The organism is Anaerococcus nagyae, assembly GCF_017874535.1.
GTDB lineage: Bacteria > Bacillota > Clostridia > Tissierellales > Peptoniphilaceae > Anaerococcus > Anaerococcus nagyae.
In genome coordinates this window covers 57,672-115,342 of the sequence record NZ_JAGGLS010000005.1, presented here as the reverse complement: position 1 = coordinate 115,342, position 57,671 = coordinate 57,672, and the positions used below count along the sequence as shown (strand labels likewise).

Genomic DNA, 57,671 nt, shown 5'->3' with positions numbered 1-57,671 from the left:
GAGCTGAAAATGGTGAATTATTATTTGGTACAGTTGATACATGGTTAGTATACAATTTAACTCGTGGTAAAGTTCATGTAACAGACTATACAAACGCTTCTAGAACCATGCTTTATAATATAAACACTTTAGAATGGGATGATGAACTTTGTGAAATGCTTAATATTCCAAAATGTATGCTTCCAGAAGTAAAACCATCATCTTGTGTATACGGTGAAACAAATGAAAAATTATTTGGTTCTCCAATTAAGATTGCAGGTATGGCAGGTGACCAACAATGTGCTTTGTTTGGTCAAACATGCTTTAACCCAGGTGAAGCTAAAAATACCTACGGTACAGGTGCTTTCCTACTTATGAATACTGGCGAAGAAGCAGTTTCATCACAAAATGGTCTAATTACAACGATTGCGTGGGGACTTGAAGAAGGCAAAGTAAATTACGCTCTTGAAGGTTCAATCTTTGTTGCAGGTTCTGCGATACAATGGTTAAGAGACGAACTTAGAATAGTAGATGCTTCTGATGATACAGAATATATGGCTACAAAAGTTGATGATACAGATGGATGCTATGTGGTGCCAGCATTTACAGGGCTAGGTGCTCCATATTGGGATCCATATGCTAGAGGAGCTATAGTAGGTATTACTAGAGGAACTAGCAAGTATCATATAGTAAGAGCTACACTTGAATCCCTTGCATATCTAACAAATGATGTTTTAGCAGCAATGAGTATTGATTCGGGTAATGATCTAAAAGAGCTTAAGGTTGACGGGGGAGCCAGTGCAAATAATTTCCTAATGCAATTTCAAGCTGATATGATTCAGACAACAGTAGAAAGACCAGCTACACTTGAAACTACAGCTTTAGGAGCAGCTTATCTAGCAGGTCTAGCAGTAGGTTATTTCAAGGGTCTTGATGAAATCAAAGAAAATCGTAAGATTGATAAAGTATTTAAGCCAGAAATTTCTAAAGAAGAAAGAGATAAAAAAGATTATAATTGGCAAAAAGCGATTTCTAGATCAGTAGACTGGGCTAAGGATTTAAAGTAGAATAGTAATTGAGAAAGAGTTTAAGGATTTTCTAGGACTCTTTTGCCCAAAAGAGCCATATACTGGCTCTTTTTTAGTACATATAAGGAGAAGAATATGAAAGATGTTGTAATAATAGGAGCAGGTGTAACAGGCACATCTGTAGCTTACAATTTATCAAAATACAAGGGAGATTTCCTTGTAGTAGAAAAGCATGCTGATGTTTGCGAAGAGACATCAAAAGCAAACTCTGCTATTTGCCACGGTGGCTATGATGCTGAGCCAGGTAGTATGAAAGCGAAAATGAATGTTGAAGGTAACCACATGATGAGAGAGTTAGCAGATGAGCTATCTTTTCCATACAAGCAAATAGGAACCTTAGTTTTATGCCATGATGAAAAAGACTTCCCAAATTTACAAAAACTATATGATCAAGGTATAGAAAATGGTGTTGGTGGCATGAAAATAATTTATAACGAAGAAATTCGTGAATTAGAACCTCATGTTGAAGAAAACGTATATGCTGCTTTATACTGTGAAGAAGCTGGTATAGTAGATCCATTTTTAATGAACATAGCTTATACTGAAGGATCAAATATAAATGGTGTTGAATATAAATTAAATGCAGAAATTAAAGATATAGTTGAAAAAGAAGATCACTATGTGTTAATTACTGCTGATGGTGAAGAAATAGAAACAAAGGCAGTTGTAAATGCAGCAGGTTTATATTCTGATCAAATCCATGATATGGTATTTGATGATAATAAGTTTGAAATCAGAGCACGTCGTGGAGAATATTTACTCCTTGATAAAGCAACAAAAGGATATGTAAATCATGTCTTATTTAACCTACCTACAGAAAAAGGTAAAGGTATACTTGTAACTCCTACAATTGATGATAATACTTTGATAGGACCTACATCAGACTTTGTTGATGATAAAGCAGACTTAGTAACAACTAGAGAGGCTATAGAAGAAGTAATTGATAAAGTAAATGATACAGTAGATAATGTTCCTGTTCGTCAAGTAATCACCTCTTTTTCAGGAAACAGAGCTCATGAATCAAACGGAGACTTTATCTTAGAGGAAAGTAAAAAAGGATTTTTTGATTGTGTAGGTATAGAATCGCCAGGACTTACATCAGCACCTGCTATTGGTAAGTATATGGCAGATCTTATCAAAGACTCCCTAGAATTAGAAGAAAAATCTGACTTTAAGCCAGGTAGAAAAGCTATTCCAAAAACAAGTGAGATGACAAGGAAAGAGCATAATGAGCTTATTAAAGAAAATCCATTATATGGCAAGATCATTTGTAGATGTGAAAAAGTAACCGAAGGCGAAATTGTAGATGCCATCCATGCACCTGTTGGAGCAAGAACAGTAGATGGAATCAAGAGACGTTGTCGAGCTACAGCGGGTAGATGCCAAGGTGGTTTCTGCTTACCATCAATTATTGAGATCTTGTCTAGAGAACTTGGCGTTAGTGAAGAAGAGATAACTAAAAAAGGTAAAGACTCTTTCTATATTGAAAAGAGAGCAAAGTAGGGGGAAGAAATGAAAGACTATGATTTAGTAATAATTGGTGGAGGTCCAGCAGGACTTTCAGCAGCAGTAAAAGCCTACGATGAAGGAATCAAAAATATCCTTGTGGTAGAACGTGATAATAGATTAGGTGGTATATTAAATCAATGTATCCATAACGGGTTTGGGTTACAAAGATTCAAAGAGGAGTTAACAGGTCCTGAATACGCACATAGATTTATTGATGAAGCTCAAAAAAGAGATATAGATATAATGATGAATACCATCGTAATGGATCTTCACGAAGATAAAACAGTTTTATTAATGAATGAAGAACGTGGAATGTTTGAAGTAAAACCAAAAGCAATAATTCTAGCTATGGGTTGTAGAGAAAGACCAAGAGGAGCGCTAAATACTCCAGGAAGTCGTCCAGCTGGTGTTTATAGTGCAGGTACAGCTCAAAAATTAGTAAATCTTGAAGGATATCTACCAGGAAAGAAAGTAGTTATATTAGGATCTGGAGATATAGGACTTATCATGGCAAGACGTATGACTCTAGAAGGCGCAGAAGTAGAATGTGTAGCAGAACTTATGCCATTTTCAGGTGGTCTAAAGAGAAATATAGTTCAATGCTTACACGACTATGATATTCCACTTTATTATTCAACAACAATTTCAGGCATTAAAGGAACTGATAGAGTAGAAGGAGTTTATCTATCAAAAGTAGATGAAAACTTAAGAGTAATTGAAGGAACAGAAAAATTTGTAGAATGTGATACAGTTCTTCTTTCAGTTGGCCTTCTACCAGAAAACGAACTTACTAAAGAGGCAAATATTAAGCTAGATCCAAGAACAAAGGGAGCTTATGTATCAGATAAGCTAATGACAAATGTAGATGGTATATTTGCAGCAGGAAATGTTTTACACGTTCATGATTTAGTAGACTTTGTATCGGAAGAAAGTGAACTTGCAGCAGTTAATGCAGCAAACTATATAAAAGGTGAATTCAAAGAAACATCAGAGCATACAATTGATCTAGAAGCAGGAAATGGCATATCATACACACTTCCTCAATTTATAGATTATGAAAATATGGATGAATCAATAATAGTTAAATTTAGAGTGAACAACGTATACCCATCTAGAAAAATTTGTGTATATACAGATGATAAATGCATAGTTGAGCGTAAAAAAAGAGTTCTAGCTCCAGGTGAAATGGAACTACTCAGACTTAAAAAAGAAGATATAGATCCAGAAACTAAAAAAATCACTATTAAATTGGAGGAAGTATGAAAAAACAATTCACATGTATCAATTGCCCATTAGGTTGTCAAGTAGTAGTAACCATGGATGGGGAAGAGATAACAGATATATCAGGAAATAACTGTAAACGTGGAGAAAATTACGTAAGAGATGAAGTAAAGGATCCAAAGAGGATGGTATGTTCGACAGTTAAAATTTCTGGAAGTAATGCTTACAGTGTTCCAGTAAAAACAGAAACTGCTATTCCAAAAGGATTAATATTTGAATGTATGAAAGAAATCAATAATACTGAGATTAAAACCCCAGTGCATATAGGTGATGTAGTAATTGATAACGTCCTAGATACAGGAGTAAATGTAATTGCTACAGATGAGAGAGCATAGACTTTTCTATAATTTTTCCTAAGATAGAAATACCCCAAAATCGTACTTTAGATTTTGGGGATTTTTTAATGGATAAAGTTCTTATGATTTTTTCTTTTTTAGCTTAAAGGCAGATGCTATTTCATCAAGCTCATCGACTTTTAGTAAATATACGATAAGAAGATAAATTAGTCCTGTAAGGGCAATAGTAACTAATAACCATAAATTAGATGGTCTTAATTTGTAGAAGTAGTTTGCAAATGCTCCGATTATAGCTCCAGCTAATAATATTTTTATTAAATTTTTAAAAATATATCCTATATTTAAGCTTCCATAGCTTTTATTATAGATTATAAAGGCTATCACTATCGGAGCTACTTGGCTAATTGTTGTAGCAAGGGCTAACCCAACCAATCCATAAGCTTTAGAAAGAGTATAATCGAGGATTATATTTATACCTAACTGAACAAATGATATTATAGTTGGTACTTTTGTATTTTGGTGACTAAAAAATGATAGGTAAAGTACATCTACTATAGCAGGACCTATTAAATAAAGTGTGTAGTAAAATAATACATCACTTGTCATAATCATATCCTGATATGAAAAAGCACCTCGATAGTATACAAATGATATTATTGGCCTTGATAGGACCATCATACCTATAATTGATGGGACAAATAGTATAAGTATTTTAACCATTGTTTTACTTGTAACTTCCTTCATTCCCTTTATATCACCTTCTGCTACAAGTTTGCCTATAATTGGATATGCAGTAACTTGGAAAGGCACTATAAATGTAGAACTTATTATTCTTATAATCTTCAGTGCATAATTTAGTATAGAAACTCCACCATCGCTTGCAACTAAAGAAGCAAATGATTGATCTACAATAGTTGATATATAGACTGCTGCCATAGAAAATGTAGTAGGCAGGGATAAAAGAACAATTTTTTTGATGTTTTCATCATATACGAATTTTACTTTTCCTCTTTTAAACCCTACTTTTTTAATAGCTTTTGGAAATACTACAAACTGGACAAGGTAGGCTAAAAATATACCGATTGCTATAATACTTACATTGGACTTAGATATAACTATTGTTATAGATAGTATTACATTTAGGATTAGAAAAGGTAATGCTGGTGTAAGAAAGTCTCCCTTAACTTGTAAATAAGCAGATAAAATAGCAGCGTATATATTTGGATATATGGTAATCATTATGGCACGCATAAATAAAGTTGCTATTTTTAATTTTTCTCCACTATAGCCTGCTGCAAAGAGCTTAACAATTGATGGAGCAAATATCAACCCTAAAATCATTATTAACGTTGACAAAAAAAGGGAAAAGTTCAATAAGTTATTTGTAAATTTATCTCCAGATTTTTCCCCCTCTTTTTTTATTATTTCCTCGTAAGTTGGTATATAGGTTTTGCTTAGTGCATAAGTTATTACTGAAAATATGAGGGTAGCAGCTGTAGTTGAGGTATTAAAGGCATCTGTTATAGGGCCTGTACCATATACATAAGAAAATATCATTTCTCTACCAAAAGCAAAAAGTTTACCTATTAGATTTAAAATTATTAATAAAAGTGTATTATTCATGATTTTTTATAAGCGTAGCCTAGCAAGAAATTATCTATTGATTCTATTTCTAGGCTTATAAGTTTTTCTATTGGTATTTCGAATGTATCAAATATTTTGGCATTTGATGTATTTATTGCATCTATATTGACAATATCGTCATTATAGTCCTTTACAAAACCAGTTATAGAATCATAATAATTAAAACTTGTCGCAAGTCTTATGATTTTCTTATGATCTTTGGCATATTTTATTAGATCTATAAAGTCAGGTTTAGAAGAGTATATCTCGTTATCGCTATCACCTATAGAGATATTGCCCCAAAAACCCATATAGGTTTCAATTTTTTTAAGATATTCGCTATTCTTTTCAATACCGTCAATTGTATTTTTATCAAACAATAAATAACCATCAAATTTACCTTGATCATCTACAAGGTGGGTGAATAATCTATCATCACTTTGATAGATCACATAACCTACAGCAAATGAATCATTGTCTGATGAATATATTTCTACTAAATCTTTCATTTAAACTCCTATTTATTTAAGAAACGTGAAAGAAATTCGCGTGTTCTTTTATGGTGTGGATTTTCAAAAATTTCTTCTGGAGAACCATCTTCAAGGATTATACCTTTGTCCATGAATAATACCCTAGTTGATACATCTCTAGCAAAGTCCATTTCATGAGTTACTACGATCATAGTGATACCTGTTTTAGCAAGATTAGTCATAGCATCTAGGACTTCTCCGACCATTTCTGGGTCTAGAGCACTTGTAGGCTCATCAAATAATAGAACTTTGGGATTCATACAAAGGGCACGAGCTATAGCGACTCTCTGCTTTTGACCACCTGATAATTGATCTGGCATTGCATGGAAGAATTTATCCATACCAACATCTGTTAGATATTCCATAGCTAAGTCTTTAGCTTCTTTCTTGTTTTTGTGTAGAACAAGTTCTTGTCCAAGGGTACAATTTTCTAAAACATCTTTATTATCAAAAAGGTTGAAGTTTTGAAAAACCATGCCCACTTCTGAGCGATAATGTCTTTCATCAAAACTATTATCTAAAATGTTTTTTTCATCATATAGGATCTGACCGCTTGTTGGTGTTTCTAAGAGATTTAGGCAACGAAGTAGGGTAGATTTACCAGAACCCGATGAACCAATTATTGACACTACTTCGTTCTTTTCTACTCTAAAATTTATATCTTTAAGTACTAAATTATCTCCAAAGTTTTTTTCTAGATTTTTAACTTCAATTATTGGCATGTTTTACTCCTGTACTAGATTCATGGATAAAGTCACGTCCATTCATATTGCGTTCAACTAATAATAGTATTCTTGTTATTACAAAAGTTAATACAAAATAGATTATTGCTGTTATGAGATAAGTTGGGAAGAATTGATAGGTAGATCCTGCAACTGACTTACTCATAAAGAATAATTCTGTAACTGATATTACATTAAGTACTGATGTATCTTTGATATTTATTACAAATTCATTACCGAGTGATGGTAGGATAGTTTTTACAGCTTGAGGAATGATTACATTTTTCATTGTTTGCCAGTGAGTCATTCCCAAAGCCTTACAGGCTTCAAATTGCCCTTTATCTATAGAATTGATTCCACCACGCACTACTTCTGATAGATAAGCACCTGTATTTATTGAAACTATTAGTATGGCTGCAAACATAGTTGATAGGTCTATATTAAAGTATTGCTTTAGTCCATAAAAAATTATTACAGCTTGTACCATCATAGGTGTGCCGCGAAAAATTTCTATGTAAGCTCCTAGGACAAAGTTGATGATTTTATAAAGGACATAACCGATAGGATTTTTTATTTTGTTAACTTGTATTTTTCTAATAACTGCTACCAATAGACCAATCAAAAATCCTAAAGTGGTAGAAACTATAGCTATAAATAATGTATTTAATATACCTTTAATAAATAGTGAGGAATATCTTTGCCATATAGATTTCATCTCTGCTCCAAAGCTTTGCTCACTAGTAGGATTTTCATCTTTATCTACTTCGTTTGTTAAGTCAACCATTTTATCCATTATGTCTTTTTTTTCTGATTCTGGGATATTATTTAGAGCTTTGTTAATTTTTTCGGTAAGTTCTGAACCTTTTTTTACCCCTACGGCTACAGAAGTGTAGGTTTTATCTATTGTGAACCCATCTTTATCTTTGAAACTTAAAAATACTAAATTAGGGTTTGATTTAACAGCGCTAGCTGCGCCAGATTCTTCAGAAAGATAACCATCTATTGTACCTGCATTTGTTGCAGTAATCATAGTTGGAAAAGAGTCTAGAGCTTGTTGCTTTTTCGCTCCATCCATTTGATCTATCAAATCATAGTGGAATGTTCCAAGTTGGGCTGTGATCTTTGCATCCTTAAAATCATGTATACTCTTTGCTTTTTCATATGAAGACCCCTTTTTAACAACTACTCCAACTTCTGCATTGTAATAACTATTTGTAAAATCTATTTGTTCTTTACGTTCTGGGGTAGGACTCATACCTGCTACTATAGCATCGATTTTACCGCTGGTAAGAGCTGGTATTAATCCATCCCAATCTATCTTATAAATCTCTAGCTTCATTCCGAGTTTATCAGCAAGTTCCTTTGCTATGGCTACATCATAGCCATTGGCATACTCACCATTTGAATTAGCAACTGGGATAGCTCCATTTTTATCATCTACTTCTGAAAAATTAAATGGAGCATAATTTACTTCCATACCAACTCTTAATACTGGATCTTGGTTACTTGCGTAGCTGACACCTGAAAATGCAAATAAAATTAAGATCAGATTCAATAATGTTCTTTTTATTCTTTTCATAATAATTCCTTTCATAAAATTTGGATTAGTTTATTTTAAGCAAAAAAAATACACGTGCTTCTAATCCGCTATGGGACGAATGCCGTGTTACCACCCAAATTCATGCACTTTTCACAAAGCACATCTCAATAAGTACCATCATACTCGTTTGCTATAACGGGCAAACCCGTCTTTAGATCAATTACTATCCCCAAAGAAACTCAAAGGCTTTTTTCACATATATTCCAAATATCCCTTCGCACCAAACAGGGACTCTCTTTATTTTTCCTATAAGCTACTCTTCTTATCAATGTCATTTTTCATATAGTACAAGATTTTTTTATAAAAGTCAAGAGAAGATGGTATACTTATTTAAAGAGGGAAAATATGAAATTAAGTGATAGACAAGAAGAAATTATTAAATTATTACAAAAAGCGTCAAAACCTATAAGCGGGGAAGCTTTAGGCAAACACTTTTTTGTATCTAGACAAATAATCGTAAAAGACATAGGAGTACTTAAAGCCTTTGGTATAAATATAATCTCTACAAATAAGGGATATAAAATTGGCGATAGTAAAAATATAATTAGGATTATAGAGTCAAGCCATGAAGATAAAGATATAAAAGACGAGTTAAATACTATAGTTGATAATGGGGGAGTAATAATAGATGTATTTATAAATCATCCAGTATATGGAATTATAAAAAAAGACCTAGACATCCATTCCAGAAATGGCGTAAATAATTTCGTAAAAAGTATGGACGAATCTACTCCGCTAAAAAACCTAACCTTAAACAATCATTTTCACACCATAAGTGCTGAAAGTATAGAAGTTATAGAAAAAATAGAAAAAGCTCTTAAAGCTAAGGGATATTTGAAATAAGAAATAGCTAATATTTTAATTAATTTATTGCATAGAATTAGTTAGTAAATTAAATGCTTACATGTATATACAACGGGAAATATTTGTGGTATACTAGTTTCATCAAATTGTAAGGGGATTTTATGAGAAAATATTTAGATGAACAAGGTATTAGTCTTTCTCCTAAGGTATATTTTATAGATGCTCTAGGAGCAATGGCTTTTGGACTATTTGCTTCTCTTCTAGTAGGAACTATTTTAAATTCTATAGGAAATATTTTTGCTATAAGCTTTTTTACGGAAAGGATTTGGCCTCTAGTTGGGAAAGCTACAGGTGCGGCTATTGCTGTTTCTATAGCTTATGCACTTAATGCTCCTAATTTAGTTTTATTTGCATCAACAATAGTTGGTCTTGGTGCCTATGAGCTAGGTGGGCCAGTCGGAGTTTACATCGCTACTATTTTTGCAACAGAATTTGGTAAGTTAGTTTCAAAGAGAACAAAGCTTGATATAATAATTACACCAACTGTTACAATTCTTATAGGAGTTTTTCTAGGAGATTTTATAGGCCCAGGCGTGGCAAGTTTTATGACTTGGATTGGAAATGTTATAATGCATGCTACAGAACTTCAGCCATTTTTAATGGGTATTGTAGTTTCTACTTTAGTAGGAGTGGCATTGACTCTTCCAATATCTTCAGCTGCAATTTGCATGATGCTAGGTTTATCGGGACTTGCTGGAGGAGCAGCTACAGTGGGATGTTGCGCACAAATGGTTGGTTTTGCAGTTGTATCCTATAAGGATAATGGAATAGAAGGTTTACTTGCCCAAGGGCTTGGAACTAGCATGTTTCAAGTACCTAATATAATAAAAAACCCATGGATATGGTTACCAGCAACTCTTTCAGGAGCGATAATTGGTCCAATTGCAACAGTAGGTTTTAAGATGGAGAATTCACCTTTAGGATCTGGTATGGGAACAAGCGGTTTAGTAGGACAAATTTCTACTCTAGAAACTTTAGGGTCAAGTAGGGGAATAGGTGCAGTTTTATTACAAATTCTAGTCTTACAAATAATCCTTCCAGCTATTTTATCTTTTATAATTTATAAGATAATGTATAAAAAAGACCTTATAAAAGATGGAGATATGAAGATCGAATTTTAATATTTTTATTATAACTAATAATTTACTGTAAATACTTTAATGGAAATTTAATGAAAGTTGAATATAATTAATAAAAAGAAGAGCATTTTTAATAATGCTTTTTTCTTTTCAAATAAAGGAGTTTATGATGGAAGAAAAAAAAAGAAATTTCGATCAATTTAAGGTTAATCTTCATGAAGGTTCTAGAGTTGGTCATGTTATAGCAGTTATGAGTGGTAAAGGTGGTGTTGGTAAGTCATCTGTAACTAGTATGATTGCTAATAAATTAAATAAAAAAGGTTACAAAGTAGCTATATTTGATGCTGATATTACAGGACCATCTATACCACAAGCTTTTGGTATAGACGAAAGTGTAAGAGGTACTAAAGAAGGACTTATGTACCCAGGTCTATCTCGTGATGGAATAGAAGTTATATCAGTTAATATGATCCTACCAAATAAGACGGATCCAGTAGTGTGGAGATCATCCATAGTAACTGGGGTAATCAAGCAGTTCTATTCGGATGTAGATTGGGGAGAGATTGATTATATGCTCATAGACATGCCTCCAGGAACAAGTGATGTACCACTTACAGTATTCCAATCTTTACCAATAGATGGAATAGTGGCGGTAGCAACACCACAAGATTTAGTTGGAATGGTTGTAGAAAAATCACTTAAGATGGCTCGCATGATGGGTAAAAAAGTAATAGGAATAGTAGAGAATATGTCATATTTTAAATGCCCAGATTGTGGAAGCGAGCATAAGATATTTGGTGATAGTCACGTTGATGAAGTTGCAGAAAATCATAATATTGATACCATAGCAAAACTACCAATAAATCCAGAAATATCTTCAAAAATTGATAGTGGTCTAATTGAAGATATTAATCCAGCAGAATTAAATCCAATCATAGAAAAAATTGAAAGTTTATAGGAGTGGTTTATGAAAAAAAGATTGTTGACACTAGTTTGTGTCTTAAGTATTTTACTGCCATCGATTTCCTTTGCAAAAAGTGCTGATTCAAATAAAAACGATGTAGTTTATGGAGCGGCTTTAAGTGAAGAACAAATTAATCAAATGAATGATGCTTTTGGTGTAGAGAAGAATGATTCAAATATAAATTATAGTAGGGCTTCGGGAAGTGACTTACAAAAATATTTAGGATATTATACTGATAATAGCAATATGATTTCATCAGTATATATTAAAAAATTGCCAGAAAAATCTGGAATCAAAGTTAATATTGTAACTCCAACAAATATTACATCTATCACTCAAGGACAATATACAAATGCTGCCATAACAGCAGGTATTAGTGATGCAGAAATCTATGTAGCAAGTCCAAAACCGGTTACAGGAGAGTCAGCATTAGTTGGAGTATATGTTGCTATGGATTTAAGTGGAGAAAAAGTAGATCCAGAACGCGCAAAAGTTGCTCAAGATGAATTGGAAGCGGTAAATGAAATATCTAAAGAAAATGAAGGAAAAGATAATTTCAAACCTGAGGATCTAGATAAGGTTGTTATAGAAGTTAAGCAAAAGTTAGCTGATCATAAAGAAGAAACAGGACAAGCAGCTGATGCTAATCAAATCGGTATCTATATACAAGATGCATTAAAAGATGTAAATCTCCAAAACGTTCTAAGTGATAATAATATAAACATACTTATAAATTACTTTGATAAATATCAAAATTCTTCTGCTATAGATAGTGAAGAAGTAAGAGAAAATCTTATGAAATTCGGCAATGAACTTGCTGATAATGCAAATAAATTTTATAACGATAATAAAGAATCAATTGATAATATAGCAAAAGAAGCTCAAGATAGTGGCTTACTTGATTCATTACTTAACTTCTTTAAGTCAATAGCAAATTCGTTTGTAAATATTTTTTCTGGAAATAATGATTAGATAAATAAAACTAGTTAGGATATTAGCTTATCTCAGCTAGTTTTTTTATGCTTTGAAAAAAATAACAAAACAAATTTAGATCTAGCCAGGATATTTTAGAAATATCGATGTACTTAAGAGATCTCTCTACTTTAGTCGGGTTGGTATATTATTTGTACTTATTTTATAATCAAAGTACATAAAATTTCTATCTATTCGTCTGAAGCAAAGTAGAGTGGAGAAATCTATAATTGCTTATGATGTTTTTTGTGTACTCTATTTAGCCAATATAGTTATTTGTCATTATTCTATAAATAAAGTTCATAAAATCATCCACCTATTTCGACTGGAGCGAATCGAAGTTTAGAAATCTGGAAATACCTATGATATTTCTCTATATCCTTCATTTAATCGATATAGACATTTGTACTTATTTTTTAAAACAAAGAGAACAAAGCTACCCATCCATTTCGACCGAAGCGTAGTGGATAAATCTCTTTTTCTAACTAAATTAATATAAAGATTAGAATAAAAATATCCCCTAAATTTTAATTATATAGGGGATAATCATATTATATTATTTTATTGAATAATTCTTCTTATAGAAATTGGATTTCTGATAGGACTTATCTTTATGCCTGAATTTGGATTTGAAGCGTGGATCATATTACCATTACCATCTGCCATACCGACATGGGTTATATTATTAAGGCTTGTTCCAAAAAATACTAAATCTCCAGCTGCTTCGCTACCTAAAGGTATTTCTACACCATATCTTTGTTGACTTTGGGCAAAGTGTGGTAGACTTATGCCTATTTGTCTATATATTTGCATAGTAAAACCAGAGCAATCTATACCATTCCAAGGATCTACACCACCCCAAACGTAGGGTCTTCCTACAAATTGGGTTGCCCAATTATATAGTTTAGTACCAGCTTCTGATCCTGTGACTGGTACTGTTATAGTCTGACTATTATCCACAACACTTGTTTGTTCTTGATTATTGGATTGAATATCATTTCCGTAGGTGGTAGTAGTTACATATCTAACTTCCGTAATATTCTTCATCTGATTTTTTAACTCTTCTTCTCTTTTAAGCTGAGTTTTTATATGATTATTTACATCGTTATAAAAAGATTTAAAATCATCAAGATCCTTACCACTTTTAGTTGAAATAGCTAGTGAGGATAGCTTTACATAACCTTCTTTCAATCCTTTGCTATTATTTTTATCATCTTTCTGATTATCATTGTCTTTATTTTCGCTAGATAAAGTAACAACCTCAGGGATTTCAAGAGAGCTACTTAAACTACCTAGTGTTACAGTTTTAACATTGCTTTTATTATCACTTGATTTATTTTTTGAATCATTTTCAGTTTCTGCTAGATTCTTTACATTTATTTTCTCATTGTCTTTAAAATCTTCATCATACGAAACTTTTACAAATTCGCTATCAGGTTCAAAGGCAAGGATAGTTACTTTACTATCTTTTTTAAGTTTATAGTCGGTAAGATTTTTAGAATTGCTATCAGGTTTTTCTTTAAGATTGGTCTCAGAAATTATACTAGTATGGTTTAACTTATAGAACCATCTTTTGGCAACATAAGCTTTTTGACCATCATATTCTATTTGATACCAATCGTCTGATTCTCCTTTTATTTCATAGGGAGTAAAATCTTCGATCCCACCTAATATTTCACTATTTACATCTTCTTTGACTCTAATATTTACCCCATCAGTTATATTTTTGTTTAGAACTATGGAATCTGCATGGGACAAGCTTGGATTTATAAAAATTTGAGAAAATACCAATGAAGTTAAAAATAGTTTTTTGATACTTTTTGACATCTTTTCTCCTAGTTTTTTAATATAATATAATTTTAGTATAGATGGCTTAATATGTCAATTTCATTAGTATTTTTCAAATAATACATAGGCGAAATCTACAATTTCTTTTGAAAATTCATTTCTAAGATAGGATGTATCAAGCCTATTTATCCTAACTCTATCCAGACCATCAGCATCTTTAAATAGTTTTGTTAAAAAAATTGCTCTATCAAAGTTTTTTACTTCAAATTCTTCGATAATATCTTTCATATCATTGTCATTAGCAGAATGTGCAGTAATAACTGCTTGCAAAATATTTTTATCATCTGGATTGATTTTGGCATAATCTATTGAGTCTATGGCAGCTCGTCTACCATGTTCTACATCCCATCCATCATTCTCTCTTTTTGTATCATGAAGGCTTGCTGCATATCTTAAAATATCGGTATCTCTTTTATCTAAGCTATATTTCCAAGATAAGATTAACGAATAAAAAATGACCCTTTCTATGTGAGCTTGGCCATGGACTTTGGATTTAAAAAGTATATCTGTATTTAAGTTTTCATATGTTTCTAGTAGGACATCAAAATATGGAGATTCTTTAAATTTATTAAAGAAGTCATATTCTTTAATCCAGTTTTCTTTTGTTATTATTTCAACCATTCTCATAATAATCTCCTTTATCATATTTTAACATTTTATTAAATTTTAGAAAAGTACATAAATTAGTATATTTCCTATTAAACTAGGTTAATATTTTATATCAGAAAATGGCAGTAGTATATTTATAAAATAAGCAAAATTATAGGCTTACTAATTGCAATTTAGCTATTAGAGTAACTTCTTAGTACATTTGATGATAATTTATAAGGCTCATTAGCGTCAAATATTTTTAGAAGATACTCTACAATATTGGAATCATATATTTTGTGACAAAAGCTTTATTTTTCTTGTCTTTACAAATTCACGCAAGTTTATTAGAAACATAATAGAGTATATAAGACTAAATGATATAAAGGAAAGTGTTATTGAATTTGTATGCAGAATTTTATTAATTACATTTAGAAAAAAAGGAGCTACAAATCCTCCCATATTGCAACCTATAAAAATAAGGTTGTTTGCAATCCTTGCATGGCTACCTCTTACAAATCTTGAAACTTCTGCAAAAAGATACGGTGTGCAAAGTGATTGTGAGAAAGCTATTAGGACCATGCAAAGTAAAAATACATACATATTATCGCCTAATAAGGCAATAATTGCATTAAATATTGTGTATATAGCTAATCCTAAAAGAATAGTCTTTTCACGTAGATTTTTATTTATAAATCCAAAAAGAAACCCAGAAATCATACCAGATAGTGGTAGGGCTATCATGTATATATTAATATCAGCACCCTTACCCTTAGCCAGTGTAGCTACTGTAGGGAATCTTATACTTAGAGAACTTACGTTCATAATCATAACAGCGCCAAAGAATATATAAAAAAAGATTTGCTTATTAAAATGAAATTTTCCTAAATTTTCTTTTTCTTCAATATTAATATCAGGAATAGTTTTATCAAAATAAAAAAGAACAATAAAAGCTAAAGCATAGGCTAAAAATGAGAAAGTCCATTTTATTTTAATTAAAAGTCCAGCTATGAATAGTAAAATTGTTTGTCCTATAAATTCAGTAGAATTTCTTATACCATGTAGTCTTGAAGCTTCATCACCTTCAAAAAATACATTTATATAATTTGCACTATGACCATTAAAAAGGCCAACTCCAGCTCCCATAATAATTCTACTTATAAAAACTGACCAATAACTAGTTTTTATAATAGGAAAAATGGAACTTATTGCTACTAAAAATAATCCGAGTAATACACAATTTTTCATACCTATTTTTTTAGTTATTACTTCACTTAAAATCATAGTTACAATTGTAGCTATGGATGAGAGAGTTATTAAAAATCCAGCATTTGTAATTGATATGTCAAATGTTTCTTGCATAAATACAAGACTACCAGAAATTATACTATTACCTGCTACAAATAAAGCTATAGAAAGTATAGCGGCTTTTTTTCTTAAATCATTTTTCAAATTAATTCCTCATTTCACAAAATAATCTAAGAAATATAATAGCAAAAAACATCTACTTGGTAAAGAAAAAATAACAATTAAAAAAAGCTGGGAAAATCCCAGCAAGAAAGTTATTACCTAGCATCTAAATCACCATATTTTTCAGCTTGGCTATCAAATTTTTTCTCAGCGTAAGAGCATATAGGTATAATTTTTACATTTTTTTTACGAGCATTGTTACAAACCTCATCTAGAAGTTTTTCAGCAAGTCCTTCACCTTGGTGGTTTTTATCTACAACTGTATGGGTAATAGCCCAAGTAGTATCTGTTTTTTCTTCATATTGGCAATAAGCAATTTTATTCTTATCACTATCAAAAGCCTGCGCTTCATGATCTTCTTGGTTAAATCTAATAATCATTTTCTTCACCTCTTAATATATAACTACCCAAATTTGGGTAATTAATAAACAAGTAGATTATTGAACCCATAAATAAAGGTGAAGAGATATGGATTCAATAAATATATAAGTTATAAGTATTGATGATATAAACATTAAGGAGGAATAGTGAGAAGAGATTATAAATTTTCATCTGTAATTATCATTCAGATCATCGTAACATTAATTTTAGTACTAATAGTATCATTAACAGGAGCATATGCTAATTCAGATTTTAATACTGGATCTAGTATACTAAATACGATCTTAACTACAGCAGTACAAACAATTTTTGGATTCATTATAGCTCGTGGACTTGTATTTAATAGGATGGGAAGTTTAGGAGAGTACTTTGATAACTTTAACTACCTTACACTTAAACTGTTTGGACTTTGTTTTATTATTTCTATATTACCATATTTATTAATTGTAGGTTTTGGAATTGGGTTAATATCAAGCCTTACAAGTGCAATGATATCTGGGAATAACTTTGCTGGTTTTGGATCTATGATGGGATTATTAATATTATTGACAATATTATCTATAGTATATACTTTTTTTACTGCATATAATCATTTTGTAGCAGCAGATAATCCTGATTTATCTTTTGGCGAACTTTTTAAAAAGGTTTTTAAAATTGGGAGTGATTTGTTTTCTAAAACCTTTAAGACATACTTAAAATGGCTTATTTTACCATCAATATTGTATATATTTATAATTGTAGTTGCATCATCGAAGCCAACAACTGTAGGAAACTCACTTTCATTAGTTTTGTCAATATTATTTGTTATCTATATAATATTTATAGCTTTAGTTTTTGCCTTAGTTGAATTATCAGATCATTATCTAGACTATAAATATAAAGAACAAATAGATAATGATGAGAAAATATCCTACGAAGTTTAGGGGATAAACTTGGTAACAGAAAGGAAGATAAGATGTCTAAAGAAAAATTAAAAGAGTTAATTTATAATGACGAAGATCAAATAATCAAAGAAAGACGCGAAATTCATCAAAATCCAGAGCTTGCTATGCAGGAGTATGAAACAAATGATTATATAAAAGAAAAGTTAGAATCATATGGACTAGAGGTTAAGCAACTTGAACCAACAGGTCTTGTTGCTGATATAAATCCAGATAGTGATGGAAAGACAGTTTTGCTTCGTGCAGACTTTGATGCCCTACCAATTCAAGAAACAAATGAGTTTGACTTTAAATCTAAAAATGAAGGTAAATCCCATGCCTGTGGTCACGATACTCATGTTGCTATGCTATTAGCAGCTACTCGTGCTTTAATAGAAGTAAAAGATGAGCTACCAGGAACTGTTAGACTACTATTCCAACCAGGAGAAGAAACAGGAGATGGTGGAAAATCAGTAGTAAAACAAGGCGTTACAAAGGGAGTAGATAGTGGATTTGCTATTCATATATTTACAAATTTTGATTTAGGATATGCTGCTACTGGATATAACCAAGTAATGGCTGGAAACTATTTTTTTGAAGTTAGCTTTAAAGGTAAGTCTGCTCATGGTTCCACACCATATCTAGGTAGTGATGCTATTATGATGTTAAATACATTTATAAATGGAGCAAATGGAGCAGTTTCAAGAAAAGTAGATGCTTTAAATACACCTATAGTGTTAAATTTTGGAGTCATTTCAGCAGGATCAGTTGGAAATGCTGTAGCAAGTGATGCCAAATTAACAGGAAGTTTTAGATTTTTTGATAATGATTCAGCCGATGAATTTTTAAAAGAACTTCAAAAAATAGCAGATATTTCAGCGGATATGTATGGAGGCAGTGCTAAATTTACCTATAATCAAGGAGCAGGTCCAGTTATAAATGAAAAAAGATCGACAGATACTGCCGTTAAAGTTGCAAGTGAAATATTCGGTAAGGATCATGTAAAAACTGATCTTAGAGTTGCTGGCTCTGAGGACTTTGGATTACTTCTTGCAGGATTTGAAGATTATAAAGGAATGCCAGGATCATATATGTGCATTGGAGCAAGAAATCCAGATGATAAGTCAACTTTTCCAACAAATCATGCTCAAAACTTTAATCCTGATGAGTCTGCCTTTAAAGATGGAGCACTAGTATTAGCTCAATATGCTTATACTTTCTTAAATGAGGGAGAGGATCTCAAGCAATAATACTAGTATTAAATTGAGGCTTTAAGCCTCTTTTTTTGCGTGGTTTATTATTTGTCATTTTTATTATAAAATATAAATATAATGAGAAAGGATTAATCATGAGAATTGTTGTAATGGGTGCAGGCTCTGTAGGATCCTATATAGTATCTGTATTGTCAGATGAAGGTCACGATGTCTTAGTTATAGAAAAGGATCAAGATGCACTAAATTATCTCCTAGCAGAAAATGATGTAATGGGCATCTTAGGCGATGGAACAGATCCATCTTTGCTTCGTGAAGCCGAGGTGGGAGATTCAGATTTTTTTATAAGCCTTGCAGATGATGACGAGGTAAACATTGTTGCGGGTAATATGGCAAAAGTATTTGGTGCTGGATTTACTATAGCAAGAGCAAGAAGTCCTAAATATCAAGAAAATTATGAATTTATGAAAAAATTTATGGGCATAGATTATTTTCTAAATCCAGAAATGCTTGCTGCAATAGAAGTTGAACTTACACTAGACTATGCTATGGCAAGCTCGGTAGAATCTTTTTTTGAAGGTAGAGTTCAAATGATAGAATTTACCATTCCTAGTAATTCTAAGATGGTTGGTAATAGTTTATCGGATTTAAGTCAAAATGGATTTCTGGAAAATTTACTTATTACTATTGTAGATAGAGATGAAGAAATACATATTCCAAATGGAGATTTTATAATCGAAGCTTTAGACAGCATACATGTTATTGGGACTCCTAGTGATCTTAGAAAATTATACTTAGGAGAATTTGGGAATAATACAGATATTAAATCATCTCTTTTAATTGGAGCATCTAGAATTGCATATTATTTGGCAAGCGATCTTATTAAAAAGAGATTCGATGTTAAAGTTATTGAAATTGATGAGAAAAAGGCTCGTGATTTTCATCGTCAAGTTCCTAACGCTATCGTAATACATGGTGATGGAGCAAATTCTACTTTTTTAGCAGAGGAAAACTTAGAGGACTATGATTCAGTTATAGCATTAACTGGGATTGATGAAAGAAACATACTTATTGCACTTTTGGCTGAAAAAGCTGAAGTTAAAGAAGTGGTAACTAGAGTTGATAATAAAGATCTGCTTAGGGTGACAGGGGTATTAGATATTGATGTGACAGTTACACCTATTAAAGAAGCAGCTAATCATATATTAAGGATTATAAGGGGTAAGCTAAATAAATCAGGATTTTCTATAAGTAGTCTTTACCTGGTAGAAGATAATGAAGTAGAGGCAGTTGAATTTAAGGTTTTAGAAGGTTCTACTATAATAGGAGTGCCTATAAAGAAATTAAATATAAAAGAAGATACTATAGTTGCTTTTATTCAAAAATTTGATACAAATCAAGTTATTATTCCAAACGGAGATACAAGTATTAGTCAGAATGATAAAGTAATTGTTGTTTCAAAAAAGAAAGCATTCAAAGAGATAGATGATATATTGGTGAAAAAATGAAAAAAGAATTTATTTTAAACTCCTTGGCAAGACTTAATATGCTGTTTGCGGGGATGATGCTATTTCCTTTTTTGGTAGGAATTATATATAAGGAACCTCTAAGATATCTACTAGATTTTTTTATACCTGCACTTATCATATTTTTAAGTGGATATATACTCTATGAAAAAATAGAGTTTAAAAAAACTTTCAATACAAAAGACGCCTTAACACTTGTTGCAATTTGCTGGCTAGTGTATTCCATATTTGGAGCGATTCCTTTATACCTTTATCCAGGAGACTTCAATACATTTTTTGATGCTTTTTTTGAATCGGTAGCTGGATTTTCTACTACAGGAGCAACTATTGCTAGAGATGTCGAAAGCTTGCCAAATTCTATAATTTTTTGGAGATCTTTTGCTCAATTTATAGGTGGTTTGGGAATAATATCTCTAACAGTCTCCATTCTTCCAAAACAAAGCAAAAAATCAACTATGATAATGAAAGCTGAGTCTGTAGGGCCAACTTTTGGTAAAATTACACCTAAAGTGGCTGATCAATCTAAAGTTTTATATACTATTTATATATCTATGACTCTTATAACTATTATTTTATTATCTTTAGGGGACTTAGACCTATTTGATTCTATTATATACGGTTTAGGAGCAGCAGGAACTGGGGGCTTTGCTAATAGAGACTTATCTGTAGGATATTACAATTCAACTTATACAGAAATAGTGCTTGCTATTGCAATGTTTATGTTTTCTATAAATTTTAATATTTATTATATGGCTTTTTTTAAAAGATCTAAAAACTTCTATAAATCTGAAGAGTTAAAATGGTATAGTGTTATGCTTATTACTTCTATATTATTAATTTTCATAAATACTTTTAGCATGTATGAGAAGTTAGGAAGGCAATTGGTCGATGTAGTCTTTGCTGTAACTAGCATATCTTCTACAACAGGATATGTTGGGAGTGATACATCTACTTGGCCTATATTTTCTAGAGTGATTTTAGTAGGACTTATGTATGTTGGGGGTATGGCTGGTTCTACTGCTGGTGGGCTAAAGATGTCTAGGCTTGTTTTGTTGGTAAAATCTTCAGTGAATCAATTCAGGATGATGATTAACCCCAATAGAATAACAGTAGTTGAGTTTGAACATAAGACAGTGGATGATAAGTTGCAGCAATCAGTGATGAGTTATTTTATAATTCACATACTAATATTTTTTATACTACTTGCTATAGTTGCTATTGATATAAATAACTTTTTAGAGGCTTTTACAGCAGTAGCTACTACTTATAATGGCTTAGGGCAATTTGGTGAAGCTCAAAGTTTTTATGAATTAAGGGAGGCTTCTAAATTTGTTCTATCTATTGCTATGCTTTTAGGTAGGCTTGAAATATATCCTTTACTATTATTATTTACGCCTTCTACTTATAAGAGAATATAGGGTAATAACTATAAAGATCTAAATACTAGATTATTTATAGTTTATAGTTGAATTTGTAAATAAAAATGCTATACTTATTAGGCTGAGGAGGAAGAAATGAACATTATAATCTTGGGTGCAGGAAAAGTAGGCTCCCACTTGACTAATGAATTATCCTTACAAGATCATGATATTTTAGTTATTGATAAGGATAAAGAGGTTTTAAATAGATTACTTGAACAAAATGATGTTATGGCTATAGTTGGGGATGGTCGTGATATTGATGTTTTAGAAGAAGCAGATGTAGGAAAATGTGATCTTTTTATAGCTTTAACTATGAGTGATGATGTAAATGTAATAGCATCTTCTTTAGCTAAATCCTTGGGAGCTAAAAATATCATAATAAGGCTTAGAGATCCAAAATATGTAAATCATTATGATCGTATAAAAGATATTACTAACTCAAATGAAATAATAAATCCAGAATTTTTGGCAGCCAAATCCATACAGAGATCAATCAAATATTCTCATGCAAGAAATGTGCAAAGCTTCCTTAAAGATAGGGCTCTAATGATTGAAATACAGCTTGGTAAGAATTCTAAGCTTGCTGGACATAGCTTGATGGAAGCGAATTCTTATCTTAGAACATTCGATATAATCATAGGAATCGTTAATGTTAATGGTGAAATATATATACCAAATGGTGATTTTATATTAGAAAGTGGAGATAAACTTTATATAATGGGAACAAAATCAGGTATAGATAAATTTTATAAATCAGAAATACCTGAGAGTATAAGAATAAAGAATGTTTTAATAATTGGGGCAAGTTCGATTACTAGACATCTAACAGGCTTGTTATTAGAACGTAATTTTAATGTTACAATTATAGAAATTGATAGAGAAAAAGCAATATCCATTCAAGAAGAATATAAAGAGGCCATAGTAATAAATTCAGATGGATCGGATCCTGATATATTAGAAGAAACTAGGGTTGAAAATTTTGATGCAGTAGTTTCTCTTACAGGCATAGATGAAGAAAATATTTTGATTGCTCTAATGGCAGAAAGATACGGGATTGATAAGATAATTGCAAAAGTAAATAGAACCAATCTATTAAAAATAACTGGTGTTTTGGATTTGGATGCTACGTTCACTCCAAAAACAGCAGCTAGTAATTATATAAATAGACTTATCAGATCAAAAGAAGATGCTAGAGGAGTTTCAACTTTAAGTAATCTATACAAGCTTGAAGATGATCAAGTAGAAGTTTTAGAATTTGAAGTTAGTGAAAATTCTAGAGTATTTAATAAAAAATTAAAAGATCTGCCAATAAAATCAGGAACACTTGTAGCTATTATCGAACATTCTGAATACAATGGAGATATTGAAGTGGCAAGTGGAGAGTCGGTAATTGATATGGGTGATAGAGTATTATTGATTACAAAAAATAAAAACATCACTCAAATAGATGACATTTTGGAGTAGATATGAATTTAAAAGTAGTTAAAAACGCCTTAGGAAGGTTACTTCAAGTATTAGCAATTTTAATGATTTTTCCTTTAATTGTTTCATTTATTTACAAGGAAAGTCTAAGTGATAAATTATATTTTGTCATACCAATTTTACTATCAGCAACAATAGGAACCTTACTTTTTAAATTTAGTAGTGAAAAGGGACATATCTATACTAAAGAAGCTATGTTTACAACAGCCTCTTGTTGGATTCTTTATTCAATAATTGGAGCAATACCATTATTTTTAACTCCAACAAATTATCATACATTTTTAGATGCATTTTTTGAAATGGCAAGTGGTTTTACAACTTGCGGTGCATCTGTAGCTACAGATGTTGAAATATTACCTCACTCCATAATATTTTGGAGATCATTCTCACATTTGATTGGTGGTATGGGAATATTGGTTTTTACCCTTGCAATTTTACCAAAAGCCAACAAAGAATCCACAAACCTTATGCAAGCTGAAGTCCCTGGACCTACTTTTGGAAAGATTACACCAAAGCTATCACATACTGCAAGAGCTTTATATATTATTTATTTAATAATGACTGCTATAACTACAATATTCTTATTATTCGGTGGAATGAATTTATTTGATAGTATTATTTTTGCTTTTGGTGCTGCAGGAACAGGTGGATTTGCCAATCGTGGAATTTCTGTGGGTTACTATGATTCAAGATACATAGAAATAGTACTAGCTATTGCAATGTTTTTATTTGGTATAAATTTTAACTTATATTATTATGCAATTATTAAATCTGTGAGAGAATCATTTAAATCTGAAGAGCTTAAATGGTATGCAATAATTGTCTTAACCGCATCAATATTAATATTTATTAACATTTCAGCACTATATGCAGATAAATTTTATTCGGGAGTTAATGCATTTTTTACAGTCATATCAGTAATTACAACCACAGGTTATGTTTCAGCCCATTATGGTAAATGGCCAATGTTTTCTAGAAATATAATAATCTTATTAATGTTTATAGGAGGCTCAGCTGGATCAACTGCTGGAGGACTTAAGGTTTCAAGAATTACTATGCTTTGTAAATCAGCTGTAAATCAAGTAAAACAAACTATAAATCCCAAGAGAGTTACAGTAAATACCCTGGATGGTAAAAGAATTGATGAAGAAGTCGAGAAATCTGTGAATAAATACTTGGTAGTTTATATTTTATTATTTGTGATTTTTATGCTAATAGTAACTTTGGATACAAATGATCTGGAAACTTCCTTTACTGCTGTAGCTACAACTTTCAATAATGTAGGGCCAGGACTTGGTGAATTTGGACCTATTGAAAGTTTTGCAAATATGGGGTATCTTTCAAAATTTACTCTAACATTAGCTATGCTATTTGGAAGATTGGAATTATATCCTATGATATTATTATTTTCACCAATTACTTATAAGAATCTAAATAATAAATAGTTTGACAAATATTTTTATGTTTTATAAAATGAAAATATAAAGAAAATAAGATTGAACAGGGAGTTCTATACAAAGGACTGAGAGGATGGTAGACCATCGACCTTACCTGTTTTGGATAATGCCAACGTAGGAAAGCTAAGATAGAATTGGAATACCTCTAGGGGTGTTCTTTTTTTATGAAAAAAAGGAGGGAATAATGAAAACAGCTCTTACAATTGCAGGCTCTGATAGTTCTGGAGGAGCAGGTATACAGGCTGATATTAAAGCTATGACTTTAAATGGGGTGTTTGCTATGAGTGCAATTACGGCTCTTACTGCACAGAATACTACAGGGGTTACAGATATAATGGATGTAAAGCCTAATTTCTTAGAAGCCCAAATGGATGCAGTTTTTACTGATATATATCCAGATGCAGTTAAAATAGGCATGGTTTCTGATAAAGAGTTAATAATTATTATAGCTGATAAATTAGTTGAATATGATGCAAAAAATATAGTTATCGATCCAGTAATGGTTGCAACAAGTGGAGCAAGATTATTAAAAGAAGATGCTATAGATACCCTTAAGGAAAAATTATTACCATTAGCAGATCTTATAACGCCTAATATTCCAGAGGCAGAGATATTATCAGGTTTAGAAATAAAATGTTATAAAGATATGGAAACTGCTGCAGAAAAAGTGGCCAATGAACTTGGTGTAAATGTACTTTTAAAGGGAGGACACTCTATAAATGATTCCAATGACGTATTATTTGAGATTGATTGTCTTAAAAAAACATGGATTAATGGACAACGCATTGACAATGAAAATACTCATGGAACTGGTTGCACCTTATCTTCGTCTATAGCAGCTAATCTCGCTAAGGGTGAATCTATAGAAGAATCTGTTAGAGCTGCTAAAAAGTACTTGGAAGGGGCTTTAAGGGATGGACTTGATCTAGGCAAAGGAAGTGGTCCTATGAATCATGCTTTTGATATAAAAGAAAAGTATAGGAATTAGTTATGAAAAAAACAAGTGTATTTGAAAATGGATTGATCTGGTTTGGTGCGGCAGTTTCTATAGCTGAAATTCTTACGGGTACTTATTATGCTCCAATGGGGTTTAAAAATGGATTTTTAGCAATATTAATTGGGCACTTGATAGGATTTATATTTTTATACCTAGCGGGTCTTATAGGAGCCTTATCCAAAAGAAGTGCCATGGAAACTACAAAGCTTACTTTTGGTAGCAAGGGAGGAAAGATATTTTCCTTTTTAAATTTTTTACAATTGTTAGGCTGGACTGCGATTATGATTTATGATGCAGCTATTTCTTCAAGTGAAATATTTTCTTTCGGCCACAACTTATGGGCGTTTTTAACAGGAGCTTTAATTATAGTTTGGCTTATGATAGGTATCAGTGATCTTGGAAAAGTCAATACAGTTTCTATGACACTTTTATTTATATTGACAATAATCCTTTCACGATATATTTTCAAAGATGATATATTATCTATTGGACCGGCAAAAGAGAGTATGAGTTTTGGAGCAGCAGTTGAGCTTGCAGTAGCAATGCCAATATCTTGGCTTCCTTTAATCAGTGATTATACATCTAATGCAGAAAAAGGTAGAGAATCTACATTTGTTTCAGCTATAGTATATAGTCTGATTTCTATATGGATGTATGTAATAGGCATGGGTGGATCATTAATAACAGGTAAGACATCTCTTGCTTCTATATTTTCTATAACAAAGCTTGGAGTATTTGCTGTAGTTATAATTATTTTATCAACAGTAAATACAACTTTTATGGATGCGTATTCTTCAGGGCTTACTTTTAAATCTATAAAGCTTGATGCTAATGAGAAAAAAGTAGGTGTAATTGTTAGTATAATAGGTACTATCAGTGCAATGATTTTTCCTATGGATGATATCACAGACTTTCTATACTTTATTGGATCAGTATTTGCTCCTATGATTGCTATCCAAATTGCTGACTATTTTATACTAAAAAACGAAGCATATGTGGGAGACTATAATATATTAAATACAACAAGTTGGATATTGGGATTTATAATATATAGACTTATCTTGAATGAAGAATTTATTTTAGGACCTACTCTATTAGTGATTATAATTACAATGATTATCACTATTATTTTAAATAAAGTTTTTGGCGAAAAATAATTTGACAATTGAAATATTTAAATTTATAATTGTCTCAACAATATAATAAAAAAAGAAAATACATTAAGAACATCTATGGGGTAAGAATTGGTGGGCAAGCTCACATTTAGCTATACTTTAGACTCATTTATATAGCTAAAACTCACAACCATAGGGGGCAAAATTGCCAAACCTTGTAATAAATTTCATATCTATAGGGTTTAAATAATGGGTAAATAGATATGATTATAAAATCCTTGTTCAATATAATGTTCAAGGACTTTTTTTGTCTAAAATTAAAAAAGCTAGGAGGGAATATGAGAAAGAAAAGTTTTTTATTAGTTTTGATTTTACTATTTTTAACATCATGTAAGTCAGATAATAAGAAGCAAGTAGTAGTATTTAATGCAGGAGAATACTTAGACTTAGATCTTATACCAGAATTTGAGAAAAAAACAGGTATTGATGTTATTTATGAAACATTCACTTCTGATGAAGAAATGTTTATAAAGTTATCTCAATCTTCAAATAATTATGATGTAATATTTCCTTCAGACTACATGGTAGAACGTCTAAAGAAGAATGATATGTTGGAAAAAATTGACTTTTCTAATATCCCTAATTTTAAATACATAGATGATGAATATAAGGGATTAGATTTTGATTCTAGTAATGAATATACAGTTCCTTATTTTACATCACATTTTGGTATAGTTTATAATACAGATATTATAAAAGAACCTATAACAAAATGGGCTGATTTATGGAATCCTAAATATAAGGGAGAAATCATAATGTATGATTTGCCTAGACTTAGCCTATCAGTAGCTTTACAAAAGCTAGGCTATTCCATAAATACGAGAGATATGGATCAGATAAATGAAGCAAAAGAAGAATTAATTAAACAAAAGCCTCTGGTTTATGCTTATCTTACAGATGAGGCCCGTGATTTGGTAGTTCAAGGAGATGCGGCTATAACTGTGATGTATTCAGGAGATGCCTTGATGATGCAAAAGCAAAATCCTCATCTAAAGTATGTAATACCAAAGGAAGGTATGAATCTTCAAGTGGATTCTATGGCTATACCAAAAGGTGCTAAGAATAAAGAGAATGCCGAAGCTTTTATAAATTATTTTACAGATCCTAAAGTAGCAAGTATCAATGCTAAATGGATGGAGGGATTTACCTCGGCTGTAAAAGGAGTTAGAGAGAATCTTCCAGCTTATATAGCAAATTCTAAGATAGCTTATCCAGATTTTGAAAAATTACCAGAGATTGAAATGTTTAAAGATTTAGAAGATTATATGCAGGTTTATAATGACGTCTGGGTAGATGTATTAGCTGCATATTGAGGAGAAGAAGATGAGTCTAGTTTTACAACTTAAAAATATTAACAAATATTTCGATGGCAAGAAGATAATAGATAATATAAGTTTATCAGTGGAAAGAGGAGAGTTTTTAACTCTTATAGGCCCATCTGGATGTGGAAAGACAACAACTCTTAGAATAATAGCTGGCTTTGAACATCCAGATGAGGGAGAAGTTATATTTGAGGGAAAAGATATTTCCAATATTTCACCAAATTATAGGAATATAAATACGGTTTTTCAAAATTACGCCCTATTTCCACATCTTAACGTTTTCGATAACGTAGCCTTTGGTTTAAGAATAAAAAAGATAGAAGAAAAGGATATTAAAATTAAGGTCAGTAGAGCTTTAGATTTAGTTGATCTAAGCGGTTATGGCAATCGTGCTATATCTAGATTATCAGGTGGACAAAAGCAAAGGGTAGCCATAGCAAGGGCTATTGTAAATAAACCAGAAATTATACTTTTTGATGAGCCACTTGGAGCTTTAGATTTAAAACTTAGAAAAAGGATGCAGGTGGAGTTAAAAAACATTCAAAAGGAAGTGGGAATTACATTTATCTATGTAACTCACGATCAAGAAGAAGCCCTATCTATGTCTGATAAAATTGCTGTTATGAATAGTGGAATTATAGAACAATATGGGACTCCACAATACATTTATGAAGAGCCAGTAAATGCTTTTGTTGCAAACTTTTTAGGGGATTCTAATATCTTTAAAGGAAAGATGGTAGATAGATCAAAAGTAAATTTCTTAGGTTATGATTATACTTGCGTAGACAAGGTGGAGCCTGGAAAAAGTGTAAGTGTAATGCTTCGTCCTGAATACTTATATTTAAGTAATGAAGCTAATCTAAGAGGCAAAGTAGAAAATTCGATGTTTAAGGGAACTTACTATGATTTGAAAATTACAGGTAAAGATTTTTCTATAAATGTCCACAATCCAGAAAATATTCCTATTGGAGCAGAAGTATGTGTTGCAATCGACCCTGATGCTATACACGTTATGGAGGAAGTTAGTAAAGACTTTGATATTTATTCTAAGAGGGAGAAGTCATGAAAAAATATTTGAATATATACCTTGTTTGGGCAGGAGTTTTTATAATATTACCAATATTACTAATACTTTTTTATTCATTTAATGGCTCCGAATCTATAGCTTTTGACCATTTTAAATTTAGTTTTATAAATTATAGGAAGTTCTTTGAACCCTTATACTTAAAAATGTTATCTGTGACATTACTTATAGCGTTCTTATCAACTCTAGGTTGTCTTTTAATAGGTTATCCTGTTGCATATATAATATCAAAAATGGATGAGAGAATAGCTTCTTCCCTTATTTTTGTATTTATAATGCCTATGTGGATTAATCTTTTACTTAGGACCTATGGTTGGATAACACTTTTAGGTAGGAATGGGATTCTTAATAGATTTATAGCTATTCTTGGAGGGAAGTCACTTGGTGTTATGTATACTCCAACGGCAGTAATTTTGGGTATGATTTATGAATTCTTACCTTTCATGGTAATTCAAATTTATAATGCTCTTAAGAAAGTTGATCCTAATCTAATTGATGCTGGATTAGACTTAGGAGCAGATAGGAAAACTATATTTAGAAAAGTAATTTTTCCACTTTCTTTACCAGGTGTTTATACTGGGATTATAATGGTATTTATTCCAGCTATTTCTACTTTTGTAGTTTCCAATTTGCTTGGAGGACAGAAAGTATACATGATAGGTAATCTTATTGACCAACAATTTACCTTTACTGGCGACTGGGGGTTTGGTTCAGCTACAGCTATAATTCTTATGATAATCTTAATTCTAGCACTAGCTATTCAAAGAAGATTTGGTAGAGATTTAGAGGGAGATATAGTATGAGAAAAATAATTGATAGGATTTATACTATACTTGTATTTGTCTTTCTTTATGCGCCAATAGTTGTAATGATAGTATTTTCATTTAATGATAGTAAATTACGTGGAAAGTGGGCTGGATTTACTACTAAATGGTACGTTGAACTTTTTGAAAATCCTGAAATAATTTCTGCCGTCAGAACAACTCTAATAGTTGCAATAGTTGCTACTATAGTTGCAAGCTTTATAGGGACACTTTCAGCTATAGGTATTTCAGAATTACGTGGTAGAAAAAAAGATATGGTTTTGAATATTAACTATTTGCCAGTTTTAAATCCAGATATAATAACAGCAATTTCTCTTATGGGATTATATGGTTTTTTAAAATTACAATTAGGATATATAACCATGATTTTATCTCATATAATGTTTTGCATACCATATGTGGTACTGACAGTCTTGCCTGCAGTTGAATCAATGGATAAAAATATAATTGAAGCAGCTCTAGACTTAGGTGCAACTCCCTCTTATGCAGTAAGAAATGTATTGATTCCAAATATTAAAAACGGTATACTAGCAGGTGCTTTGATTTCATTTACCCTTTCTATAGACGACTTTGCGATTTCATATTTTACAACAGGCAATGGTGTATCAAATCTATCTATGACTATATATGGTATGGCAAGGCGTGGGATTAATCCAGCTATTAATGCACTTTCTGCAATAATATTTGTAATTGTATTTATTTTTCTACTTTTGAAAAATAGAAAGATTATATTTGAGAAAGAAGAACCAAAGACTAATTTTTTATCATAATAATTTGACAAATAGTATGATTTATAGTAATATAGAGCAGTCGATTATTAAGTTTCTTTTATGAAACTTTTCGATTAAATCGCGCTTCCTGTAAGCGATTTTAAAAATAAATGTCAGGACGAGTACAGCCGCCACCTATCAGAAGCGGTGTCCAAATGTGATAGGCGAAAATTTTTATAGGAGGAATATTGATGAAATATCAAAAAACTTATACTCCAAGTGCAAACGACATCGAAAGAAAATGGTATGTCGTTGATGCAGAAGGAGCTGTTTTAGGACGTCTTGCTAGCGAAGTCGCAGCAATTTTAAGAGGAAAACACAAAGCTACATTTACTCCAAATATGGATATGGGAGATTATGTAATTGTTGTTAACGCTGATAAAGTTAAACTTACTGGAAACAAAGAAAATCAAAAAGAATACAAGAGATATTCAGGATATGCTGGAGGACTTAAAATCACATCTTACAAAGATATGATGGATAAACATCCAGAAAGAATCGTTGAACATGCAGTTGTTGGTATGCTTCCACACAACAAATTAGGTCGTCAAATGGCTAAAAAACTTAGAGTAGTAGCAGGACCTGATCATAATCACGAAGCACAAATGCCTGAAAAATTGGAATTAAAGTAAGGAGACTTAAGTAATGGCAGATACAATTATACAATCAACAGGACGTAGAAAAACTTCTGTTGCCAGAGTTACAATGAAACCAGGTAGCGGAAATATCTTAGTAAATGGTAAAAATTTAGAAGATTATTTTGACTTTGAAACACTAAGAATTATTGCAAAATCACCACTAACACTTACAGAAAATGAAAATGACTTTGATATTAAAGTTAATGTTAATGGTGGTGGATACAATGGACAAGCTGGAGCTATTAGACACGCTATAGCTAGAGCTTTACTTGAAGTAAATCCTGATTATAGACAAGCTCTTAAGAGAGCAGGATTTCTTACACGTGACCCACGTAAAAAGGAAAGATACAAAGCAGGTCAAAAAAAGGCAAGAAAATCTTCACAATTCTCAAAGAGATAATATCAGAAAATTACAAAGCGCATACATTTGTATGTCAGACTGTTGACAAACTAAAAATTTGCCCATTTCGACCGAGTGCAAGGAGTGGAGAAATCTCATGAGATCTCTCCATGCGTTCGTTTCACTCACTTAGTCGAGATGGGTTATAGCGTAATTTTATTTTTGAATTATTAATGAATTATTAAACTGACTTTGTCTACGCTCTGGCATACATTTGTATGTGCTTTTTTAATTAGCAAAAAGGTATAATATAGCTTATGAATAATATAAACTACAATGTAGAGATGGAAAAAATTATAGAAAAAAATAAAAAAGAAGGATTGAAGCCAAAGCTTTTAATGCAAGTATGTTGTGCTCCATGTTCTACAGCTGTTATGTATAGGATAAAAGATGATTTTGATATTGATATGTTTTATTATAATCCCATGATTTATCCTAGAAGTGAGTTAGATAAAAGAACAAAACAAGTGGAGATTTTAGCGAGCCGTATGGGACTTGATGGAAAAATTATTGTTCCAGAAAATAATATTACAGATTTTGCTAATATAGCTAAGAAGAGAAGGGAACTCCCTGAAGGTGGAAAAGCTTGCTATGATTGCTATAAGCTTAGATTAGAAGAAGCTGCTAAATATGCCGGTGAAAATGGCTATGATTATTTTTGCACAACTCTTTCCATTTCTCCTTACAAAAATTCTAAGTGGATTAATCAAATAGGAAAAGCTTTAGAAGAAAATTATGGAGTTAAATATTTATATTCCGATTTTAAGAAGAGAAATGGCTATAAGATATCTATAGATTTATCAAAACAATACGATCTTTATAGGCAATCTTATTGTGGATGTATTTTTTCATACAAGGAAATGCAAGAACATAAAAAAAATATTAATCAAGAAGGCACAGATAATTAAAACTGTGTTTTTTTTCTTATAATGGGTATTCTTTATAATAGAAAATGAGGGATTTTTATGGAAAAATTATCTTTAATTAAAAAAGTAGAATATAAAGAAAAAAATCAGATATTTCCTGTCACTTTTGATATAGGTGATTATTTTGATAGGGAAGATATTAAAAGTATTTTTAATTTGATTACGGATAAGCATTTGCTTGCTTATGATGGTATAAGTATAAGCGAAGATTCCTTTACAATTCCCGTCACTTTAGACACTATACCAAAAATAACTTCAATTTTATTGGAAAATAAAATAGATTTTTATGGTGTCTATGTCTTATATGATAAATATTTAGAAATGAAAGAAGGAGATAAAAATGAGTGAACAATTATTAGATTTATTAAATGAACAAATGAACTTTGAGTTTGAATCAGCATATATTTATAAGGCAATGAGCGCTTATACAGATGATCTTGATCTTGATGGATTTACAACTTGGTTAGATATCCAAGTAGAAGAAGAAATTATGCATGGTGAAGGCATGAGAAAATTCTTACAATCTGTAGGATATAGACCACATTATACAGCAATTGATGAGCCAAAATATGACTATGGTTCAATACTTGAGGTTCTTAAAACAGCTTTAGACCATGAAAAAGAAGTTACAGAGAGAATAACTCATATATCAGATGTAGCTAGAAAAGAAGATGCAAGAGTATTTTCATTCATTCAATGGTATATAGATGAACAAGTTGAAGAAGAAGAAAACTTCACAAAACTAATTACAAGAATGGAAAGAGTTGGAGATGATTGGCATTCAATCTATATGCTAGATCAAGAATTAGGTCAAAGAGCACCAGCTCAAGAGCCTCAGATTCAATAATTTATGAAAATAACTTTAGAAAATTCTATATCACATGTGGAAATAAATTCCAGTGGAGCATATATAGATACTTTTGAAGTTAAGGGTAAATCAATTTTCTTTCCAAAAGTAATGGTAAAAATTGAAGATCAATTAAAAGTAAGGGGCGGTATGCATTTATGCGCCCCTAATTTTGGAGAGGATAAGATTTTATATAGCTTAGAAAACCATGGTTTTGCTAGAGATCTTAATTGGCAATTTATAGATTATGGTGAGGATTTTGCCAAGTTAAGTTTAGATGGTATAGGCTTATATGAAGGCATTAAATTTATAATAGATTATAAACTTAGCCATACAAATTTATTTGCAAAGCTACTTATAGAAAATAATTCAAACAAACAAGTACTTCTTGCTCCAGGTTTTCATCCATATTTCTATGCTGAACATAAAGCCATTTTTATTAATAATAAGAAGATAGATAAGAATCAACTCCCTAATAGTATAATAGATAATTCTTTTAAAGAGAGTTTTGTTACTAATGGTAATAAAATATTTATAGAAGGTTTAAAAAATATAAATGAATTTGTATTTTGGTCAGATTTTAAGGGAGATTATTTATGTGTAGAACCAACTTATAAATCTATAGCTTTTAAAGATGACAATGGAGGAGCTTATAGACTAAAACCAGGTAAGAAATTCGAACAAAGTATCAATATTAAAGTAACTTTATGAAGCTTCTTAATCGGAGCTTTATTTTTTTAAAAAATATGCTTGCAATTATTTAAAATATGGTATAATAGAATTAAGATAATTAATACATATAAAGAAAGGGTTAGGATATGTTAACTACAATTTTAATATTTATAGTTGGAGCTTTTGCTTTTTCATTAATTTTTAAGTTAATATTTGGTGGACTTAAATTAATATTTAAATTATTAGGATTAACTTTGGCATTACCATTTTTATTAATAGCTGGCATCATATTCCTACCCATTGTAATATTAGGTCTAGGTGTTGGTCTAATTATTAAACTTTTACCACTTATAATAGGTGGAGGTCTAATATATTTAGTGTATAAAAAATTTTTTGCTGATAAATATTGGTATAATTAAAAATAACTGACTAGGAATTATGCTCTTAGTCAGTTATTTTTTATTTATACAATACATATTTTTCTATAACTTCACCTACAGCTCCTTCTATATTTGTTGCATAACTTACATAGTCAGAAACTTCTTTTACTTGTAGATGAGCATTGGCAACAGCTACTCCTATACCTGCATCTTCTAGCATGGCTACATCATTGTAGTTATCTCCTATAGCTAGAGTATCAGTTACATCTATATTGTAATGATTACATACTTTTTGGAGAGCTAAGCCTTTATCAACACCCTTGGCATTTATTTCCATAAACATGTCTGAAGAATAAGCTATTTCCAAATCGTAATTAGTGATATCAGCTATATCCACCTCTAATGAATGTAAGTAGTCAATATCAAGATCTTTGATTAGAGCTTTTAAAATAAGCTTATCTTTAAGAAATTCTATACTATCTCCATCAATTATTTCTACATTTGTATCATTTGTATATTGATCGGATCTTTCTAAAGAATCTAAGTTTATAGCGTATTTCTTATCCAGAGTATATATAAAAAATTGTAAATTATTTTCATAGGCGTAATTAAAGATTTTTTTTACATATTTAAAGTCTAGAGGTAACGAATCTACAATTTCACGATCTATTGCTCTTAATATTATAGCTCCATTACAGCATATTATAAATCTATCTTCACGTATAACTCCAGCTTGATCTGGTATATCATTTAGTTCATAAGGACCGCGTCCAGTGGCAAGTATAACTTTGACTCCCATTTGCTCAGCTTTAGCTATAGCTTCTCTATTTCTCTGGGGTACATTTTTTAGTTCATCTACTAGGGTCTCATCTATATCCGATGCTATTAATTTAACCATATTTGCTCCTTACAAAATTTATTCCCAATTGAGCAAAGAATATGACAATTAATTGTTATCTCTTAAGAAATCTATAATATCGTCAGATTCATATAGATATTCTCCATCATGATATAAACAAGGAACTTGTCTTTTGCCACCCTCTTCTATTAATTTTCTCATAGCTTCTCTGTCTTCTTCGATATTAACTATGTCTATATTTATATTTTCTTCTTCCACAAAGTTTTCAACTTTAGCGCAATATGGACAGATTGTACCTACAAATAATTTATAATCATTCATTTATTTTCTCCTTAAAATATTTTTCATATTTACTTTATTATGGTATATTATACTAATAGTAATAATAATTTTAAAGGTGGAAAAATGAAATCAAAAGTGATGAGTGTCATCAGATTTTTTCTTATACTAATAATCTTGGGATCTATAGCAATATTAGGAAAAAGACTGCTTGATTACAGGACAAATTCACAAAATAATAAAGAAATTGCAAATATAGTAAAAAAAGTAGAAGACGAAGAAATGGGTAGTTCTTCTGATAATAAGGATAATCAAGCAAATACTCTTGATCCTTTTAAACAAAAAGAAAAACACTATTTCAAAGTTATAGATGCTCTAGAGAAAAAATATAATAATGATGATATAGTAGGTTTTATAGATATACCTGACGTTGGAGTATCTTATCCAATTTTACAAGGTCCAGATAATGATTTTTATTTACATAAGAGTATAAGTAAGGAATATGACATTGCTGGTTCTTTATTCATAGATATGAATAATAAGCCTGATTTTAATGATGACAATACAGTTATATATGGCCACCATTTGGAAATAAACTCAATGTTTACTCCTCTTGACCAATATAGAAAACAGGAATTTGCAGAAAAGCATACCACTATCTATCTTTGTACAAGGGATGAACTACGTGAGTATAGGATATTCTCAGCCTATGGTATACCTGCTGACTATGCTTATAGAACCTTGTATTTTACGAATAGAGATGATGTGATTCCATATTTTAATCAACTTATGAGCAATTCTGAGGTAGTACTTCCAAAAGAAGATTTTAAGGAAGATGATCAAATAATTACCTTATCAACTTGTCAATATGATTATGCAGACCAAAGACTTGCCATACATGCAGTAAGGGTGAGATAATGAGATATCAATTTGATAATAAAAAAGACATAGATATTAAAGAAACTGATGATGGATTAGTTCTAAAAACTCCTTCCTTTAATCCGACCCATATATTTGAATGTGGACAATGTTTTAACTTTATAGTTGAAGAAGATGGTTCGTATACTGCGGTTTTTTTAGGGAAAATTATAAATGTTTTACAAAGAGACGAAGATGTTTTAATAAAAAATATTAGTATTGATGAATTCTATGAAATATTCTATGACTACTTTGACCTTGGAACAGATTATGATTTAATAAAGAACGAATTATCAAGTAATGAAACTTTAAAATTAGCTAGTGAATATGGTTATGGAATTAGGATATTAAATCAAGAGCTATTTGAAACAGTAATTTCCTTTATAATATCTGCGAATAACGGTATAACAAGAATTAAAAACTCTATTAGAATTATAAGTGAAAGATATGGAGATTACATAGGAGAGTATAGGGGCAATAAATACTATTCTTTCCCTAGGCCAGAAGTTTTAGCTGATGTGGATCCAATAGAACTTAGAGAATATGCAAGAGTGGGATTCAGAGATGTAAGGATAGTAGAAGCTAGCAAAATGATAAGAGATGGATTTCTAGATTATGAAAGCGATCAACTATTAGAAACAGCTGATCTTAAAGAAAAACTTATGGAACTTCCAGGAGTAGGACCAAAGGTTAGTGATTGCATACTTTTATTTACTTACCATAGAAGAGAAACATTCCCTGTAGATGTATGGATAAAAAGAGTAATGGAGACTTTGTTTATAGGTCATGAGGTTCCTAAAAAACAAGTGGATGATTATGCAAGAGAGATATTTGGAGATCTAGCTGGCTATGCTCAGCAGTATCTATTTTATTATGGTAGAGAAGAGAAAATAGGAAAATAAATTTTAATATTGGTGCTTATGTTGGTATATTGCTAAACTTAGGCATCATTTTTTTGCTTAAATCGTATAATAATAGTAAAGGAGTGAGTAAAATGATAAACTTAGATGAAATAAAAAAAGCAAGTAAAAATATTATAAATGAGGTAATAGAAGAGGCTAATCTAAGAGAAGGAGATATACTAGTTTTAGGAGGCTCTTCAAGTGAAATAAATGGTGATAATATAGGTAAAGATTCATCACAAGAAATAGGAAATGCTGTAATTGAAGAATTTCTAAGTATTTTAAATGATAAGAAAATATATTTAGCAGTACAGGGATGTGAACATATAAATAGAGCTTTGGTAGTGGAAAAAGAACTAGCGATGAAGCGTAGCTTTGAAATAGTTTCAGTAGTGCCAGCTCTCCATGCTGGCGGAGCAATGAGTGTTGCAGCCTTTAATAAGATGGAAAATCCCGTTATGATTGAACATATTGTAGCTGATGCAGGAATAGATATTGGAGATACTGAAATTGGCATGCATGTAAGATTTGTTCAAGTTCCCCTAAGGCTTAAAGAAAAATATATTGGAAAAGCTCGCGTCACAGCTCTTAAATCACGTCCTAAATTAATAGGTGGACAGCGTGCTGTATATGAGTGACTTCTTGTATTATAAACACTTTACTGTATAATACTCAAGGCTAAAAATAGAAATTAAGAGGTATATATGAAAAATTATGATGTAATAGTTGTTGGTTCTGGAGCAGCTGGGGCCTTTATGGCTTATGAATTTAAAAAGCTTAATACTGATAAAAAAGTTTTAGTTATAGATGCGGGAAGAAAAGTAGCAGGCAGAATTTGTCCTATAACAGAAGGTAAAGTGGATCATTGTATAGGGTGTGAGCCATGTAACATTATGTATGGATTTGGTGGAGCTGGTACCCTATCAGATGGCAAGTATAACATTACCAACAATTTTGGAGGGGACTTACATCAATACATAGGTGAGAAAAAAGCGATGGAACTTATGGAATATGTAGATTCAGTTTTGATGGAATTTGATGGTGGTAATGATTTAGAGCTTTATTCTACAGATAGGAATGACCTTAAAACAAAATGTTTACAACATGATCTTCATTTGTTAGATGCTAGAGTACGTCATTTTGGAACAGAACGCAACAAAGTTATTCTTCAAAGAATTTATGACTATGTAAAAGATATTATTGACTTTAAATTTATGTCAAAAGTTGTAGATGTAGATTATTCAAGTGATGAATATGCAGTGAAAACTGATGATGGGGAAGTTTTTTCTTGTAAGGATTTAGTCTTAGCTGCAGGTCGTTCGGGATCTAAATGGATATCAAAGATTTGTGATAAATTTAATATAAATACAAAGAAAAATCGTGTAGATATAGGTGTTCGTGTAGAAGTTCCTGCAGAAGTATTTAAGCATATAACAGATGATGTATATGAAGCAAAGATCATGTATCAAACTAAGCAATACAATGATATTATTAGAACATTTTGTATGAATCCTTATGGTCATGTTGTAACAGAAAATACAAATGGCATTTTAACAGTAAATGGTCATTCGTATACAGATCCAGCTTTACAAACTAATAACACAAATTTTGCTCTACTAGTTACAAATAGATTTACAGAACCATTTGAAGATTCTAATGAATATGGAGAGTCAATAGCAAGACTTTCTAATATGCTAGGTGGTGGTGTATTAATGCAAAGATTTGGAGATCTTGTAAAAGGTAGACGTTCATCCGAAAGACGTATGGCAAAATCATTTACTACCCCGACATTAAATGCTACTGCAGGAGATCTATCTCTAGTCATGCCTAAAAGACAACTTGATGATATTATAGAAATGATATATCAACTAGATAAAATCGCCCCAGGTATGGCAAATGATGATACACTTTTATATGGTATAGAAGTGAAATTTTATAATTCAGTAGTAGATGTTAATGAGAGATTCGAAACCTCTCAAAAAAGATTATATTGTCTAGGAGATGGTTCAGGAGTAACCCATTCCCTATCACAAGCATCCGCGTCAGGAGTCGAAATGGCTAGGATTATTAATGGAGAAAATAATTAATGAATTATATTTATGAGCAAATAACAAAAAAAGATGGAATTACCTTAAGAGGAGTTGTCAATACTCCGGACAATTTTGATGCTCTTAAAAAATATCCAACTGTTATTATGTATCATGGTTTTGGTGGCGATAGAAATGGTTCTACATGGATGAGAAGTCAAAATGCTAGATACCTTACAGATAGAGGATATGTAGTAGTTAGATTTGACTTTTCAGGAACTAATGAGTCAGATGGTGATTTTTATGATATGACTGTAAGTCGTGAAGTAGAAGAAGCTGTAATGATTTATGATTTTACAAGGTTAAGAGAGTACGTAGATAGAAATAGAATTTACCTAGTAGGTCATTCCTTGGGTGGTGTAATATCTACTCTTATTGCAGATAAGGTTAAGCCAAAAGCTATGGTATTATTAGCTCCAGCTAGTGATATGAATAATCTTGATTATATAAAAGTAGCTGCAACGTCATATTTTGATAATAGTCAAACAAGTGAAGACACAGATCTATTAACTGTAATAAAAAAAGTTCATGAAATGGATGATGTAGATATAGGTGGAGCCAAATTAAGTAAAAATTTTTTAATAGACTTTATAAAAAAAGATATTTACGGTCAAGCTAGTAAATACCAGGGCAATGTTCTTATAATTAGAGGAACTGATGATGAATTAGTATTTAATGATGCAAATGTCAAACTAAATGAATCTTATCCACATTCTATATATGAACAAATAGAGGGAGCTGATCATTCGTTTAAAAACTATGACCATAGGATGATAATGTTTGATAAGATGTATAAATTCTTAGAAGAAAATTAGAAATAAGCCACTTTTAAGTGGCTTTTAAATTATTTGTTTTTTAAAAAATATTATTAAAGTTAAGATGAAATTTATATATTTAAAGTTATAATAAAATTATGGTTAAATTATTGATTACCACTAGCTTTGGTCTTGAAGCACTTGTAAAAAGACAATTACAAGATATGGGATACGATGACTTTAAAGTTAGTGATGGAATGATAGAGCTTAGGGCAAATCTATCGGATATAGCAAAACTTAATATAAATCTTAGAGAAGCTGACAGAGTATATTTAGAAATAGGTTCTTTTGAGTCTAAAGATTTTGATCAACTTTTTGAAGGAATAAAAGCTATAAATTGGCCTGATTTTCTATCGAAAGATGCTAATTTTATAGTAAATGCAAGATCTTATAAGTCAAAACTTTATTCACTTAGGACTATTCAGTCTATTAGTGAGAAAGCTATCATAGAATCTATGCAAAAAAAGTATAAGGTAAATTATTTTACTAAATCAGCTGAAAAAGTCGTGGTAGAGATAATGCTAAATAAAGACACGACAAAAGTTACTGTCGATACATCTGGAGAAGGCCTGCATAAAAGAGGCTATAGGGAAGATAGTGTAAAAGCACCTTTGAGAGAAAATCTTGCAGCTGCTTTGGTAGATTTATCTTTTTATAATCCTGATAGGTTTTTATTTGATGGATTTTGTGGATCTGGAACTATCTTAATAGAAGCTGCAAGAAAGGCTAGAAATATAGCTCCAGGAATTGATAGATATTTTGACTATCAAGAATTTATTTTTATAGATGATAATTATCATAAGATGGCAAAAAAGGAAGCTATGGAAGCTATAGATTATGATAAAAAGCTAAACATTCTAGGTTCGGATGTTTCGGGTAGAGCTATAAGTCTTGCTAAAAATAATGCCATGAACGCTGGAGTAGAAGAAGATATTTCTTTTATAACACGAGATATTTCATCAGTTGCATTAAAAGATGATTATGGCATACTTATAACAAATCCGCCTTATGGACAAAGATTATCAGACTTTGATACAAATAAGATTTATGAAAAGATAAATCACATATTTAAGAGTAAAGAAACTTGGTCTTTATACTTTATAACAAGTGATGAAAGTTTTGATAGAAGATTTAGAAAAAAACTTTCTAAGAAGCGTAAGCTTTATAATGGTGGACAAAAAGTAGATTTTTATCAATATTATGGTAAGAAACCAAGCAAAAACTAGATACGGAGGAAAGTATTGGATTCAAAAGAGAATAACACAGAAAAACACACTGGTATTATAATTGTTTCAGTAATAATTGCTATCTATTTAATAGGGACTGTAATTTTTTCATATGTAGCGCTTCCTGGAACTATTCTTAATGGGAAGGATATTTCTTATGCGTCAAAATCTGCCGCTTTAGCAAGTGTACCTGATGATTTTGGATTATCTGTTAAGGGGCGTGATGGTAGAAATCTTACTATAAGTCCAGCTGATATAGATTATTATTCAGAACTACCAAAAGATGCAACTATAGATCAAAATCCTTTTACTTGGCCTAAGGCTTTGATATCTAATTCGAAAAAAGAATATAATTTTGAACCAAAAATTGAATACAACAAAGAAAAACTTGATAAGTTAGTAAATGATTCTGAATTAGTAAACGGCATAACAGAGCCAGAAAATGCCAAGGTAGTATCTAAAAACGGTAAGTATGTTATAAAAGATGAAGTTGAAGGTAATAAGGTAGATAAAAATAAGTTAAAAGAATCAATTATAGATAGCATAAACACAAAAGAAAAAGAATTAAAATTAGATGACAGTTATTATATAAGTCCTGAAGTTAGGAAAGATTCTCAAAAAATTAAGGATATACTTGCTGATTCTCATAAATTAGAAGACATGTCTATTAAATTCAATTTTAATGGTTTTGATTTTAAGCTTGAGGGTGATTCACTCATGGATCTTATTGATTTAGGGGAAGATGGATTTGAATTAAATTATGATAAAGTAAGTGAATATGTAAATATGCTTGCAAGTGAAACAGATACCTATGGGAAAAATCGTAAATTTAATGCAACAGGTATAGGAGAAATAGTTGTGGGCCCTGGAGTTTATGGATTTAAATTAGATCATGAAGGAATGATTGATAAGATTTATGAGCAAGTAAATTCTAGAAAAAGCGGAACAATTGAACCAGTTTATGCTAATATTGCCTATGTAAGAACTGATACAGGAGAAGATATAGGAGATACTTACGTAGAAGTAGATATATCTCGTCAACACTTGTGGCTATACAAGAATGGAAATGTTGTTTTAGAATCTGACTTTGTATCAGGAAGACCTACAAATAACTGGGCAAGCAATGTAGGTGTTGGACAAATTTTAAGCAAAGCTCAAAATACCAAGCTCAGAGGAACTAATTTTGATGGAGTTACATCTTATGAAACACCAGTTGCCTATTGGATGCCAATAGGATGGGATGGCGAAGGCTTCCATGATGCTCCATGGAGATCTAGCTTTGGCGGAAGTATTTATCTTACTAAAGGATCACATGGATGCTTTAACCTACCTCCATCTTCTGCAAGAGCTTTATTTGAGAATGTAGATCCTCTTACACCAGTTGTAGTTTACGAATCAAGTACAAATAATTCACCAGCTATGGTATACTAGGGAAAATTATGATAAAGATAGAAAATTTAAGTTATAGATATCCATCAGAAGAAGGAAATGAAGGCCATCTTGCAATAGATGGTCTTAACCTTGCAATAAATAAAGGAGATTTTGTAGCGATTCTTGGTCATAATGGTTCTGGAAAATCAACTCTAGGCAAGTTGATAAATGCTCAAATTTTTCCTAGTGCAGGTGATATATGGTTAGATGACTTAAACAGCAAAGATGAAGAAAATATTTGGGATTATCGTGCAAAATGCTCTATGGTGTTTCAAAATCCTGATAACCAAATGGTTGCCACTACAGTAGAAGAAGAGGTTGCCTTTGGTGTGGAAAATCTTAGAGTTCCTAATCCTGAATTAAGACAAAGAGTAAATAGTGCTATAGAGCTTGTAGGTATGAGTGATTTTAAAAAGCGAAATCCAGCGAACTTATCAGGTGGTCAAAAGCAAAGAGTATCTATAGCAGGCGTAGTTGCTATGATGAGTGAGTATATAATCTTTGACGAGCCAACAGCCATGCTTGATCCTAAAGGTCGTAAGGATGTTATAAAGCTAGTTGAAGAGCTAAATAAGAATCATAATAAAACTATAATATACGTTACTCATTATATGGAAGAGGCAATTATTGCTGATAAAATAGTGGTTTTAGATAAAGGTAAAAAGGCTCTTGAAGGAAGTGCAAGAGAAGTATTTTCCAAAGTTAGTGATATGAAGAAATTAGGACTTACTGTTCCACAAGTTACAGAAGTTGCCTATGAACTAGAACAAAAAGGAGTAAAGTTTGATAAGCTCCCTTTAAGTATAGATGAATTCTTGGAGAGCATATGAATATAGAATTAAAAAACGTAGACTATATATACAACGAAGGATTACCAAGTGAAGTATATGCCCTTAAAGATATTAATTTAAAAATAGGTAGTCATGAAATTATAGGACTTATTGGACAAACAGGTTCAGGTAAATCAACTCTTGTTCAGTTGCTAAATGGATTATTGCTTCCTAGTAATGGGGAAGTTATTGTCGACGGGGTAAGCACCAAAGATAAACAAAAACGCCGAGATATCAGATTTAAAGTGGGTTTAGTTTTTCAATATCCAGAACATCAGTTATTTGAGGAAACTATAGCTAAGGATATAGCTTTTGGGCCTAAAAATATGAAACTATCCGATAAAGATGTTGATATAAGAGTTAAGGAAGCTATGGATAAGGTGGGACTTGACTATGAAACATATAAAGATATATCACCCTTTGAGATATCAGGGGGGCAACAAAGAAGGGTTGCTGTTGCAGGAATTATATCTATGAATCCAAAGGTTTTAGTTTTAGACGAGCTTACAGCTGGACTTGACCCAGCTGGTAGAGAAGAAATATTTTCTGAGATAATAAGTATTTACAATAATGATCCAGAATTGAGCATAGTATTGGTAAGTCATTCTATGGAAGATGTTGCAGAATACGTTGATAGGGTCATTGTTATGAATAAAGGGGAAGTGTTTAGTGATGCTACGACATATGACACCTTTAATAAAGTAGACCTAGAAGGTATAGGATTAGATATACCTCAAATTGCAAAATTTATGAGAGCTTATAAAAAAATAGGTAATGAAGTAGCGGATGATATATATACTATAGAATCAGCAGTAAAAGAATTATCAAGCTATCTAGGAGTTAGTGATGAATAAGATATCAATAGGCCAATACTTACCATTCAATACATTTATCCATAGGCTTGATCCAAGGGTAAAAATAATAGGAATTTTTGCTTATATTATTACAATATTTTTTGTAGATGACTTTATAACATTTATTCCATTTGCACTTTTGGTGTTTGTAATGTTATATGTTGCAAAAATTCCAATTAAAAGTGTTTTTAAGTCATTAAGACCTTTATTATTTATAATAATTATTACTGCAATTATAAATTTATTTACTACACCTGGCAATACTATTTTAAGTATAGGATCTCTAAGTATTTCTGATGAGGGACTTTATAAGACTCTATTTACAGTGTTAAGACTAGTTTTGATTATAGTATCAACATCTGTTTTGACCTATACAACTAGTCCAATGGAGCTGACTGATGGATTGGAAAAAATATTTTCTCCTCTAAAAAAGTTTGGTTTTCCTGCTGGAGAATTAGCTATGATGATAAGTATCTCCCTTAGATTTATACCAACCTTATTTGATGAAGCTAATAAAATAAAAATGGCACAAATGGCAAGAGGAGCTGACTTTGAATCAGGAAATATTTTTAATAGAGCTGTTGCTATGGTCCCTTTATTAGTACCTTTATTTATAAATTCATTTAAAAGATCAGATGAATTGGCAACTGCTATGGAAGCTCGTTTATATAGGATTGGTGAAGAGCGTACTAAGCTAAACGAAATATTTATGGGGAAAAAAGATTACTTAACACTTTTTATATTCATCGGATTTTGTGTTTTAGTAATCACAAAACATTATCTATGGTGAAAAATATTTTATTAAAGATTGCCTATGATGGTACAAATTTTCATGGCTATCAATACCAAGAAAATTTTAGAAGTGTGGAAAGCGAAGTAAAAAAAGCAATAAATAAGGTTACAAGTGAAGATAATAGGATTATAGCAGCTGGCAGAACTGATGCTGGCGTGCATGCCTATGCTCAGTACATAAATTTCTTAACGGCTAGTAATATAAATCCAAAGGCATTTAAATATCATCTAGATCCATTTTTACCAAATGATATCATAGCTTTAGAAACAAAAGAAGTAGATTTATCTTTTCATGCTAGATTTTCAGCAAAGACTAAAACTTATAAGTATGTGATAAATAGAGATAAAGTTATGCATCCTATATACAGAAATTATATGGAACAAATTACTTATTCTTTAGACTTGGATAAATTAGAAGAAGGCCTTAGAGTTTTAAAGGGTGAGCATGATTTTAAGTCCTTTATGAGAGCTGATAAAAATTTAGATATAAATACAGTTAGGAAAATCGATAATTGTTATTATCAGCAAGAAGATAACAAGCTTTTAATTTATTTTAAGGCTAATAGCTTTTTACATAACCAAGTAAGAATAATGGTAGGAAGTCTTATTGAATTATCCCGAGGGAAACTAACTATAAATGATTTTAAAAGTTACTTTAAACCAGATAATGAAAATAGAGCTAACCCAGCCTTAAGTCCTTGTGGACTTTATTTATGGAGTATTGATTATGAGTGATAATAAAAAATTTTTTTATAATGAAGCTAAAGTTTTAATAATAATTCTTTTGTCTATTTTAGGATTTCTATTTGTTAAAAAGGCAAATTTTTTAGCTTTTGCTATAATTACTTCTATTGTATTTTATCTAGCAATTATCTTTATAGAGAGTAATAATTTAAAGTTTTCTAAACACATCTTAAATATAATACTAGCCTTCTATAATGTAATAAGTTTATTATTTATGGTACAATATTTTATAAGCGGTATTGATGAAGTAAAAATTTATGAGATATTTTTACATCCATTTATTAATGATGGAGTTTATAAAATAGAATATATAGTATGGATATTTATTTATACTTTATTTTTACTAATAATACAATCATCAAAGCTAGAGTTTAGTGGAGAGAACTATGGAAGATAATAGAAATAATGAAGTAAATGATAATGTAGAAGAATATGATGAAGAAATTGAAGAGATATTAAGTGAAACAAATAATAAAAGTAGAAGAAAATTAAAGCTCCCTAAATATGATAAAAAAATAAAAATTATTATTGGAATTATTATAGTTGTTGCTTTAGCTGCTTTGTTATATTTTTTAAATAAAAATAAAAATTCTAATGTAGGAGAATCTAAAACTTCTCAGGTTGTAGATGAGGATTCTTATAATGGGTCCAATATAATGAGAGTGGATTTAAATCAAGTTAAGAAGATCAATATTGATTTAAAAACAGCTGATGTTAGAATTCAAAGATCAAATACAAATCCATATATAGAGTATACTCATCTTTACAAAGGAGAAGATGATATTTATACAGTGGATGTCTCTTATGAAAATGGTGAGCTAAATTTAAAATCAAATATACAAGGTAAAGAGCTTAATATGAAAAATAAAGTTCAAATAGTTAGAATTTTCTTGCCAAAAGATGAGCCTTTGGATGAAATAAAGGCTAATATTGGAGCAGGAAATGTGAAGATAACTGACCTTGAAGTTAAAGATTTGGACCTTAATGTTAAAAGTGGCCATGTAACTTTTGACAATTCATTTTTTGGCGGTAGTGTTAGCAATGAAGCAGGAGATATAATATTAGATAACTCAGAGCTTCTCAATTCTAAACTTACAACTAATTCAGGAGACATAGTTATAAGCGATAGTAAACTGGGTCAAAAATCTGATTTTTCAACTTCTACAGGTAATATTGTAATAAATTCAAAAGATAAGATAGATAGCTTTAATATAGATGCCAGACTTGAAGTAGGAAACTTTATCTTAGGAAATATATCTTATAGAAACATCAAAGATGGATTTAGCAAAGATAATAAAGCTAAGAAAGACGTTAGCCTAGAGACTAAAGTAGGGGATATTATTTTTAATAAAGGTGAAGGAGCTATTCTAGAAGAAGAAGAATATATAACTAATAAGAGCAAAAGAGATGATTCTGATAGTAAGCATGAAAATGAAGAAGAATCTCAACAAGAAATGGAGCAAAAAATTCAATCCGAAGCTGAAAAAACGCTCAATGAAGATATTGAAGAAGAATTAGAAGAATCAGGTCAAGCTGACTATTCTATAAATAATAAGGAAGAAAAGACAAATAATTAAGTTCTTCAGAACTTAATTATTTTTTTATAAAAATATGATAGATGATAAATTACTTTATGAAAATTTAAAAAAATATTTTGGATATGATACATTTAGAAATGGACAAGAAGAAATAATTACAAATATATTAAAAGGTGAGGATGTATTAGGAGTTTTACCTACAGGCGGAGGTAAGTCAATCTGCTATCAATTACCAGCTTTAATTAAGGAAGGCATTACCTTAGTAATATCGCCTTTAATTTCTTTGATGAAAGATCAAGTAGATTCCCTAGTAGAAGACGGTATAAGTGCAAGCTTTATTAATTCTAGCTTAGCATATGATGATTATATTGATAGTATAAGAAAAATTAGATCGGGGAATATAAAACTTCTATATATATCTCCTGAAAGACTTGAAAATAAATTTTTCTTAGATTTTCTAAAAGAATTAAAAGTATCATTTATAGCCATAGATGAGGCTCATTGTATAAGTCAATGGGGTCATGATTTTAGACCTTCATATAAATTAATACCTAGCATATATGAAATTCTTGGAAATGTTCCAGTAGCAGCCTTTACTGCTACTGCCACTCAAGAAGTTCGAGAAGATATAATAGCTAATCTTAAACTTAAAGAGCCTTATGTTAAAGTGACAGGCTTTGATAGAGAAAATCTAACCTTTAAGGTAGAAAAGCCATCAGATAAGATGAAATTTGTAAAGAGATATTTAAAGGATCATGAAAATGATTCAGGTATTATATATGCTTCGACTCGAAAAAAGGTAGATGAATTATACAAGTCTATAAAAAAATTAGGACTTGATGTTAGTAAATACCATGCTGGATTAAGTGAGGATACTAGAGTAAAAGATCAAGATGATTTTATATACGATAGAAAAAAGATTATAGTTGCAACTAATGCTTTCGGTATGGGAATTGATAAAAGTAATGTTCGCTATGTAATTCATTACAATATGCCAAAAGATATGGAATCATACTATCAAGAGGCAGGACGTGCTGGCAGAGATGGAGAAGCTAGTGATTGTATATTATTATATAATGCTCATGATATAATTATAAATAAATTTTTTATAAATCAAACGAATAATCCTTCTTATAAAAAATATCAATTAGAAAAGCTACAGACTATAATTAATTATGTAAATACTAGCAAATGTCTAAGAGCTTTTATCCTGGAATATTTTGGACAAGAAGCAATGGATACCTGTAATAATTGCTCTAATTGTCTAAATGAAGTAGAAAAAACAGATGCAACTATCGATAGCCAGAAAGTTCTATCCTGCATATATAGATTGGACCAAAGATATGGATCAAGAACCGTAATTGATTGTTTAAAGGGAGCTAATAATAAGAATTCACGTGAGAAAAATCTAAAAGATATATCGACTTATGGTATTATGAAAACTAATAGTGAAAATTATATAAGAAATCTTATAGGTACACTAATAGCTGATGGATATATAAGAGTAAGTGGTAGTACATATCCTATATTAAGATTAACTGAAAAAGCAAAAGAAGTTTTGTTTGAAGAATCAAAAGTATATGTAAATTATACTATAAGGGAGAAAGAGGATCTTAAAGAAAAAATTCCTTATATAGTAGATGGTGAAGATTATGATGAAGAACTGTTCAATCATTTAAAGAAAGTAAGACTTGAATTATCTAAAAAGAGAAATATACCTCCCTTTATTATATTTTCAGATGCATCATTAAAAGATATGGCAATTTATAAGCCTAGATCTGAAGAAGATTTTTTAAAGATTAAAGGTGTAGGGGATAAAAAACTCATGCAATATGGAGATATTTTTATAGCTGAAATATCTGAATTTATAATTAATAATAGAAAATATTAAAATCAAAAAGTCTAATCTTGCATATTAACGCTAGGATTAGACTTTTTATTTTATTATTTATAAAAGATTGATTCCCTTATTTTCTAAAGCTCTTCTATAATCATCTGGCCAATAGGAAACTTGAACTTCTCCTATATGAGCTTTTTGTAAGAAGAACATACATATTCTAGATTGTCCTATACCACCACCGACAGTTAAAGGAAGATCACCGTCTATTAGCATTCTGTGATAGTCGTATTTTAATCTATCTAGGTTATCAGATTGCTTTAATTGTTCGTTTAATCTTTCAGGATTTACCCTAATTCCCATTGACGATAGTTCTAATTGATCATCTAAGATTGGGTTATAAACTATAATATCCCCATTAAGTAGCCAGTCATCATAATCTGGAGCTCTGTTATCATGTTTTTCCCCATTAGATAGTCTATTACCAATCTGCATTAAAAATATTGCACCGTATTCTTTAACGGCAAGTCTTTCTCTTTCTGTACTATCCTTAATATGCGGATATTTGTCCAAAAGTTCTTGACTTGTGATAAAAGTAATTTGATCTTTTAACAACTTATGTCTTTGAGGTATCAAAGTACATAGATATTCATCAAGAGATTTTAATGTCCTATAAATTATATCTACAACTCTTTTAAGATATTCTTCATTGCGATCTTCTTCGCTTATAATGAGTTCCCAATCCCATTGGTCAACATAAAATGAATGTGTATTATCAGGATTTTCACAACGTCTTATAGCGTTCATATCTGTGTATAGCCCTTCATGAACTTTGAAGTCATAATTTTTAAGTGCGTATCTTTTCCATTTAGCAAGGGAGTGTACAATCTCTAAATTTTCTCCTCCTGCATTTGGAACATCAAATGTAACAGGACCTTCGTATCCGTTTAAATTATCGTTGAGTCCAGATTCTATTGATACAAATAATGGCGCACTAACTCTTTTTAAGTTTAAGTTATTAGCCAAGTTGATTTGAAAATAATCTTTTATTTCTTTTATTAATAATTGTGTAGTATATAAATCTGTGCTAGATTTATAACCTTCTGGTGATTTAATATTATACATTTATGCCTCGTTTTCTAAGTATTCTTATAAATTATAATTTTTTCATAATTTATGTCAAGGATAACGTTCCCTGCCAATATATATTTATCTTAATTTTTTAAAACCCCAAGTTTTATAAAAAATAACTTGTAATCTTGTATTACAATAAAAACATAATTTCTTACGGAAGTTATTTAGTTAAATTGTTACTAAATATTTAGAGAATATTATTAAGGAGAGAGTATGGAAAATAATTATTCTAATTTATTCAATGTGAATGGAGATGTTAGCTTAAAACAATCTCTACCTCTTGCTTTTGAACACTTAATAGCTATGATTGCCGGGTGTATAGCACCTACATTAATTTTCGCTGGTGCTGCAGGTCTTGATAATGCTGATTCTATTCTTTTGGTTCAGATGTCACTTATAGGATCTGCTCTTACAACTTTATTAATTCTTTTTGGTCCTGCAAGACTTATAGGAAATAAGCTGCCAATGATTTATGGTGTAAGCTTTTCTTATGTTCCAACTATGATAGCTCTTGCTGGTCAATTTGAATCTTTGGGAGCTAAAAATATTGTAGCAATAGTACTTGGAGCTCAATTAATTGCAGCTGTTGTTTCTATGATTTTTGGCTATGCTCTAAAATATGTATTACCATATTTTCCACCTTTAGTTGCAGGTACTGTCGTTTTATCAATAGGTTTATCCCTATATCCTGTTGCTCTTAATTATATGGGCGGTGGAGGAGATTTAAGTATGCCTGGTTGGGGAGCATGGCAATATTGGTTTATTGCAGGTGTAACTTTATTAGCTAATATAATATTTACTCATTTCGGTAAAGGTATGGTTTCCCTTGCCTCAGTTTTATTATCTATGATAGTAGGTTATATACTTGCTTATTTTATGGGTTACGTTAATTTAACACCAGTAAGTGAAGCTTCATGGTTTTCTGTAGTTAGACCAATGTATTTTGGAATTAAATTTGAACCATCAGCTATAGCAGCATTTATTATAATATTCATTGTCAGCTGTATTGAGGGAATTGGTGATATGAATTCTACTACTATAGGGGGTATGGACAGACCTGCTACAAGTGATGAGCTTCGTGGTGGTATAATTGGATTTTCTTTAGCTAACATTATTGGAGCATTCATTGGAACTTTACCAACAGCAACATTTTCACAAAATGCTGGAATTGTTTCTATAAATAAGGTAATTAATAAAAAGGTATTTACCACTGCATCTATTATGATATTAATTGCAGGGCTTGTACCTAAATTTTCATCATTATTATTAACCATTCCATATCCTGTAATTGGAGGAGCAACTTTATCTGTCTTTGCTGCTATAACAATGAATGGTATTAGGATGATAACTAGCCAGCCACTTTCTATGAGAAATACTTATATAGTAGGTGTTTCTATTGCTATTGGTTTTGGATTTACTCAAGTAGTATCAGGAGCTCATAATGCAGGAGTTACATTTATGCCAGAATCTTTAGAAGTAGCAATAGGCTCATCTCCAGTAGTGCTTACAACTTTATTTGCATTTTTTATGAACATATTAATACCTGAAAAAGAAGAAGATAAACAAATAAAAAATTAAATTGTGTTTATAATTGATCTAGCGGGTATATAGATAATGTAGTAAGGGGTATATTTTACATAAACTTTACATAAGTTTAAAATGAACTAAATAAAGTAAGTGTAATATACTTAAAGAAAACAAATATATGAAAATTATAAGGAGATTTTTCATGACACTTAAAAATTCAAAGATTATTGCAGCAGCACTTTCACTAGGATTAGTATTAACTGCTTGTGGTAATGACAACGCAAAAGACAACAAAGCAGATGATAAAGCTGCTACAGAAACTACAGATAATCAAGCTACAACAGATGATGCAGACAAAGACGATTCAAAAAAAGATGATGCAACAACTGATGATAAAGCTGACGACAAAAAAGATGAAGACAAAGATAAAGATAGTACAGCAGATGCCGAAGACTACGATTTTGTAGTAGTTTCAAGAGAAGAAGGTTCTGGTACAAGGGGAGCATTCATCGAATTAGTTGGCCTTGAAGAAAAAAATGATGATGGAACAAAAGAAGACCACACAACAGTAGATGCAGAAGTTCAAAATTCTACAAACGGTGTAATGACAACAGTATCTTCTGATCCAGATGCAATTGGATATATTTCTTTAGGTTCTTTAAATGATACTGTTAAAGCTGTAAAGGTTGAAGGAGTAGAAGCAACAGAGGAAAATATAGTTTCTGGTGATTATAAAATATCTAGACCATTTAACCTTGCTTACAAAGAAGATAAACTTAATGATTTAGGAAAAGACTTCTTAAATTATTGTCTATCAACAGAAGCTCAAGATATTGTTAAAGCTGAAGGATATGTTCCATTAAGTGATACAAAAGCTTATGAAAAAGCAGATGGACTTAGCGGTAATCTTACAGTTGCAGGTTCTACATCAGTTACTCCATTAATGGAAAAATTTGCTGAAGCTTACCAATCTCTTAATCCAGATGTTAAAATTGAAATCCAATCAACAGGATCTTCTGCAGGTATTGAAGCTGTAACAGATGATGCAGCAGATATAGCTATGGCTTCAAGAGAGCTTGAAGATGAAGAAAAAGAAACTCTTAAACCAGAAGTTATCGCAACAGATGGTATTGCTGTTATAGTAAATAAAGACAGTAAAGTTGAAGATCTAACAATAGATCAATTAAAACAAATCTTCTCTGGTGAAATCACAAATACAGGAGACCTTAACTAGAAATGAAAAATACTAAGGAAAGATTTGGAGAAATCTTATTCCTTATATCAGCAGCAATGTCCGTAGTACTTATATTATTAATCATATTCTTTATCTTTAGATCTGGAATAGATTTCGTAAGTAAATACGGACTTGTTCCGTTTATAACGGGAACGAAATGGGCACCTAAAGCAAAACCAGCAAGCTTTGGTATTTTACCAATGATTGTTGGTTCTGTTATAGTGACCCTTGTATCAACATTAATAGCTTTACCTTTTGGTTTAGCAGTATCCGTATTTATGGCTTATTACGCTGATAAAAGTTATGGCTTTCTCAAATCACTAATCAACTTAATGGCGGCAATTCCCTCAGTAGTATATGGTTTCTTTGCTATGGTTAAATTGGCACCAATTGTTGGAAAAGTATTCCATACTCGCCAATATAACATGCTTACAGCATCTATACTACTAAGTATTATGATTTTACCTACAATGGTAAATATTTCTGAAAATTCACTTCGTCAAGTTCCAAAAACATTCTATACAGGATCTTTAGCACTTGGTGCTACTAAGGAAGAAACTATTCATAAAGTTATGATTCCTTACGCTAAAAGCGGTATTTTTTCTTCAATAATCCTTGCTATAGGACGTGCAATAGGTGAAACAATGGCTGTATATCTAGTTGTTGGTAACCAACCTAGAATGCCAAAGTCTATTTTACAAGGGGCTCGTACTCTAACAACAAATATCGTTCTTGAAATGGGTTATGCATCTGGTATGCATAGACAATCGCTAATCGCAACTGGTATGGTACTATTCTTCTTTATATTATTAATAAACATAATATTTAATATTATAAGAGATAAGAACCAAGATAAGTATTAATGTAAGCTAAGGAGTAAAAATGACTAAACCATATAAATTTTTCGTAATGTTTTTTACATTTTTGGCTTATGCAGCTAGTGGTATTATAATTGCCTATGTTTTAGTAAGAGGTATTCCAAATATAAGTTCTTCACTATTTGAATGGAATTATACCTCAACTAATGTTTCTATAATGCCAGCTTTGATTACAACATTTTTTACTATATTGTTGACATTATTAATCACTCTACCTATAGGTATATTTACTGCTATCTACTTATCTAATTATGCAAAGAATAAAGCGTTTATTAAAGCAGTAAGATTTGCTACTGAAATTTTATCATCAATTCCATCAATTGTTTATGGTCTATTCGGTTACTTATTTTTTGTAACTAAAGCAGATCATGGACTTGGTATGGGGTATTCTCTAATAGCAGGATGTTTGACTGTATCTATAATGATTTTACCTACTATAATAAGAACAACCGAAGAAGCTATTCTTACAGTAAATCCACTTCAAGCTCATGCTTCTCTAGCTTTAGGTGCTACCAAAATTCAAACTATATTTAAAGTGGTGATTCCAGAAGCTATGGATGGTATTTTAGGTGGAATATTTCTAGCAACAGGTAGAATAGTAGGAGAGTCTGCAGCATTAATTTATACTATGGGTACACAACCTTCTATTCCTAAGGGTTTATCAAATTCAGCAAGAACTCTTGCTGTTCACATGTATATGCTATCATCAGAAGGTTTCCATGTTAATGAAGCGTATGCAACTGCAGTTTTACTATTAGTATTTGTAATTTTAATCAACTGGATTTCAGCTAAGATTACTAAGCAGTTAGTAAATTAAGAGGAGAAATAAATGGATAAAAAGACATTTGAGGCTGGCAATGATAATCAGTCAAATGTAAATAATAAAACTAAAAATGAAGAAAAGATAAAAAGTGCAAGCGAAGAAGCTGATTCTTCTATAGAAAACAGTAATCTAAAGGAACATATGGAAAGCACATATAGTCTTTCCTATGAAGATAGGGATGAAAATAAATCAGTTCACACATTAGATGATAAGAATAGGTTTTCTGATTTAGAAACAGCTATACTTGTAAAGGATCTTGATTTATATTATGGAGATTTCCAAGCATTAAAACGTGTTAATATGGATATAAAAAAAGGTCAAGTAACAGCATTTATAGGTCCATCTGGTTGCGGTAAATCTACAACATTGAAGTGCTTTAATAGAATGAACGATTTAGTTGATTCTTGTAAGATAGAAGGACTTATAAAGATTAATGGTCAAGATATCTATCAGCCAGACGTAAACGTAGTTAATTTACGTCGTAATGTCGGTATGGTATTTCAAACACCTAATCCATTTTCTAAGTCTGTGTATGATAACCTAACATATGGACCAAAAATTGATGGTATAAAGGATAAAGACAGCCTTGATGAAATAGTAGAAACTTCTTTAAAGCAAGCCGCTATTTGGGATGAAGTTAAGGATAAACTTGATCAAAATGCCTTATCATTTTCAGGTGGACAACAGCAAAGAATTTGCATAGCAAGGACTTTATCGGTTAAGCCTGATATTATTCTAATGGATGAGCCTACTTCTGCCCTTGACCCTATATCAACAGCATCTATAGAAGAGCTAATGGAAGACTTAAAGGAACAATATACAATAGTAATTGTTACACACAATATGCAGCAGGCTGCTCGTATATCTGATCAAACAGCTTTTTTCCTTACAGGAGAAGTTATTGAAATGGATGATACTAAGATGATTTTTGAAGATCCAAAGGATAAGAGAACAGAGGATTATATCACAGGAAGGTTCGGTTAATAAAATGAGAACTAGATATAGACATGATTTGGATTCTGTTAGGGAAATGAGCAATGAGCTTATGGAACTTGTTATCTTATGTTATGATAAGATTGATTTATATTTAGAAAATCATAATAAAAAAAATTTAGAAGAGATAATTGAGCTTAATGATGATATTAGAAGAAACGCCGCTGATGTTGAAAGATTTTGCTTTGAGCTATTAGCTCTACAACAACCAGTAGCTAGGGATTTAAGATTTCTTCAAATGAGTATAAAGCTCGCTAGTACCTATAAGAGGATATCAAGTCATTTAGCTCAAGCTTCAATGATAATGATAGAATATAGCCTAACAGATAAAGAAGTAGATTTTGTAAAAAGATTTATAGATAATGAAAAACAAATGGCTGAAGATAGTATCCATAGCTTTGTTAATAACGATAACGATCTAGGATTAAAAACTATCGAAGATGACGAGATAAATAATAAATTATTTGAAGAAGCTATAACATATATAGCAGATCAAAATAAGATGAACGAGATAAGCGCTATGGAATTATCTGAGAAGGTTTTATTATATAAATATTTCGAGAGACTTGGTGATCGTCTAGCTCGTGTAGGCGATTTAGCTACGAGGTTATAGGATGATTTATGTAGTTGAAGATGATAAGTCTATAAGAAATTTAGTAGACTATGCTTTAACTGAAAAAGGATATGAGGTAGAAACATTTGAAGATGGTCTTGATATAACTGACATTATAAAAGAAAAAGGTGGTCAGCTGTTAATTCTTGATATTATGCTTCCTGAAAAAGATGGACTTGAGATACTGGAAGAAATTAGAGAATTTTCAGATATACCTATAATTTTACTTACAGCTAGGACTGAAGAGTATGACAAGGTATTAGGTCTTGAGTCGGGAGCAGATGATTATATCACCAAACCATTTTCTATCCTTGAGCTAATTTCTAGAGTAAAAGCAGTCTTAAGAAGATCTGTAAAAAAAGATAGTGATCATATAAATTATGGTAATATTTCTATTAATACTAGAAAAAGAACTGTAAAGGTAGATGGAAAGCTAGTAGATTTAACTTATAAAGAATTCGAAATGCTACTATTATTTATGAATAATATAGGCAATGTAATAACAAGAGAA

The 57,671-nt window shown here is 31.0% G+C and carries 59 protein-coding genes and 1 other annotated feature (2 of these 60 cut by a window edge); of the genes, 48 read left to right on the top strand and 11 right to left on the bottom strand.

What is annotated here, in order from left to right:
• The 4 genes from glpK to J2Z39_RS05335 form a co-directional block, all read left to right on the top strand.
• Positions 1–1,046: the 3' portion of a glycerol kinase GlpK gene (glpK, locus tag J2Z39_RS05350; RefSeq protein WP_209814116.1), read on the top strand. 457 nt of this gene lie to the left of the window's left edge; the window shows 1,046 of its 1,503 coding nt (coding positions 458–1,503); its start codon lies off the left edge, out of view; the stop codon is at positions 1,044–1,046.
• 96 nt (positions 1,047–1,142) lie between these two features.
• Positions 1,143–2,570 (top strand): NAD(P)/FAD-dependent oxidoreductase, encoded by a 1,428-nt coding sequence (locus J2Z39_RS05345; protein WP_209814114.1) that lies wholly within the window; start codon positions 1,143–1,145, stop codon positions 2,568–2,570.
• A 9-nt stretch (positions 2,571–2,579) separates the two neighbouring features.
• Positions 2,580–3,839, top strand: coding sequence for an NAD(P)/FAD-dependent oxidoreductase (locus tag J2Z39_RS05340; protein ID WP_117521813.1), 1,260 nt, complete (start codon positions 2,580–2,582; stop codon positions 3,837–3,839).
• Entirely contained in the window at positions 3,836–4,192 is a 357-nt protein-coding gene (locus tag J2Z39_RS05335; RefSeq protein ID WP_117521812.1) for a DUF1667 domain-containing protein, read from the top strand. The genes J2Z39_RS05340 and J2Z39_RS05335 overlap by 4 nt, the downstream gene beginning before the upstream one ends.
• 81 nt (positions 4,193–4,273) lie before the next feature.
• Here J2Z39_RS05335 and murJ read toward each other — a convergent pair whose 3' ends face one another.
• Genes murJ through J2Z39_RS05315 form a run of 4 tightly spaced genes read right to left on the bottom strand, consistent with a single transcriptional unit; the run spans position 4,274 to position 8,607 of the window.
• Complete coding sequence (murJ, locus tag J2Z39_RS05330; RefSeq protein ID WP_209814113.1) at positions 4,274–5,776, bottom strand: murein biosynthesis integral membrane protein MurJ; 1,503 nt, start codon at positions 5,774–5,776, stop codon at positions 4,274–4,276.
• A complete protein-coding gene (locus tag J2Z39_RS05325) occupies positions 5,773–6,285 on the bottom strand; it encodes a hypothetical protein (protein WP_209814112.1) in 513 nt (170 codons plus the stop codon). The genes murJ and J2Z39_RS05325 overlap by 4 nt, the downstream gene beginning before the upstream one ends.
• An 8-nt stretch (positions 6,286–6,293) precedes the next feature.
• A complete protein-coding gene (locus J2Z39_RS05320) occupies positions 6,294–7,028 on the bottom strand; it encodes an amino acid ABC transporter ATP-binding protein (RefSeq protein WP_245325703.1) in 735 nt (244 codons plus the stop codon).
• The gene (locus tag J2Z39_RS05315; RefSeq protein WP_209814110.1) at positions 7,015–8,607 is read right to left on the bottom strand and encodes an ABC transporter substrate-binding protein/permease; all 1,593 of its coding nucleotides are present in this window, start codon (positions 8,605–8,607) and stop codon (positions 7,015–7,017) included. The genes J2Z39_RS05320 and J2Z39_RS05315 overlap by 14 nt, the downstream gene beginning before the upstream one ends.
• A 68-nt stretch (positions 8,608–8,675) precedes the next feature.
• Positions 8,676–8,906: a binding site (T-box leader), on the bottom strand.
• A gap of 67 nt (positions 8,907–8,973) precedes the next feature.
• On the opposite strand from J2Z39_RS05315, the gene J2Z39_RS05310 reads away from it, so the two are divergent.
• From J2Z39_RS05310 to J2Z39_RS05295, 4 genes are all read left to right on the top strand, one after another.
• On the top strand, positions 8,974–9,471 hold the full coding sequence (locus J2Z39_RS05310) for a transcription repressor NadR (RefSeq protein ID WP_117521807.1): 498 nt from the start codon (positions 8,974–8,976) through the stop codon (positions 9,469–9,471).
• A gap of 122 nt (positions 9,472–9,593) precedes the next feature.
• Positions 9,594–10,613, top strand: a complete 1,020-nt coding sequence (locus J2Z39_RS05305; protein WP_209814107.1) for a PTS sugar transporter subunit IIC — start codon at positions 9,594–9,596, stop codon at positions 10,611–10,613.
• Between the two features lie 127 nt (positions 10,614–10,740).
• A complete protein-coding gene (locus tag J2Z39_RS05300; RefSeq protein WP_117521805.1) occupies positions 10,741–11,529 on the top strand; it encodes an Mrp/NBP35 family ATP-binding protein in 789 nt (262 codons plus the stop codon).
• A 9-nt stretch (positions 11,530–11,538) separates the two neighbouring features.
• A complete protein-coding gene (locus J2Z39_RS05295) occupies positions 11,539–12,507 on the top strand; it encodes a DUF1002 domain-containing protein (protein ID WP_117521804.1) in 969 nt (322 codons plus the stop codon).
• Between the two features lie 561 nt (positions 12,508–13,068).
• Here the strand turns inward: J2Z39_RS05295 and J2Z39_RS05290 are convergent.
• The 4 genes from J2Z39_RS05290 to J2Z39_RS05275 all read right to left on the bottom strand — a co-directional run bounded on the left by J2Z39_RS05290 (position 13,069) and on the right by J2Z39_RS05275 (position 16,793).
• Positions 13,069–14,334 (bottom strand): C40 family peptidase, encoded by a 1,266-nt coding sequence (locus J2Z39_RS05290; RefSeq protein ID WP_209814106.1) that lies wholly within the window; start codon positions 14,332–14,334, stop codon positions 13,069–13,071.
• Between the two features lie 63 nt (positions 14,335–14,397).
• Positions 14,398–14,982 (bottom strand): HD domain-containing protein, encoded by a 585-nt coding sequence (locus tag J2Z39_RS05285; protein ID WP_117521802.1) that lies wholly within the window; start codon positions 14,980–14,982, stop codon positions 14,398–14,400.
• 249 nt (positions 14,983–15,231) lie between these two features.
• The gene (locus tag J2Z39_RS05280) at positions 15,232–16,395 is read right to left on the bottom strand and encodes an MFS transporter (protein WP_245325702.1); all 1,164 of its coding nucleotides are present in this window, start codon (positions 16,393–16,395) and stop codon (positions 15,232–15,234) included.
• 113 nt (positions 16,396–16,508) lie between these two features.
• Positions 16,509–16,793, bottom strand: coding sequence for a GNAT family N-acetyltransferase (locus J2Z39_RS05275; RefSeq protein ID WP_209814104.1), 285 nt, complete (start codon positions 16,791–16,793; stop codon positions 16,509–16,511).
• Positions 16,794–16,940: 147 nt separating this feature from the next.
• Between J2Z39_RS05275 and J2Z39_RS05270 the strand changes: the two genes are divergently transcribed.
• From J2Z39_RS05270 to J2Z39_RS05180, 19 genes are all read left to right on the top strand, one after another.
• Positions 16,941–17,717: a hypothetical protein gene (locus tag J2Z39_RS05270; protein ID WP_209814102.1), complete on the top strand. Its 777-nt coding sequence runs from the start codon at positions 16,941–16,943 to the stop codon at positions 17,715–17,717.
• A gap of 32 nt (positions 17,718–17,749) precedes the next feature.
• Positions 17,750–18,964: a M20 metallopeptidase family protein gene (locus J2Z39_RS05265; protein ID WP_209814099.1), complete on the top strand. Its 1,215-nt coding sequence runs from the start codon at positions 17,750–17,752 to the stop codon at positions 18,962–18,964.
• Positions 18,965–19,062: 98 nt separating this feature from the next.
• Positions 19,063–20,433, top strand: a complete 1,371-nt coding sequence (trkA, locus tag J2Z39_RS05260; RefSeq protein WP_209814097.1) for a Trk system potassium transporter TrkA — start codon at positions 19,063–19,065, stop codon at positions 20,431–20,433.
• On the top strand, positions 20,430–21,869 hold the full coding sequence (locus tag J2Z39_RS05255; protein WP_209814095.1) for a TrkH family potassium uptake protein: 1,440 nt from the start codon (positions 20,430–20,432) through the stop codon (positions 21,867–21,869). The genes trkA (J2Z39_RS05260) and J2Z39_RS05255 overlap by 4 nt, the downstream gene beginning before the upstream one ends.
• Before the next feature lie 96 nt (positions 21,870–21,965).
• Entirely contained in the window at positions 21,966–23,336 is a 1,371-nt protein-coding gene (trkA, locus tag J2Z39_RS05250) for a Trk system potassium transporter TrkA (RefSeq protein WP_117521795.1), read from the top strand.
• A 2-nt stretch (positions 23,337–23,338) separates the two neighbouring features.
• A complete protein-coding gene (locus J2Z39_RS05245) occupies positions 23,339–24,799 on the top strand; it encodes a TrkH family potassium uptake protein (protein ID WP_209814094.1) in 1,461 nt (486 codons plus the stop codon).
• 196 nt (positions 24,800–24,995) lie between these two features.
• Entirely contained in the window at positions 24,996–25,799 is an 804-nt protein-coding gene (gene thiD, locus J2Z39_RS05240) for a bifunctional hydroxymethylpyrimidine kinase/phosphomethylpyrimidine kinase (RefSeq protein WP_209814092.1), read from the top strand.
• A gap of 2 nt (positions 25,800–25,801) precedes the next feature.
• A complete protein-coding gene (gene cytX / locus J2Z39_RS05235) occupies positions 25,802–26,965 on the top strand; it encodes a putative hydroxymethylpyrimidine transporter CytX (protein ID WP_117521792.1) in 1,164 nt (387 codons plus the stop codon).
• A gap of 296 nt (positions 26,966–27,261) precedes the next feature.
• Positions 27,262–28,296 carry an ABC transporter substrate-binding protein gene (locus tag J2Z39_RS05230; RefSeq protein WP_209814090.1) on the top strand — a complete coding sequence of 345 codons (1,035 nt, stop codon included), beginning with the start codon at positions 27,262–27,264 and terminating at the stop codon, positions 28,294–28,296.
• A gap of 10 nt (positions 28,297–28,306) precedes the next feature.
• Positions 28,307–29,371 carry an ABC transporter ATP-binding protein gene (locus J2Z39_RS05225; protein WP_209814089.1) on the top strand — a complete coding sequence of 355 codons (1,065 nt, stop codon included), beginning with the start codon at positions 28,307–28,309 and terminating at the stop codon, positions 29,369–29,371.
• The gene (locus J2Z39_RS05220) at positions 29,368–30,192 is read left to right on the top strand and encodes an ABC transporter permease (protein ID WP_117521789.1); all 825 of its coding nucleotides are present in this window, start codon (positions 29,368–29,370) and stop codon (positions 30,190–30,192) included. The genes J2Z39_RS05225 and J2Z39_RS05220 overlap by 4 nt, the downstream gene beginning before the upstream one ends.
• The gene (locus J2Z39_RS05215) at positions 30,189–30,983 is read left to right on the top strand and encodes an ABC transporter permease (RefSeq protein ID WP_117521788.1); all 795 of its coding nucleotides are present in this window, start codon (positions 30,189–30,191) and stop codon (positions 30,981–30,983) included. Before J2Z39_RS05220 ends, J2Z39_RS05215 begins: the two co-directional genes overlap by 4 nt.
• 191 nt (positions 30,984–31,174) lie before the next feature.
• Complete coding sequence (gene rplM, locus J2Z39_RS05210; protein WP_117521787.1) at positions 31,175–31,615, top strand: 50S ribosomal protein L13; 441 nt, start codon at positions 31,175–31,177, stop codon at positions 31,613–31,615.
• 13 nt (positions 31,616–31,628) lie between these two features.
• Positions 31,629–32,021 (top strand): 30S ribosomal protein S9, encoded by a 393-nt coding sequence (rpsI, locus tag J2Z39_RS05205; RefSeq protein ID WP_117521786.1) that lies wholly within the window; start codon positions 31,629–31,631, stop codon positions 32,019–32,021.
• Between the two features lie 257 nt (positions 32,022–32,278).
• Positions 32,279–32,929 carry an epoxyqueuosine reductase QueH gene (locus tag J2Z39_RS05200; RefSeq protein ID WP_209814087.1) on the top strand — a complete coding sequence of 217 codons (651 nt, stop codon included), beginning with the start codon at positions 32,279–32,281 and terminating at the stop codon, positions 32,927–32,929.
• Between the two features lie 57 nt (positions 32,930–32,986).
• Positions 32,987–33,295, top strand: a complete 309-nt coding sequence (locus J2Z39_RS05195; protein WP_209814085.1) for a hypothetical protein — start codon at positions 32,987–32,989, stop codon at positions 33,293–33,295.
• Positions 33,288–33,794 (top strand): ferritin, encoded by a 507-nt coding sequence (locus J2Z39_RS05190; RefSeq protein ID WP_117521783.1) that lies wholly within the window; start codon positions 33,288–33,290, stop codon positions 33,792–33,794. The genes J2Z39_RS05195 and J2Z39_RS05190 overlap by 8 nt, the downstream gene beginning before the upstream one ends.
• Positions 33,795–33,797: 3 nt before the next feature.
• Entirely contained in the window at positions 33,798–34,505 is a 708-nt protein-coding gene (locus J2Z39_RS05185; RefSeq protein WP_117521782.1) for an aldose epimerase family protein, read from the top strand.
• A gap of 107 nt (positions 34,506–34,612) precedes the next feature.
• Positions 34,613–34,885, top strand: a complete 273-nt coding sequence (locus tag J2Z39_RS05180) for a hypothetical protein (RefSeq protein ID WP_209814084.1) — start codon at positions 34,613–34,615, stop codon at positions 34,883–34,885.
• A gap of 40 nt (positions 34,886–34,925) precedes the next feature.
• On the opposite strand, the gene J2Z39_RS05175 is transcribed toward J2Z39_RS05180, so the two are convergent.
• Together J2Z39_RS05175 and J2Z39_RS05170 are read right to left on the bottom strand one after the other, a co-directional pair.
• Positions 34,926–35,744 (bottom strand): HAD family hydrolase, encoded by an 819-nt coding sequence (locus tag J2Z39_RS05175; RefSeq protein WP_117521780.1) that lies wholly within the window; start codon positions 35,742–35,744, stop codon positions 34,926–34,928.
• Between the two features lie 48 nt (positions 35,745–35,792).
• Positions 35,793–36,026, bottom strand: a complete 234-nt coding sequence (locus J2Z39_RS05170) for a glutaredoxin family protein (protein WP_209814082.1) — start codon at positions 36,024–36,026, stop codon at positions 35,793–35,795.
• Positions 36,027–36,110: 84 nt separating this feature from the next.
• On the opposite strand from J2Z39_RS05170, the gene srtB reads away from it, so the two are divergent.
• The 14 genes from srtB (at position 36,111) to recQ (ending at position 50,012) form a co-directional block, all read left to right on the top strand.
• A complete protein-coding gene (gene srtB / locus J2Z39_RS05165; RefSeq protein WP_117521778.1) occupies positions 36,111–36,902 on the top strand; it encodes a class B sortase in 792 nt (263 codons plus the stop codon).
• Positions 36,899–37,804 (top strand): DNA-3-methyladenine glycosylase family protein, encoded by a 906-nt coding sequence (locus J2Z39_RS05160; RefSeq protein ID WP_209814172.1) that lies wholly within the window; start codon positions 36,899–36,901, stop codon positions 37,802–37,804. Before srtB ends, J2Z39_RS05160 begins: the two co-directional genes overlap by 4 nt.
• A gap of 92 nt (positions 37,805–37,896) precedes the next feature.
• The gene (locus J2Z39_RS05155) at positions 37,897–38,442 is read left to right on the top strand and encodes a TIGR01440 family protein (RefSeq protein ID WP_117521776.1); all 546 of its coding nucleotides are present in this window, start codon (positions 37,897–37,899) and stop codon (positions 38,440–38,442) included.
• A gap of 66 nt (positions 38,443–38,508) precedes the next feature.
• Positions 38,509–39,891: an NAD(P)/FAD-dependent oxidoreductase gene (locus tag J2Z39_RS05150; RefSeq protein ID WP_209814080.1), complete on the top strand. Its 1,383-nt coding sequence runs from the start codon at positions 38,509–38,511 to the stop codon at positions 39,889–39,891.
• A complete protein-coding gene (locus J2Z39_RS05145; protein WP_209814078.1) occupies positions 39,891–40,706 on the top strand; it encodes an alpha/beta hydrolase family protein in 816 nt (271 codons plus the stop codon). Before J2Z39_RS05150 ends, J2Z39_RS05145 begins: the two co-directional genes overlap by 1 nt.
• Before the next feature lie 98 nt (positions 40,707–40,804).
• Positions 40,805–41,932 (top strand): THUMP domain-containing class I SAM-dependent RNA methyltransferase, encoded by a 1,128-nt coding sequence (locus J2Z39_RS05140; RefSeq protein WP_209814076.1) that lies wholly within the window; start codon positions 40,805–40,807, stop codon positions 41,930–41,932.
• A 15-nt stretch (positions 41,933–41,947) separates the two neighbouring features.
• Positions 41,948–43,363, top strand: coding sequence for a L,D-transpeptidase family protein (locus J2Z39_RS05135; RefSeq protein WP_245325700.1), 1,416 nt, complete (start codon positions 41,948–41,950; stop codon positions 43,361–43,363).
• An 8-nt stretch (positions 43,364–43,371) separates the two neighbouring features.
• Positions 43,372–44,193 carry an energy-coupling factor transporter ATPase gene (locus J2Z39_RS05130; RefSeq protein ID WP_209814074.1) on the top strand — a complete coding sequence of 274 codons (822 nt, stop codon included), beginning with the start codon at positions 43,372–43,374 and terminating at the stop codon, positions 44,191–44,193.
• On the top strand, positions 44,190–45,047 hold the full coding sequence (locus tag J2Z39_RS05125; protein WP_117521771.1) for an energy-coupling factor transporter ATPase: 858 nt from the start codon (positions 44,190–44,192) through the stop codon (positions 45,045–45,047). The genes J2Z39_RS05130 and J2Z39_RS05125 overlap by 4 nt, the downstream gene beginning before the upstream one ends.
• The gene (locus J2Z39_RS05120) at positions 45,040–45,837 is read left to right on the top strand and encodes an energy-coupling factor transporter transmembrane component T family protein (protein ID WP_117521770.1); all 798 of its coding nucleotides are present in this window, start codon (positions 45,040–45,042) and stop codon (positions 45,835–45,837) included. The genes J2Z39_RS05125 and J2Z39_RS05120 overlap by 8 nt, the downstream gene beginning before the upstream one ends.
• Positions 45,831–46,574, top strand: coding sequence for a tRNA pseudouridine(38-40) synthase TruA (gene truA / locus J2Z39_RS05115; RefSeq protein WP_117521769.1), 744 nt, complete (start codon positions 45,831–45,833; stop codon positions 46,572–46,574). Before J2Z39_RS05120 ends, truA begins: the two co-directional genes overlap by 7 nt.
• Positions 46,567–46,980, top strand: coding sequence for a hypothetical protein (locus J2Z39_RS05110; protein WP_209814072.1), 414 nt, complete (start codon positions 46,567–46,569; stop codon positions 46,978–46,980). Before truA ends, J2Z39_RS05110 begins: the two co-directional genes overlap by 8 nt.
• Positions 46,970–48,160, top strand: a complete 1,191-nt coding sequence (locus tag J2Z39_RS05105) for a DUF4097 family beta strand repeat-containing protein (protein WP_209814070.1) — start codon at positions 46,970–46,972, stop codon at positions 48,158–48,160. The genes J2Z39_RS05110 and J2Z39_RS05105 overlap by 11 nt, the downstream gene beginning before the upstream one ends.
• A 34-nt stretch (positions 48,161–48,194) precedes the next feature.
• Entirely contained in the window at positions 48,195–50,012 is a 1,818-nt protein-coding gene (recQ, locus tag J2Z39_RS05100; RefSeq protein ID WP_209814069.1) for a DNA helicase RecQ, read from the top strand.
• A 57-nt stretch (positions 50,013–50,069) separates the two neighbouring features.
• On the opposite strand, the gene asnA is transcribed toward recQ, so the two are convergent.
• Positions 50,070–51,083 carry an aspartate--ammonia ligase gene (gene asnA, locus J2Z39_RS05095; RefSeq protein WP_117521765.1) on the bottom strand — a complete coding sequence of 338 codons (1,014 nt, stop codon included), beginning with the start codon at positions 51,081–51,083 and terminating at the stop codon, positions 50,070–50,072.
• Between the two features lie 222 nt (positions 51,084–51,305).
• Here asnA and J2Z39_RS05090 point away from each other — a divergent pair, with 222 nt between their 5' ends.
• From J2Z39_RS05090 to J2Z39_RS05060, 7 genes are all read left to right on the top strand, one after another.
• Complete coding sequence (locus J2Z39_RS05090; protein WP_117521764.1) at positions 51,306–52,670, top strand: uracil-xanthine permease family protein; 1,365 nt, start codon at positions 51,306–51,308, stop codon at positions 52,668–52,670.
• A 151-nt stretch (positions 52,671–52,821) separates the two neighbouring features.
• Positions 52,822–53,853 carry a substrate-binding domain-containing protein gene (locus J2Z39_RS05085; protein WP_117521763.1) on the top strand — a complete coding sequence of 344 codons (1,032 nt, stop codon included), beginning with the start codon at positions 52,822–52,824 and terminating at the stop codon, positions 53,851–53,853.
• Between the two features lie 2 nt (positions 53,854–53,855).
• Positions 53,856–54,716 carry a phosphate ABC transporter permease subunit PstC gene (gene pstC, locus J2Z39_RS05080; RefSeq protein WP_117521762.1) on the top strand — a complete coding sequence of 287 codons (861 nt, stop codon included), beginning with the start codon at positions 53,856–53,858 and terminating at the stop codon, positions 54,714–54,716.
• 19 nt (positions 54,717–54,735) lie between these two features.
• Entirely contained in the window at positions 54,736–55,548 is an 813-nt protein-coding gene (gene pstA / locus J2Z39_RS05075) for a phosphate ABC transporter permease PstA (protein ID WP_117521761.1), read from the top strand.
• Between the two features lie 246 nt (positions 55,549–55,794).
• Positions 55,795–56,538: a phosphate ABC transporter ATP-binding protein PstB gene (gene pstB, locus J2Z39_RS05070; protein WP_394268420.1), complete on the top strand. Its 744-nt coding sequence runs from the start codon at positions 55,795–55,797 to the stop codon at positions 56,536–56,538.
• 4 nt (positions 56,539–56,542) lie between these two features.
• Positions 56,543–57,160 (top strand): phosphate signaling complex PhoU family protein, encoded by a 618-nt coding sequence (locus J2Z39_RS05065; protein WP_117521760.1) that lies wholly within the window; start codon positions 56,543–56,545, stop codon positions 57,158–57,160.
• 1 nt (position 57,161) lies between these two features.
• A protein-coding gene (locus J2Z39_RS05060) for a response regulator transcription factor (RefSeq protein ID WP_117521759.1) crosses the window boundary here: on the top strand, positions 57,162–57,671 show its 5' portion. Its footprint extends 150 nt past the window's final position; 510 of the gene's 660 nt are visible here — the first part of the coding sequence; the start codon lies at positions 57,162–57,164; its stop codon lies off the right edge, out of view.

Coding starts and splice junctions, on each gene's coding strand:
- J2Z39_RS05225 (WP_209814089.1), top strand. CDS start 28,307: ATGAGTCTAGTTTTACAACTTAAAAATATTAACAAATATTTCGATGGC.
- murJ (WP_209814113.1), bottom strand. CDS start 5,776: ATGAATAATACACTTTTATTAATAATTTTAAATCTAATAGGTAAACTT.
- J2Z39_RS05105 (WP_209814070.1), top strand. CDS start 46,970: ATGGAAGATAATAGAAATAATGAAGTAAATGATAATGTAGAAGAATAT.
- J2Z39_RS05255 (WP_209814095.1), top strand. CDS start 20,430: ATGAAAAAAGAATTTATTTTAAACTCCTTGGCAAGACTTAATATGCTG.
- J2Z39_RS05170 (WP_209814082.1), bottom strand. CDS start 36,026: ATGAATGATTATAAATTATTTGTAGGTACAATCTGTCCATATTGCGCT.
- J2Z39_RS05265 (WP_209814099.1), top strand. CDS start 17,750: ATGTCTAAAGAAAAATTAAAAGAGTTAATTTATAATGACGAAGATCAA.
- rpsI (WP_117521786.1), top strand. CDS start 31,629: ATGGCAGATACAATTATACAATCAACAGGACGTAGAAAAACTTCTGTT.
- J2Z39_RS05130 (WP_209814074.1), top strand. CDS start 43,372: ATGATAAAGATAGAAAATTTAAGTTATAGATATCCATCAGAAGAAGGA.
- J2Z39_RS05295 (WP_117521804.1), top strand. CDS start 11,539: ATGAAAAAAAGATTGTTGACACTAGTTTGTGTCTTAAGTATTTTACTG.
- J2Z39_RS05220 (WP_117521789.1), top strand. CDS start 29,368: ATGAAAAAATATTTGAATATATACCTTGTTTGGGCAGGAGTTTTTATA.
- J2Z39_RS05215 (WP_117521788.1), top strand. CDS start 30,189: ATGAGAAAAATAATTGATAGGATTTATACTATACTTGTATTTGTCTTT.
- thiD (WP_209814092.1), top strand. CDS start 24,996: ATGAAAACAGCTCTTACAATTGCAGGCTCTGATAGTTCTGGAGGAGCA.
- truA (WP_117521769.1), top strand. CDS start 45,831: ATGGTGAAAAATATTTTATTAAAGATTGCCTATGATGGTACAAATTTT.
- cytX (WP_117521792.1), top strand. CDS start 25,802: ATGAAAAAAACAAGTGTATTTGAAAATGGATTGATCTGGTTTGGTGCG.
- J2Z39_RS05285 (WP_117521802.1), bottom strand. CDS start 14,982: ATGAGAATGGTTGAAATAATAACAAAAGAAAACTGGATTAAAGAATAT.
- J2Z39_RS05090 (WP_117521764.1), top strand. CDS start 51,306: ATGGAAAATAATTATTCTAATTTATTCAATGTGAATGGAGATGTTAGC.
- J2Z39_RS05120 (WP_117521770.1), top strand. CDS start 45,040: ATGAATAAGATATCAATAGGCCAATACTTACCATTCAATACATTTATC.
- pstC (WP_117521762.1), top strand. CDS start 53,856: ATGAAAAATACTAAGGAAAGATTTGGAGAAATCTTATTCCTTATATCA.
- J2Z39_RS05345 (WP_209814114.1), top strand. CDS start 1,143: ATGAAAGATGTTGTAATAATAGGAGCAGGTGTAACAGGCACATCTGTA.
- J2Z39_RS05185 (WP_117521782.1), top strand. CDS start 33,798: ATGAAAATAACTTTAGAAAATTCTATATCACATGTGGAAATAAATTCC.
- J2Z39_RS05140 (WP_209814076.1), top strand. CDS start 40,805: ATGGTTAAATTATTGATTACCACTAGCTTTGGTCTTGAAGCACTTGTA.
- asnA (WP_117521765.1), bottom strand. CDS start 51,083: ATGTATAATATTAAATCACCAGAAGGTTATAAATCTAGCACAGATTTA.
- J2Z39_RS05125 (WP_117521771.1), top strand. CDS start 44,190: ATGAATATAGAATTAAAAAACGTAGACTATATATACAACGAAGGATTA.
- J2Z39_RS05305 (WP_209814107.1), top strand. CDS start 9,594: ATGAGAAAATATTTAGATGAACAAGGTATTAGTCTTTCTCCTAAGGTA.
- J2Z39_RS05190 (WP_117521783.1), top strand. CDS start 33,288: ATGAGTGAACAATTATTAGATTTATTAAATGAACAAATGAACTTTGAG.
- rplM (WP_117521787.1), top strand. CDS start 31,175: ATGAAATATCAAAAAACTTATACTCCAAGTGCAAACGACATCGAAAGA.
- J2Z39_RS05180 (WP_209814084.1), top strand. CDS start 34,613: ATGTTAACTACAATTTTAATATTTATAGTTGGAGCTTTTGCTTTTTCA.
- J2Z39_RS05065 (WP_117521760.1), top strand. CDS start 56,543: ATGAGAACTAGATATAGACATGATTTGGATTCTGTTAGGGAAATGAGC.
- J2Z39_RS05145 (WP_209814078.1), top strand. CDS start 39,891: ATGAATTATATTTATGAGCAAATAACAAAAAAAGATGGAATTACCTTA.
- srtB (WP_117521778.1), top strand. CDS start 36,111: ATGAAATCAAAAGTGATGAGTGTCATCAGATTTTTTCTTATACTAATA.
- J2Z39_RS05230 (WP_209814090.1), top strand. CDS start 27,262: ATGAGAAAGAAAAGTTTTTTATTAGTTTTGATTTTACTATTTTTAACA.
- recQ (WP_209814069.1), top strand. CDS start 48,195: ATGATAGATGATAAATTACTTTATGAAAATTTAAAAAAATATTTTGGA.
- J2Z39_RS05315 (WP_209814110.1), bottom strand. CDS start 8,607: ATGAAAAGAATAAAAAGAACATTATTGAATCTGATCTTAATTTTATTT.
- J2Z39_RS05175 (WP_117521780.1), bottom strand. CDS start 35,744: ATGGTTAAATTAATAGCATCGGATATAGATGAGACCCTAGTAGATGAA.
- J2Z39_RS05195 (WP_209814085.1), top strand. CDS start 32,987: ATGGAAAAATTATCTTTAATTAAAAAAGTAGAATATAAAGAAAAAAAT.
- J2Z39_RS05290 (WP_209814106.1), bottom strand. CDS start 14,334: ATGTCAAAAAGTATCAAAAAACTATTTTTAACTTCATTGGTATTTTCT.
- J2Z39_RS05310 (WP_117521807.1), top strand. CDS start 8,974: ATGAAATTAAGTGATAGACAAGAAGAAATTATTAAATTATTACAAAAA.
- trkA (WP_117521795.1), top strand. CDS start 21,966: ATGAACATTATAATCTTGGGTGCAGGAAAAGTAGGCTCCCACTTGACT.
- J2Z39_RS05335 (WP_117521812.1), top strand. CDS start 3,836: ATGAAAAAACAATTCACATGTATCAATTGCCCATTAGGTTGTCAAGTA.
- J2Z39_RS05300 (WP_117521805.1), top strand. CDS start 10,741: ATGGAAGAAAAAAAAAGAAATTTCGATCAATTTAAGGTTAATCTTCAT.
- J2Z39_RS05340 (WP_117521813.1), top strand. CDS start 2,580: ATGAAAGACTATGATTTAGTAATAATTGGTGGAGGTCCAGCAGGACTT.
- J2Z39_RS05150 (WP_209814080.1), top strand. CDS start 38,509: ATGAAAAATTATGATGTAATAGTTGTTGGTTCTGGAGCAGCTGGGGCC.
- J2Z39_RS05320 (WP_245325703.1), bottom strand. CDS start 7,028: ATGCCAATAATTGAAGTTAAAAATCTAGAAAAAAACTTTGGAGATAAT.
- J2Z39_RS05200 (WP_209814087.1), top strand. CDS start 32,279: ATGAATAATATAAACTACAATGTAGAGATGGAAAAAATTATAGAAAAA.
- J2Z39_RS05155 (WP_117521776.1), top strand. CDS start 37,897: ATGATAAACTTAGATGAAATAAAAAAAGCAAGTAAAAATATTATAAAT.
- J2Z39_RS05325 (WP_209814112.1), bottom strand. CDS start 6,285: ATGAAAGATTTAGTAGAAATATATTCATCAGACAATGATTCATTTGCT.
- J2Z39_RS05245 (WP_209814094.1), top strand. CDS start 23,339: ATGAATTTAAAAGTAGTTAAAAACGCCTTAGGAAGGTTACTTCAAGTA.
- J2Z39_RS05085 (WP_117521763.1), top strand. CDS start 52,822: ATGACACTTAAAAATTCAAAGATTATTGCAGCAGCACTTTCACTAGGA.
- J2Z39_RS05110 (WP_209814072.1), top strand. CDS start 46,567: ATGAGTGATAATAAAAAATTTTTTTATAATGAAGCTAAAGTTTTAATA.
- J2Z39_RS05275 (WP_209814104.1), bottom strand. CDS start 16,793: ATGATTATTAGATTTAACCAAGAAGATCATGAAGCGCAGGCTTTTGAT.
- pstA (WP_117521761.1), top strand. CDS start 54,736: ATGACTAAACCATATAAATTTTTCGTAATGTTTTTTACATTTTTGGCT.
- trkA (WP_209814097.1), top strand. CDS start 19,063: ATGAGAATTGTTGTAATGGGTGCAGGCTCTGTAGGATCCTATATAGTA.